Consider the following 54991-nt stretch of genomic DNA (forward strand, 5'->3'; position numbering starts at 1 on the left):
CCGGACGACCCTGGAGCGTTGCGATGACCGACGAGCAGGCCACGCGCGGCACACGGCGCGACACGGTGGTGCGGATCGCCATTCTGGGCTGGCTCGCCCTCGTCTGGATCGCGCTGTGGGGCGATCTCAGCGTGGCCAACCTGCTGGGCGGGCTGGTGGTCGGGGCACTGATCATGGTGGCGCTGCCGCTGCCGCGCGTGCCGGTGACCGGACGGCTGAGCCTGCTTCCGCTCATCGAATTGATCCTGGCCAGCGTGTATTACGCGGTGGAGTCGAGTCTCCAGGTCGCCTGGTTCGCGATCCGCCCGGCTCCGACGCCGGTGTCCGGGGTGCTGCGGGTGTACTCCGGCACGGGGTCGGATCTGGTGCTCGTCTTGTGGGCCGATCTGCTCAACCTGATTCCCGGCACCATGGTGCTGGAGATCGACCGCAGGCGCTGTGTGGTCTATGTCCACGTCCTCGACGTCGGCAGCGACGCCGCCGTGGACAAGTTCTATCGGACCACCCGGCGGCTGGAACGACTGCTGATCGAAGGGTTGGAGCGCCCGACCGGATGGCCGTTCGCCCGACCGACCTCGCCACCGGAGGTGACCCCATGACGATCGTCGCCATTCTCGCCGCCGTCTTGCTGACCGCCGCCGCCCTGTTGACCACCTATCGCGTCGTGGTCGGCCCGAGCACGCTGGACCGAGTCGTCGGCGTCGACTCGCTGATGGCCATCGCCGCCTCCGGGCTGGCCGTGTGGGCGGCCTACAGCGCCGATACCGCGCCGATCCCGGCGATCGTCGCGCTGGCGCTGGTGGGGTTCCTCGGCTCGGCGGCGGTGTCCCGTTTCCGGGTGCGGGACGACACATGAACCTCTGGCACGCGCTCGCGGGCTTCCTGATCCTGTTCGGCTCGACGCTCGCGCTCACCGCCGCGATCGGACTCGTGCGCTTCCCGGACACCCTGACCCGGATGCACGCCGCGACCAAACCCCAGGTGATCGGGCTGATCCTGGTGCTGGCGGGCGCCGCGATCCAACTGCGCGGACACGGCGACGTGTGGGCGCTGGCGCTGGTCGGGCTGTTCACGCTGCTCACCGCACCGGTGATCGCCCACCTCATCGGCCGCACCGCCTACCGCGAGCAGCGCCACCGCGACGGGCTGCTGCGCGTCAACGAGATGCGCGACGACGACGTCGACTAGCCGGGTAACCCGCGCTCAGCGCGCGGCGTGCTCCACCTCCCGCGGCTCCGGCCGCGGTGCCCGCACGCTCGCGAACCAGGTCGCGTGGAACCCGGAGGCCAGCCCGGCCAGCAGCCCGAGCAGGACCGTGCCGGCGAGCACCGGGTACTCGGCCATCGGCACGGCGAGATACCGGTAGGACAGCAGCAGCGCGGCCAGCACCGCCGCACCGGCGGCGACCAGCCGGATCCGGAACCATCCCCAGCCGCGTTCCGGCTCGCGCAGCGTGGACTCGACCGTGAGGCACAGCACCGCACCCGCCACCAGGTCCACGCCGTAGTGGTAGCCGAAGCCGAGGGTGGCCGCCAGGGTGGCCAGCAGCCAGAACGCGCCACCCCACCGCAGCCAGCGGGGCGCGAGCGTGCCGTCGATGTCGCGGCGGGTGTGCAGGAAGACCGACAGCGCCCAGGCCGTATGCATGGACGGCATGCAGTTGCGCGGGATCGCGGCGTCGAACGGCAGCGGCATCGGATTCCGGTCGATCGGCGGCACGACGCCCGGCCAATAGTTGCCCAACTGCAACCCGTCGCCGTCCGGTCCATACGCGAACATCGGCCCCACAACCGGGAACAGCACGTACACCAGCGGGCCGATCAACCCGAGCACGAGAAATGTGCGCACCAGGTAGTGCGACGGCCAGCGTCCCGACGACACCACCCCGCGCAACTGCCACACGGCCACCACGATCGCCGCCACGGGCAGCTCGATGTAGACCCAGTGCAGCACCCCGTAGACCACCGGCCCGAGCGCGTCGATCGCGCGGCCGAGTACCCAGGACGGATCGCCCAGCGCGTGGTCGGCCAGGATCACGTACTCGTCGAGCACTGTCGGCCTTGCGATGACGGTGATGTGCAGCCACACGTCGCCGACTTTGGTGGCCAGGATGAGCAGCGCGCCGAGCGCGGCCGCGTGCAGTGCGTCGCGCCGTTCGGCGCCCGTCCAGCGCAGCCAGGCCAGCAGCGCCAACGCGGTGAGCACGATCACCGGGCCGTTGCCGATCGCGAACGGTTCCCCGGCCAGCAAACGAACTCCGGCCCACACCACATCGATGGCAACCGCGGCACCGACCGCGACCAGTCTGCGCCGGACCGAAACACCCACCAGCGCAAGGATCAGCCCCGCCCACGGAACCGACATGGACTTGGGCGTGCCGACATAGTCCCGCCAGAGGCTGTCCAGCGGCCCTTCGAAACCCTGTCCGATGGCGACGATCTGCAACGCGATCAGCACGGCGGGCACCGCGGCCACGGCAGCCACGACCCAGGACCGAGTGCGCGGCTCGCGACTGCGCACTACCGCGCTTCCTACTCTGGCACCCGGGTTTTCGACAAGCACGACGACCATAGTAAACAGGGGGTGAACGGCATCCCCCTGGCCAGCTGAACAGCAACCGACGCACCCGCGCCGGTTCCCTACTGGTTCAGCTCCTTGACCAGCGCGTCCACCACCGCGACCAAATCGCCCTGCGACGCCGCGGCAACCCGGCGCTGCCGCTGATACGAGGCGCCCCGCTTCGGGATCTCGGCGACCAGCGCGAGTTCGTCGGCACAGCCGATCCGCGCCGCCGTCGGCTCCAGCCGGTTCAGCAGGTCGTCGAGGTCGTCGGTGACCAGCCGCTCGTTGCTGTCGGCGTCGGTGATGACGATCGCGTCCAGCCCGTAGCGGGCGGCCCGCCACTTGTTCTCCTGCACATGCCACGGTGGAAGGGTGGGCATGGTCTCGCCCTCCACGACGCGGCGATCCAGGTCGACGATCAGGCAGTGGATGAGCGCGGCCATCGCGGCCAGTTCGGCGCGCGTGGAGATCCCATCGCACACCCGCACCTCGATCGTGCCCCACTTCGGCGCCGGGCGAATATCCCAGTGCATGCCGCCGAGCTGCGTGAACACCCCGGTCTTGAGCTGGTCGTGCACGAAATGCTCGAATTGCGTCCAGTTTTCGAACTGGAACGGCAGGCCCGCGGTCGGCAATTGCTGGAACATCAGCGTCCGGTTGCTGGCGTAGCCGGTGTCCGCACCGGACCACATCGGCGAGGACGCCGACAGCGCGAGCAGATGCGGGTAGGACAGCAGCAGCGAGTTCAGGATCGGAAAGACCTTGTCGCGGTGGGACACTCCGACGTGCACGTGCACGCCCCAGATCATCATCTGGCGGCCCCACCACTGGGTGCGCTCGATCAGCTCGTCGTAGTGCTCCGAGCGGGTCAGCTGCTGCGCCGACCACTGGGCGAAGGGATGGGTACCCGCGCAGAACAGGTCGACGCCGAGCGGGTCGGCCGCGCGCCGCACGGTGTCCATGGTGCCGGTCAGGTCCTCCACCGCCGCGCCCACCGTGTCGTGCACGCCCGTGACGATCTCCACGGTGTTGCGCAGCAGTTCCTTGGTCACCTGCGGGGTGCCGTCGTGGGCGCGCAGATCACCGACCGCGTCGAAGACTGCCGCCGCGGTATTCGACAGGTCGCGGGTCACCTTGTCGACCAAGGCGATCTCCCATTCGACCCCGATGGTGGGCCGGGGCGAGCCACCGAAGGGAACGTGTTCGATTCCTGCCCCGGCCATATGACACCGTTCTACTGAATGACGCCACAGGCGACACGACCGCCAGCATCGCCGGTCGCCAGTGTCGTCTCATCCGGGCCCGCGACGCCGTCGGCGCGGACATAGCGATTGGGGATGTTGCCGAAGTTGTCGGCGTCAGCGTGGATGATCAGGGCCTTGCCCTTCAGCTCGTCCAACGTGACCGAGTCTGTGGTGGTGACCAGCTTCGCGGAGCCGTCGGAACGCACCTCGAGCGAGGTCAGGTCACCGCTGGCCGGGTGCGCGTTGGCGCTGCCGACCTGCAGATGGCCACCGGCCGAGAGGAAGTCACCCGCCGGGCCGCCGGTCGGGGCGACCGAGTTCGCCTCGCACTTGCCCACCTGGTGCACGTGCAGGCCGTGGAAGCCGGGACGCAGCCCGTGCGCCTCCACGGTGACCTGGAGATGACTGCCGTCCTTGGCGAAGTTCGCGGTACCGACCGAGGCCCCCGACGGGTCTTTCAGCTCCACGTTCACTCCGGGATCGGTGTGCGGCGTGCCGTGCTCGGTGGTCTGCTGGCCCGCCGGAGCGGGAGAACCGGTCCACACCGGCGGCGTGGTGCCCTTGACGTCACTCGACTCCTGGCTGTTCGTGCAGGCGGCGAGGCCGAAGACCGCGACCGCGAGCAGCGGGGTCGCAGTCCGCCAGGACGGGCGTCGAGTAGTGGACGGGGCCATCGGGGAACTCCTTTACGAGTACCGAGTTTACGAGTAAAGCTGGGTGGACACGTTCGTTACCGGACAGAATGATGCCACGCCCGCCGTTTCGCGCCCCCGACCGGGCCGCCCGTCTACTTTCCCGTCCGATGCACGCGAACGGCGGCTACACCCGTCAGTTACCCGTGACGATCACGGTTACACCCGGCGCCGAATCCCCGATCGCGCTCGATTTCGGCGCCACGGCCGCGTCGAGCTCGTCGGCGATCGCCTGGGCCGCCTCCTTGTCACCGGGCGAGTTCCCGTAATAAACGGTGGTTTTCGGGATATTCGACCCCGGATAGTTCCCGGTTTCCGCGATCGTCCACCCGTTCGACGAGAGCTGGTTGGCCGTCTTGGCCGCGAGCCCGGCCACCATGCTGTTGTTGAGCACTCGCACCGGCACCGAACGGGCCCCCGCGCTGCTGGTCGCCGCCGCGGACGTGCTGGTCGCCGCGACGGTGGAGGAAGCGGCCGCCTTGGGCGCCGTGGTGCCCGCCGGGACCTGAGGCGCCGCGCTCGCGGTGGAGGTCTCCGGCTGACTCGGTCCCGAAGCATCGGTGTCGGCGTCGGAATTCGACAGCGACATCGCGCCGAGACCTGCGAAGACGATGGCCAACGCGATCAGCACCATCGCCAGGGCGCGCAACGGTGGCCCACCGGAGGTGGGATTCGGGTAGCTCACCCCCGCGAGCCTAGTCGCACGAGGTGGGTCCAGGCCCGCATCGCCGGGTCAGACCTGGAAACCGAGTCGCCGCGCCGCCCGCGCCTTCTGCCTGCTCGCTCGCAGCCTGCGCAGCCGCTTGACCAGCATCGGATCCGCGGCCAGCGCCTCGTTCCGGTCGACGAGGGCATTGAGCACCTGGTAGTACCGGGTCGGCGACATGCCGAACAGCTCGCGGATCGCCTCTTCCTTCGCCCCCGCGTACTTCCACCACTGCCGCTCGAAGGCGAGGATGTCCAGTTCGCGCCGGCTCAGACCGTGGCCGTCGCCGTGGTCGGCATGCGCCGATTCCGCCGGGACCTCGCCGCTCGCGGAAGGGCCGTCCTGGATCTCGGAAAGATTCCGTGCCGCTGCGCCGTCCATCTCGCTCCCTCGCCGAGTTGCCACCAGACGAAAATGGTGCTTGTACGTCGCGGATCATTCAACCACGCGCGCCGGGAAACGCCCGGGCCACGGCGCGGCGTGTTCGCTACCTGCCGGTAGCAGGCGCGTCGCGGTTGCGGCACCCGAGGCGCCGCGCGGAGGAACCCGCGGCAATAATTGGCCCATGGCAATCCTCCCGATCGTGATCGTCGGCGACCCGGTTCTGCACAATCCGACCGAGCGGGTCACCCAATCGCCGGAGGAATTGGCTCCGCTCATCGCGGACATGTACGACACGCTGGACGCGGCGCACGGCGTCGGACTCGCGGCCAACCAGGTCGGCGTCGGGCTGCGCCTGTTCGTCTACGACTGCCCGGATCTCGGCGCGGACGGCACCACGACCCGCCGCCGCGGAGCGGTGATCAATCCGGTGCTGGAGACCTCGGAGATTCCCGAGACCATGCCCGACCCGGACGACGACGAAGAGGGCTGTCTGTCGGTGCCCGGCGAGCAGTTCCCCACCGGCCGCGCCGAATGGGCCAAGGTGACCGGCACCGACGAGCACGGCAACCCGGTTGAGGTGGAGGGCAAGGGATTCTTCGCCCGCATGCTCCAGCACGAGGTCGGCCATCTCGATGGTTTTCTCTATGTGGACGTGCTGATCGGCCGCAACGCGCGGGCGGCGAAGAAGGCGATCAAGCGCAACGGTTGGGGCACACCGGGTTTGAGCTGGCTGCCCGGCACCGACCCCGACCCGTTCGGGCATGACGACTGACCCCGGCGCCGGCCTGCCCGATATCCCGCTCGGCCGCCGCGTGGTGCTGCGCTATCAGCTGCCCGCGGGCTATCCGCAACCGCTCACCGATGTGATCGGCGAGCTCGTCTCGCTGGACCCGCCGACCGTGCGGGGCGCCGACGGCCAGGTCGTCTCCGTGGCGCCGGACCGGGTGGTCGCGCTGAAAGCCATCGGACCGAGGCCGATTCGCACCAAGGAGATCCGCGCACTGGAAGCCGCGGCCGCCTACGCCTGGCCTGGCACCGAGCACGCCTGGATCGACGGCTGGCTGGCGCGCGCCGGGCACGGCTACACCGGCCGCGCGAATTCCGCTGTGCCGCTGGGAAGTTCCGGCGGACCGGCCGTAGTGTCCGCGGATACGCTGCACCGGCTCGGCGAGTGGTACACCGCGCGCGGCTTGCCGCTGCAACTCGCGCTGCCCGATCGGCTCGCGCCGGTGCCGCCCGGCTGGCACAGCTGGCGAGAGACGCTCATGCTGGCCATCGATATCGGCAATTTCATTCTGCCGCAGGGGCCTCCGATGGTGCGCATCGCGCCGGAACCGAATGACGACTGGCTGTCGATGCACCGCTACAGCGGCGAAGACCTTACCGCGCAAGAGCTTTCGTCCCCCATACCGGTTCGCGAGGTGCTGACCGCGGTCCACGAGGGCGAACTCGGCTTCGCCTCACTCGGACTCCCGCGTCCGCTCGCGATCGGCCGCGGCGCGCTCACCACCGCGCCGGACGGACGGCGCTGGGTCGGCCTCACCTGTGTGGCGGTGGCCGCCGCCCACCGCAGGCACGGGCTGGGCTCGCTGGTCTGCGCCGAGCTGCTGCGCTGGGGCAGCGACCGCGGCGCGACCCACGCGTATCTGCAGGTGGAGGCCACCAACGCGGCCGCAAGGGCGATGTACCGCGAACTGGGCTTCGTCGAGCACCACGCCTACCGATACGCCGCGCCCGCGCCTCTCGCCGAACCCGGCGGCCTGCGGTAAAACGGACCTGTCACCACTCGCGAAGGAAGGCCTTTGTGCGTCTCGCCACCTGGAACGTCAACTCGATCCGCTCCCGGCTCGATCGCGTCGCGGACTGGCTGGATCGCCAGGACATCGACGTGCTGGCCATCCAGGAAACCAAGTGCCGGGACGACCAGTTCCCGTTCGAGCGCTTCGAGGAGCTCGGCTACGAGGCGGCCCATCTGGGCATCAACCAGTGGAACGGAGTGGCGATCGTCTCCCGGGTCGGCCTCACCGACGTCGAGCTCGCCTTCCCGAACCAGCCGGGTTTCGACCGGGACGCGGGCGACGCACTGATCAGCGCGCCGGTGGTCGAGTCGCGCGCGATCGGAGCCACCTGCGGCGGTGTGCGGGTCTGGAGTCTATACGTGCCCAACGGCCGCACGCCGCACGATCCGCACTACGCCTACAAGCTGGAATGGCTTGCCGCGCTGCGCGACAACGGCGCGCGCTGGCTGGCCGAGGACCCGCAGGCGAGGATCGCGCTGATGGGCGACTGGAACATCGCCCCGACCGACGACGATGTGTGGTCCGTGGAGTACTTCGCCGACAAGACGCACACCTCCCAGCCGGAACGCGACGCCTTCCACGCCGTCGTCGACGCCGGGTACGCGGACGTCATGCGTCCGTTCGCGCCCGGCCCCGGCGTCTACACCTACTGGGACTACACCCAGCTGCGTTTCCCGCGCAAAGAGGGGATGCGCATCGATTTCATCCTCGCGTCCCCGGCGCTGGCCGCCACCGTGACCGACGCGATGGTCGACCGGGAGGCGCGAAAGGGCAAGGGCGCCAGCGATCACGCTCCGGTGATCGCCGAATTCACCGACCACCCGCAGCGCGCGTGACCCGGCCGTCGCAACCGCCCTTCCCGCGCCGGACCACCGGGAATCGGGCGACCGGAACTCCCAGGTCGCGCGGCATGGGCGGCGACCCGGCCGCCAGGCAGCGGCAGCGGGCGGAGCATCTGGGCCCGCAACGGCGCCGCCCGCAGGTGCTCGACACCGCGCTCGCCATCGCCGTGGAGCACGGCATCGCCGCGGTCACCATGGCCGCCATCGCGGAGCGCATGAACGTGACCAGGCCGGTGGTGTACGCCTGCTTCGCCGATCGGGTCGAGCTGATCGAGGCGCTGATCCAGCGGGAGGAGGGCTACCTGGTCAACGGCGTGCTCGAGGTGGTGACGCCGTACGACGTGGACGCCGACGAGACCGTCTTCGTCGCGGGATTCCGCCGACTGTTGACGAAAGCCGCGGAGCGACCCGACGCCTGGCGGCTGGTGTACGGCAATCCCGATCCCGCCGTGGCCAAGTCGTTCGGGCGCGGCCGCGCGCTCGTCGTCGAGCGCTGCGCCGAGTTGTTGCGTCCCACTCTGCGCGCCTGGGGCACCGAGGACGCCGAGCGCAAGCTGCCGGTGCTGGTGGAGCAGTGGGTGTCCGCGGGTGAAGCGGCCGTGCGCGCACTGCTCGCGGACCAGGACGGCTGGACGCCGGAGGACCTCGGCGAGTTCGTCGGCGCCGCGGTCTACCGGGCACTGCGGAACGCCTGACCAGCTGGCCGACATTTCTTCGACGAAGGCGGGCACCGCTCGACAATTCAACATGTCGACGGGCGGATATCCGGCAAAATTGGTGCGGCCGGGTCGCGTTTCCGCTCCGCCTACCAGCCCCGATCACTACGATGGTGATCAACTATCCGACCACCGGCTGGCGGAGGGACGGTCATGGCGTTCTATCGGCATGTGGGTGCGGTACCGCCGAAGCGGCACACCCAGCATCGCGACGAGCAGGGCCGGCTCTACTACGAGGAGCTGATGGGCGAGGAGGGCTTCTCCGGCGACTCCTCGCTGCTGTATCACCGCGGCCTTCCGCCCGCGCTCGTCGATTCGACGGTGTGGCAGCTTCCGGACCAGACCACGAAGCCGAACCATCCACTGCGCCACCGGCATTTGCGACTGCACGCGCTGTTTCCCGGCGACACCCCGGCCGAGACCGATCCGGTCACCGGGCGGCGGCTGCTGCTGGCCAACGCGGACGTGCGCATCTCGTACGTGGCCGCCAAGGGCGGATCGCCGCTGTACCGCAACGCCATCGGCGACGAGCTGGTGTACGTGGAGTCGGGTGCCGCGATGGTCGAGACCGTGTTCGGTCCGCTGTCCGCGCGCCAGGGCGATCAGGTGCTCATCCCACGGGCCACGACCCATCGCTGGCGCCCCACCGGACCGGAACCGTTACGCGCATATGTCATCGAGGCGACCGGCCACATCACGCCACCCAAGCGCTATCTGTCCAAGTTCGGCCAGCTGCTCGAGCACGCCCCGTACTGCGAACGCGATCTGCACGGACCCACCGAGACGATAACCGCGACCGGCACGGACGTGGAGGTGCTGGTCAAGCACCGGCCCGGCGGGCAGGTCGTCGGCACGCGCATGGTCTACGCCACCCACCCGTTCGACGTCGTCGGCTGGGACGGCTGCCTGTACCCGTTCACCTTCAACATCGCCGACTTCGAACCGATCACCGGGCGCATCCATCAGCCGCCGCCGGTCCACCAGGCTTTCGAAGGCGGCAACTTCGTCGTCTGCAATTTCGTCCCGCGCAAGGTCGACTACCACCCGCTCTCGATTCCGGTGCCGTACTACCACTCCAACGTCGACTCCGACGAGATCATGTTCTACTGCGGCGGGAATTACGAAGCGCGCAAGGGGTCCGGGATCACGCAGGGCTCGGTATCGGTGCACCCCGGCGGCTACGCCCACGGACCGCAGCCCGGCGCCTACGAGAACAGCATAGGCATCGAGTTCTTCGACGAGCTGGCCGTCATGGTGGACACCTTCCGGCCGCTGGAACTCGGCGAAGGCGCGCTGGCCTGCGAGGATCCGACCTACGCGTGGACCTGGTCCGGGCGGGGGCCCGCGTGAGGGTCGAGGTACCCGCCGAATCCCTTTTCGGCCCCGACAATCTGCCCTATGGCGTGTTCGCTCCGTCCGGGCAGGACTTCCGGGTCGGTGTGCGATACGGGGACAATGTCATCGACCTGGCTGCCGCCCTCGAGGATTCGGTGTTCGCCGGTCCGGATCTGAATGGTTTCCTGGAGCAGGGGCCTGCACGCTGGCGCGAAGTACGCGAACAAATCCGAGAGCTCGTAGATCGCGAGATAGATGACGCGACAGTGCATCCCGTTGCCGACGTGGCGCTGCGACTGCCGGTTCGGATCGGCGACTACGTGGATTTCTACGCGAGCATCGATCACGCGACGAACCTCGGCCGCCTGTTCCGGCCGGACGCCGATCCGCTGCTGCCCAATTGGCGTCACCTGCCGGTCGGCTACCACGGCAGAGCGGGCACCGTGGTGGTCTCCGGCACCGAGGTGACTCGGCCGTGCGGTCAGCGCGGAACCGATTCGGGCGCACCGGATTTCGGCCCTTCCCGCCGCTTGGACATCGAAGCGGAGCTCGGGTTCGTGATCGGCCTCGGCTCGGACCTCGGCGCACCGGTGGAGATCGACCAGTTCCCCGACCGCGTCTTCGGCGTCACGCTGGTCAACGACTGGTCCGCCCGCGACATCCAGGCGTGGGAGTACCAGCCACTCGGCCCGTTCCTCGGCAAGTCCTTCGCGACCTCGATCTCCCCGTGGATCACCCCCCTGGCCGCCCTGGAGTCCGCACGGATACCGCTACCCGAGCAATCACCCGCACCACTGCCCTACCTGCGCGGAACGCAAGACTGGGGCCTGGACATCGATCTCACCGTGACATGGAACGGCCAACCGGTCACCTATCCGCCCTACTCCCGAATGTACTGGTCACCAGCGCAAATGCTGGCCCACCTCACCGCGAACGGCGCCTCCACCCGCCCCGGCGACCTCTACGCCTCCGGCACCATCTCCGGCCCCGCCCCCAACCAACGCGGCTCTTTCATCGAATTATCCTGGGGCGGAACCGAACCGATCCTGGTCAACGACCAGAAACGCACCTTCTTGGAAGACGGCGACGAGGTCACCATCACCGCATCAGCTCCCGGGCCGCACGCGGCACGGATCGGATTGGGCGAGGTCACTGGCCGAATCGTCCCTGCGCGTCCGCGCTGACGACACCGGAGCTGTTCGTCCAACTCGCTGAGATCCTAGCCACTGGCTCCGCCGCCCGCTGACGCGTTCTCGGTGACCTCCGCACAAATAGTGGCCAGTTGTCAGTGTCGATACATCTGCGGCAGTTCCAGCGTCGTCTCAGCGGCCGTCGCGAAGTACTCAACACTGTGCCGCCCCAGTATGCGCGGTGCGGAACGATGGCGACCCAGCACGTATCCGAGCACGAACGACACAACCACGCCCAGCGCGAAGACAATCACAACCATAGCGACTCGCAAGGCAGCGGTGGCATGCCCTCGCGGACTTCATCGTCTATCAGTACGGGAACACCGAGCCAAGCACCGATGTTCTTGGCGTACAGAATCGCTGCTTGCCTCGCTGCGCAGTAGTCGAACACAAGAGGCCCGAACACGATGCGCACGTGGCACTGATCTAGTTGCACGCCACGCCCTTTCGGCGAACGGATTGGCTCTGGGGCCGGGTGAACGACATCGACAGCTCACCCCGGCCCATTGCACAAGAACCTAAGAACCTGGCCGAGAAGACATGAACATGTTTGCTACAGTTTGCGATAGGAGGCGATTTTCGTTGACCGGTTGACCCCGGTCACCGACGATCGTTATGCGCAAGAAAATGCGCGCAACTCCTCACGAAGGACAGAACTCATGAAGTTACGGTTCCTCGGCAAGAACACGAACAAGAACGGTTGCCCGACCCTGTACCTCACCGATCGCGGTACTTACGTCGTGCAAGGTTGGCGGGTACCAGGTCGAGCCGACATGATCGAGATTCCACACCCGCTGCTCGCGTTCCTCGAGCCGGGGACGTGTCTGGGCGTGCTGCTTCAGGACACAGGCCACGGAACGTTCTTGCTGTCCGGCGAGGCAGTGACCGACCCGGAAGCGTTGACGCAGATGGATATACCGGACCACGAAACCTGCATCGAGGTTCCAGTAGGACAGGAGATCAGGCGGGATGCAGCTCTTACAAGGTGAAGCGTTCGACGAGTTCTTCCATACGTTCAGGCGGACGGCGTATCACCTCGAAGTACTCGATACTTACTCGACGCCCGAAGAAGACGAACCGTTCCGCAAGTTCTTGGCCGGAGAGCCCGACGATTACGAGTGGTTCAAGACCTGGGCGGATGACGTACACGCGATCACATCGAGCGGCAAGCAGATGCGCCGTGCCCGCGTCGTCACCGAGCCCCACACCGACTACACCCGGTGGTCACTCGTCGTCGCCCATCAGAACATCGCTGCGGGGGAGGAAATCCGCTACCTGGCTCGACACCTGATCGACCCATCCGAGCTGACCACGGACGACTTTTGGCTGTTCGATGACAACCTCGTAGCGTTCACCGTCTTCGAGCCATCAGGCCAGTTCATGGGCGGTGCGTTCACAGAAGACCCGGTAATCGTCGGGCATTGCCAGGCGGTGTGGAACCGGGTGTGGAACAAGGCCCTACCCCACGCCGAGTACATCAAGGCGTGACCACAACCGCGAAAGAGGCCCGCGAGGCGTTCGGTGAGCGCCTGCGCAACCTCCGCAAAGATGCAGGACTGACCGGCAGGCAACTCGCTGAGCTTGCCGGTTGGCACAGTTCCAAGGTCTCGAAGATCGAATACGGCAAGCAAACGCCAACCGACGAAGATCTCCGCACGTGGTGCCTCCACACCCGCTCCGCAGATCAGATACCCGACCTCATCGCCAACTTGCGCAACGTCGAGACCGCATACCTCGAGCAGAAGCGAATGCGCCTGCCGCACAGGCAAAAACAGTCGATCGCGACCGAGGCCAAAACCAACCTCATGCGCTGGTACGAGCCCGTCGTCGTACCCGGACTGTTGCAGACCCCGCCCTACGCCGAGGCGATTCTCCGGATGGTGCTCGACTTCTACGAGGACCCGCCCGGAGACCTCGAGCCCGGCCTTGCGGCACGTCTCGAACGTCAGCAAGTCCTCTATCGAGGCAATCACCGTTTCTACTTCATCATCGCCGAACAGGTGCTCCGCACACCCGTGGGCACCGTGGACGTGATGCTCGAACAACTGGACCGTTTGCTTACGGCCATGTCTCTGCCTCGCGTCGTGCTGGGCATCCTGCCGACGAAGGCCGACTATCAGACCCCAGTGATGAACAACTTCGTCATGTTCGACAGCCGCATGGTGCAGGTCGAAACCATCTCCGCCGAGCTGACGATCACCCAGCCCAGCGAGATAGCCGTGTACGAGAAAGCATTCCATCGACTTAAGGACCAAGCCATCCACGGACAGGATGCGCGGGCGATGATCGCCGCGGCTATGGACGAGTTGCGCGACTGATCTGATCGGCTCGGTGGCCGATGCCCGGCGTCGGTGACGCCGCCGCCCGCCGGGGTGCGGCGGGCGGCGGGCGACCGTTACGACACGACCGGCAGGTAGACCGCGTTGCCGCTGCTGGCGAACTCGGCGGACTTCTCCGCCATGCCCGCCTTCAGCGCCTCGGTTTCGGTCAGGCCCTGCTTGGCGGCGTATTCGCGGACGTCGGCGGAGATCCGCATGGAGCAGAACTTCGGGCCGCACATGGAGCAGAAGTGCGCGGTTTTGGCGGGTTCGGCGGGCAGGGTCTCGTCGTGGTATTCGCGGGCGGTGTCCGGGTCCAGCGAGAGCGCGAACTGGTCGCGCCAGCGGAACTCGAAGCGCGCCTTGGACAGTGCGTCGTCCCGCTCCTGCGCGCGCGGATGCCCCTTGGCCAGGTCGGCGGCGTGTGCGGCGATCTTGTAGGTGATCACGCCCACCTTCACGTCGTCGCGGTTGGGCAGGCCGAGGTGCTCCTTCGGGGTGACGTAGCAGAGCATGGCGGTGCCCGCCTGGGCGATGATCGCGGCGCCGATGGCCGAGGTGATGTGGTCGTAGGCGGGCGCGATGTCGGTGGCGAGCGGGCCGAGGGTGTAGAACGGCGCTTCCTCGCACAGCTCTTCTTCGAGCCGCACGTTCTCCACGATCTTGTGCATCGGCACGTGGCCGGGGCCTTCGATCATCACCTGGACGCCATGCGATTTCGCGATCTTGGTCAGTTCGCCGAGGGTGCGCAGCTCGGCGAACTGCGCCTCGTCGTTGGCGTCGGCGATGGAGCCGGGTCGCAGGCCGTCACCGAGGGAGAAGGTGACGTCGTAGCGCGCGAGGATCTCGCAGAGCTCCTCGAAGTGCGTGTACAGGAACGATTCCTGATGATGCGCGAGGCACCACGCGGCCATGATCGACCCGCCGCGCGAGACGATGCCGGTGACGCGCTTGGCGGTCAGCGGCACGTAACGCAGCAGCACGCCCGCGTGCACGGTCATGTAGTCCACGCCCTGCTCGCACTGCTCGAGCACGGTGTCGCGGTAGATCTCCCAGGTCAGCTTGGTCGGATCGCCGTTCACCTTCTCCAGCGCCTGGTAGATCGGCACGGTGCCGACCGGAACCGGGGAGTTGCGCAGAATCCATTCGCGCGTCTCGTGGATGTTCTTGCCGGTGGACAGGTCCATGATGGTGTCGGCGCCCCAGCGGGTGGCCCACACCATCTTCTCCACCTCCTCGGCGATCGAGGACGAGACGGCCGAGTTGCCGATATTCGCGTTGATCTTGACCAGGAACTTCTTGCCGATGATGGTCGGCTCGAGTTCCGGGTGCTTGTGGTTGGCCGGGATCACCGCGCGACCCGCCGCCACCTCTTCGCGTACCAGCTCCGGCGACACTCCTTCCCGCGCGGCGATGAAGCGCATCTCCGGCGTGACGATGCCCTGACGCGCCCAGGAGAGCTGGGTGCGCGGACCCTCCACCGTGGGCTTGGTCCAGGTATCGCGCAGTTTCGGTAGACCGGCTTCCAGATCGATGGTCGCCGTGTCGTCGGTGTACGGCCCCGACGTGTCGTAGACGTCGAAGTGTTCACCGTTGGTCAGGTTGATCCGGCGCACCGGAATGCGCAGGTCGTCTACCTCGAGATAGTGCTTGACGCTGCCCTCGATGGGGCCGGTGGTGACGGTGTCGACAGGCGCGGAGCCGCCGTCGGACGCAGCGGTGGGTGCCATTCTTCCTCCCTACGCCGGCATTACCCGGTCAGGTTCATACGGTCGACGGCCCTGACGCCTCTCGGCTAGCCGTCCTCTCAGCCCGCTGGTGCGAGCCCCCGTTGATGGTGAATTTTCCCGCCCGACCATACCCGGCCGGGCCGCGCGCGTGCCGGGGGATTCGACAGATGGACCTCTCCTCAGCGCTCCCGCGGCCCGATCGGGAAGCCGAGCGCGCCGAACGTCGCATTGAGGTTGATCTCGATCTGGGACAGCAGCGCGTCGGCGTCGGCGAGCATGGACACCACGTTCTCGGTGCGGCAGCCGACCTGGTCGGGTGCGCTCGGCGCCAGCCGCGCCTTCAACCAGTTGAAGGTGTCCGCCATGCCGAGCGACGGCAAGCTCAGGTGCTCGCTGAGGTGGTCGCGCTGGTAGGTCACGGACGCGCCGCCCGCGCAATATCGCTGGACCAGAAGGTCGTTGGTCCAGATCGGCACCGCCTCGTCCCAGACGCCGTGGTAGAGGAAGATCGGTGCGGTCGGGATGTTCCGGCCGAGCACCGTCGCGTCGAAGACCTCCGCGATCTCCGGGACGGCGAGGAAATCCGCGATCGGAATCGTCAGCATGCGCTGATAGTCGACGAACATCTGGGTCAGCGCGTTACGCGGAAGGCATTGCGCCGCAGTGCGATCCATCAGCGCGCGGCCTTCCGGCGTCAGGTAGCGGTCGGACGCTTCGCGGAATGCGGGGTACGCCTTGCGCAACGACGAGATGCCGATGCCGATGAGACTGGCGAACATCGAGCCGTTGACGTGCAGCAGGGAGACGACATCCGAGGTCGGCGCACCGAGCGCGATGCCCTTGACATTCAGTTCGGGGGCATAGGTCGGCTGCGTCTCCGCCGCCCAGCCCGAGGCCATCCCGCCGCCGGAGTATCCCCACAGCGCGACCGGTGTGTTCGCGCCGTCCAGGCCCAACGGCTCGAAACGTTCGGCGGCGCGAATGCCGTCGAGGGTCATGTAGCCGGGCTCCTCTGCCACCGCGAGGTGTCCCTCCGGACCCTCGTAGTCCGGGATTGAGACCGCCCAACCCTGGCTGAGCAGCGCGGCGACCGCGATCAATTCGCTCTGCGAGTGGATGCCTTCGACACCCGGCAGGCCCGCGCCCTGTCGCAGCACGAAGGACGGGGCGCAATCGGGACTCGCACTGTCGTAGTAGAACTGCAACGAGACCAGCGGGCGAGACCGATTCGGATCCGCGCCCACCGGCAACAGCACAGTGGTCACCGCCACGGCGGGTTGTCCGAACAGGTCGGTGGTCCGATACAGCAACTGCCAGGACCGAACGTTCAGCGGCAGCACGGTGAGCACCGCGAGCCGCACTTCCCGTGCGCGAAGAATATCGCCGGGCGCACGGGACGCGAACCCCTCCGGCGGCTGATAGAACGAATCCGTTTGCGGCAGCGGCACTGCCGTAGCTACCGCGCCTCCCGCGAGCAGAACGCAGCCCGCCGCCACCACCGTCACGATCACCGTCGCCAGTACGCGCATCCCGCGGCGGGTCAGATCTCCATTGATCACCGACACGTCCTTCCCTCATCGACGTGACAGCGATTACAACACGATGGCAAGTTACCAACAAGAGCTCTTGTTGAAATTGGCCGATGCGGCGCAGCCCGCGCCAGTTGTCCTGGTCAGTTGCCTTCGGTCGACTCCGGCGTGGCGGAGTGGTCCGGCAGGCCGTGGGTGCGGCGGGCTTCCTTCATCTCGGCCTCGTAGATGTGGCGGCGGCCGTCGAGGAGTTCATCCCGGACCTCTCGTTCGATGCTGCGGAACAGGTCGAAGTATCCGTCGTCGTATTCCTCGACGACCTGGAATGTCCAGCGTCCCGGGAGAACGTTGCGGCCGATCAACTCGGTGGAGATCCGGTCGGCGATCTCGAAGTGACCCGCCATGCGGAAAAGGTCCACCGCGAGGTCGAGCATCAGGTCGGCGCGGCCGGTCAGCTGATGGAAGGCGTACAGGTGGCCGCGGGCGCGCTCGGTGGTCTCCAGCGCTTCGGAGAGCTTCCCGGTGGCCGCGACGGTGGCGTCGTCGACGCCCTCGGGCCTGAGGTGACGAACGTCCGGTCGGTCGGTCATGACCTCGCTCCTTCGTCTGCTCCGGGTTGCGGTCGTGATCTCCGCGAGGCTGACCGGCCTGGTGTCGAAGATCGAGACGCTCGTGTAGCGGCGGTACCCGGGTACGCCGCTCTCTAAGCACCGGCGCGGCGGACACGCCGGCCGGTCCGGCGGCTATCGTCGAGACATGACCCGCAGCACCTCCGCCGCGCGGCCTGCCGCTCCCGGATCCCGGCGCCGGATCCGTGGCCTCGACGCCGAGCAGCGTAGCGCCCAGCGGCGTAGCCAACTGCTCGACGCCGCCACCGAACTCTTTGCCGAACAAGGGTTTTCGGGCACATCCATCGAGCAGATCTGCCAGCGCGCCTACGTCGGCACCAAGGGCTTCTACGATCATTTCGACAGCAAGGAAGCCTGCTACATCGCGTTGCTCGAGCAGGTGACCGCACAGATCCAGCAACGCGTCGCCGACGTCGCCGCCGAGGTCGCGGACGCGACATGGCCCCATCGCGTGGAGGCGATCGTCGGCGCCTTCGTGCACGCCATCACGGACGATCCGCGACTGGGCAAGGTGACCTTCGGCGAGGCGGGTGGCATCTCGCCCGCCGTCGAGCGGCAACGACGGAGCAATCGACGCTGGGCGGCGGCATTCCTGGACCGGCAGTGGTCGGAGGGACCCGCGAAAGACGCGGACGACCAGCGTGGACGCCTGGCGCTGGCGCTCGCGACCATCGGCGGCGTCTTCGAACTGGTCACCGATTGGCTACATCACCACGACACGGCCAACTCGGCGCCGACCCTCATCGCCGACCTGACCCGCTTCATCACCGTCGTCGACGCGGGACGCCGAGCCTGAAAACCAAGTACCACTGGCTGATGGAACCATTGCGGCGCGGTTCGATTCACGCCAGGCGGCGGCCGGATAGACCTTCGTCCGAGTGGACCGTCAGTTCCACGGCAGGCAACCGGCGATCCGGAGGCGAGTTGCCAATCCGGAGGAGACACGGGCGCTCGAACCGCTGCCCGCGGTAAGAGCCAGCAGGACGTCCGCACCGAGCCCGGCGCCGAAAGAACATCCCAGCACGTTGACGTCGATCCAGATGTTCTCGTCGGGCCCACTGGGAGCGGGCTCATCGGCGTACGCCGGGCTTGCTCCGGCCACGGTGACGGCGGCCAGTAGCACGGCGATGGTGCTGGCCTTGATGAATCGCACTTGTCCTCCTGGTGCGCGCTCGGCGCATTTCTCTTGCCCGATAGTCGATCTGAGGTGGTTCGGACGTCCGCCGCGCCGGGCCGACGTTCCGCCGCGTGAATGATTGACCAATCGGGAGCCGGGGGAAACGCGCCGGAGGGACACGTCACACCAGCACCACTTCTCGGCCAGGCCGACAACCTTCGGGCGCTGCCGCCCGCTAGCGGAGCATCTGGTCGATCAGAAGCCGGGCGGCACGATCGGTCCGCTCGACTTCGCCGGTGATCAATCGATCCTGGAGTATGCCGCGTAGCCCCGAGACCAGCAGCGTTGCTACCACTTCCGGATCGTCGGCGACATCGAGACGGCGCAGCCCGTCGGTGAGCGCCGAGATGAAAGTGGCAATGGCCGCGGTGGCGTAGTCGGCGTACGGACTGCGCGGAGCACAGGCCGCACCGAGGACTTGGAGCATCACCTTGACGCTCGTGACGCCCGCGCCCGAGGTGTTGGCGGTCCAGAAGTCCCACAGCCGGTCGCGGAGTTCGGCCACGTCGGTGATGTCGGCGAACAGGGCCGCGATATCGGGGCGCTGGGTCGCGAGTGCCTGGACCAGGAGTTCTTCCTTGGTCGTGAAGTAGTAGATCAGCATGCGCGAGCTGGTGCCGAGTTCGGCGGCCAGCGGGCGCAGCGACAGGTCCGCGAGGCCGTGATCGGCGATGTAGCGCACGACGGCGGCGAGGAGTTCGGCGCGTTTGGCGTGGTCGAGGGGACGGGCCATGAGTTGACTGTAGCGATCGGTACAGGTATTCATGACATCGTGACTGTAACAATCGCTTCAGAAACTGGAGATTCGGTCGTGGTCACCGGATACGCGGCGACCACCTCGCTCGCCGACGACATGGACACGACCTGGTCCGAACTGCTGGCGGGACGCAGCGGGATCGGCGTGCTCGAGGACGATTTCGTGGCCGAATACGACCTGCCGGTCCGCATCGGCGGAAAGCTGAAGTCACACCCCGGCGCCGAATTGACCCGGGTCGAACAGCGCCGCCACTCCTACGTCGAGCAGATGGCGCTGGTGCTCGGCCGCCGGGCCTGGCGCTCGGCGGGCGCGCCCGAGGTGGACGGAGAGCGCTTGGCCGTGGCCATCGGCACCGGACTCGGCGGCGGCGACGCGCTCATCTCGGCGGTCGACGCGATTCGCGACGGCGGATACCGCAAGGTGTCGCCGATGTCGGTGCCCATGGTGATGCCGAACGGGCCCGCGGCCACGGTCGGACTCGAAATCGGCGCCAGAGCAGGTGTTTTCGCACCCGTATCGGCCTGTTCGTCCGGTTCCGAAGCCATCGCGCACGCGTGGCGGCTGATCGCGACCGGCGAGGCGGACGTGGTGGTCGCGGGCGGGGTGGAAGGCCATATCGACGCCGTGCCGATCGCGAGCTTCGCCATGATGCGCGCCATGAGCACCCGCAACGACCAGCCGGAACGCGCCTCGCGCCCGTTCGACCGGGACCGCGACGGCTTCGTCTTCGGCGAGGCGGGCGCCCTGTTGGTGCTCGAGTCCGAGCGACACGCTCGAGCCCGCGGCGCCACCGCACACGGCCGGGTGCTCGGAGCGGGCATCACGTCGGACGCCTATCACATCGTCGCCTCTGAACCGGAGGGGATCGGCGCTGCTCGTGCCATGCGCAAGGCCATCCAGACCGCGGGATTGCGGGTCTCGGATATTCAGCATGTCAACGCGCACGCCACGTCGACGTCCATCGGCGATGCCTCGGAAGCCAACGCCATCGCGTCCGTCGTGCCCGACGCGTCGGTCTACGCCCCCAAATCCGCGCTCGGGCATTCGATCGGAGCGGTCGGAGCCCTGGAATCGTTGGTCACCATGCTCACCCTGCGTGACCAGGTCGTTCCACCCACCCTGAATCTCGACAACCGCGACCCGGCGATCGATCTCGACATCGTCGCGGGCGCGCCGCGACCCCAGCGCATCGACTTCGCGCTGAACAACTCGTTCGGATTCGGCGGTCACAACGTCGCCCTCGCCTTCGGCCGGGTCTGACCGCTACCCGGTCGCGATTCGGGCTACAGTCGATACACAACCGACCGATCGTCCCAAAGAAGGACAACGACGTGAGCGAACGTCAGCGGGTGAGCCGAGGAGTGCGTGATGCCTTCTACCTGCCTGATCCGGAGCACCCGGATCGATTCCTCTCCACCGAGCTCACTCGTGGTCCGTGGTCACCGGACGCCCAGCACGCGGGGCCGCCCTCCGCGCTGCTCGGTCACGTGATCGAGCGGTGCGAGCCGCGACCGGGATTCCAGGTCGGGCGCGTCGCGGTGGAAATCCTCGGCCCGGTGCCGCTGGCACCGCTGACGGCGACAGCCCGCGTCGCCCGGCCCGGCCGCAGCGTCGAGCTGATCGAGGCCACGCTGTCCACCGATCGCGGACCTGTGATGCGGGCGAATGCCTGGCGATTCAAGCTGGCCGACCCGGAATTGCCGGTGCCGGAACGCTTCGTGCCCACGGGTTCGCGCCCCGGCCCCGAGCAGGCGTCGGCGTCGGCCCAGTTCCCATCCGCCCAGCCGGTCGGCTTCCACACCGCGATCGAATACCGCTTCGTCAGCGGCTCTTTCACCGAACCGGGCCCCGCGATCTGCTGGATCAGGATCAAGCACCCGATCGTCGCCGGCACCGATCCGAGCCCACTCGAACGCACCCTCGCGGCCGCCGATTCCGGAAATGGCGTCAGCGCGGTGCTGGACTGGTCGAAGTACCTGTTCATCAACACCGATTTGACGGTCACCCTGCACCGCCAACCAGCAGGCGAATGGGTCTGCCTCGACGCCGTCACCTATCCCCAACCCCACGGCATAGGCATGGCCGAATCGTCGCTCTACGACGAGAAGGGCCCCTTGGGGCGCAGCACGCAAACCTTGTTCCTGGGCACCCGATAGTCGAGGACGAGCCACCCGGCGCTCGTTCCAACGTCATCCGCACACTACCGATGACCGCTTCAGAGCGCCGAGGAATTGCATACAGTGCCCGCTGTGCCCGGCGTGTTGGGACAGAATGATCCTCGCGACAGCGAGGGACATTTCACCGGGGTGTTCACTACAGATGCGGTGACGGATGCGGACGACGTCCGCGCTGATGGGTCCTGCGAAGGAGGACCCGAGAGGTGGTGTACCGGTGGGAACCGTACTGAAAGCCTTACTGCAACAACGCCACCTCCAGACCGTCTCTGCGTTCAACCGCGAGTACGACCGAATCGCACGTCGATCCGAACCCGAACTCGTCGGCGCCGGTCCCAAGAAGGCCCAGTTCTATCGCTGGCTCTCCGGAAACGTCACAAGCCTGCCGTACCCCCATCATCGCCGGATTCTGGAAGCAATGTTCCCCGGTTGGGCGGCCGATGAACTCTTCGACGACTGCGAGAATCCCAGCGATATCCAACTGACACGCCAAGCCCAGACGGCGGCAGCACCGTCCGATCGACTCATGTCCGACGTCGAGGCGGTCTTCGCGAACCGAACGGACTTCCTCCATGCCATGCCCCCACGGAAGCTGTTCGAGAACAGTCGGCGGATCGATATGGCTGGCCTGTCATTGAATCTGCTCTGCCAGCAGTATTCGGATACCGACCTCATGAAGTTACTCGAGTCGGGCGCCACGCTTCGCTGCCTATTTCTCAACCCGAAGGGGACTCATATCCGAGTACGGGAGGCCGAGGAGGGTCATGCACCCGGCGTGCTGTCGAGCCTTACCGAACTCAACATGCAGTGCTTGATACGAGTGCAGAAGAGGTACGCCACACAGCAGGCAGAGTCAATCCAGATCCGCACCTACGATGAGACCGTCCGCTTCAATATCACGATCGTCGACTCGGCGGTCTGCATCGTCCAGCCCTACCTACCGAGAGCCCGAGGGGTCGAATCTCCAACGCTAGTCGCTCGAAAATCCGATTCACCAGGGCTATTCGATACTTTCTCCGAAGTCTTCGAAACTATGTGGTCCAGCGCGCGGGAGGTCCCGACGGTATGACAGTCAATCGAGACGAACTACTCACGATCGCCCGTTCAGGTGTTGAACAAGGTGCCGAACTCCTCAGCACGGCTGATCGAGGGACCGTCGACACCAAGAGCGACCGCGATTACGTGACCGACCTGGACCGCCGGATTCAAGACCACATCAGGCGATATTTGGCCGAGGAGACACCCGGCTTCGGCTTCTTGGGTGAGGAATTCGATGACAGGCCGACCGTTAGCACTGAACCGTTCATGTGGGTTCTCGACCCGATCGACGGAACGTCCAACTTCATCCATGGAGTACCGCTCTGCGCGGTGTCGCTAGGTCTGGTTCACGACGGCGAACCGGTAATCGGAGTCATCGGCGCACCATTCCTCGGCCTCGAGTACTACGCTGCCGCCGGTCAGGGCGCCTATTGCAACGACAAGCCGATCAATGCGAGTCGTACCGAGATACTCGGCCGGGCAATCGTGTCCATTGGCGATTACGCGGTCGGAGCGGAGGCGGAACTGGAGAACAAGCGTCGCATAACCCTCACCGCCGCACTGGCGGCGACAGTCGAACGCGTACGAATGTTCGGATCGGCCGCCCTCGATCTCGCGTGGGTCGCCGAGGGGCGGACCGATGCGTGCGTCATGTTGTCCAATAAGCCCTGGGACACGGCCGCTGGGGTGGTCATCGCCCGCGAAGCCGGTGCCGTCGTCCTCGACTCCACACCCCGTCGGCACAGCCTCGACTCTCCTGACACGATCGCCGCATCCCCCGCCGTCGCCGACGAACTCGTGACTCTGCTCAACAAATCGATCCGCTGATCAACGGCACAACGAGGACTCGGTTTGCCGTCGGCCATTGACCGCGCCGGATTTGCTCAGGGGCGGGTGGAGATCTGCTGGACGGCCCAGCCGTTTCCGTCGGGATCGGTGAAGAAGAAGAAACCGACGTTGTCGAGCGGGTCGGGCATGGGGGTCGGGTTCTCGCCGAGGACCTGGATCTCGGTCACCTCGACGCCGCGGGAGACCAGTTCTTTGTGCGCCCGGAGCAGATCGTTGACCACCAGTTGCAGGCCCTGCTGCGATCCGGGTGTCATGTCCGGCACGGCACCCGCGCCGATGACGATCGAGCAGCCCGAACCGGGCGGGGTGAGCTGCACGATGCGGACGCCGTCGGCGATCTTGGTGTCGTGGTCGACGGCGAAACCCAGCTTTTCGGCGTAGAACTCCTTGGCTCGGTCGATGTCCGATACGGGCACGATCACGACCTCGAGTGTCCAGTTCACGGCGACATCCTTTCGGGCGGACAGCGGTCTTCGTACCAGTGCAGACCGCCGCACGCGGCGAAATTCATCGGCGCGTCCAGCGCCAGGCGAACTCGTCCGGCGCGGGAGGCGGGCCGGGCAGATCACCGTCCGCGCTGAGCCCGGCCACCAGCATGGCGAGCACTCGACGGCGTAGCTGGGCGGTGCGCTCCGGGCTCGGCACCGCGATTGCCGCGCAGGACTCCAGGATCAACGCGAGATCCTGCGGGGTGACGTCCGGGCGCAGCTTGCCGGTGGCGTGGGCGCGGCGCACGATCTCCTCGGTCGCCCGTCCGGAGTGCTGGACGGCAGGAAGGATGGAGTCGTCCGGGGTGAAGGTGCCCGCGAGATGCACGGTGAGCGAGTGCACGTCCGCGTCGACCACCCGCTCCAGGAACGCGACCAGGCCGCGCCAGCCGTCCGGATCCTCCAGCGCCGCATCGGCTTCCACGTTGTATCGGCGGAGGCCGTCGTAACAGAGCGTGCGCAGCAGCGCCTCCTTGCTCGGATAGCGGCGGTACAGCGCGCTGATCCCCACACCGGCGCGGTCCGCGACGGCGGAGATGGGGGCCGTGGCGTCGGCGAGGAACACCGCGCGGGCGGCCTCCAGGATCAGGCCGTCGTTGCGGGCCGCCTGCGCCTTGCGGCCGGGTAGACCCTTCTGAGCTGGGGCGTCGCATGTCTTGGGCATGAATCCAGAATAGCACTTGAAACGGAATGATCCGTTCTGATACCGTCCAAACAGAACAGAGCATTCCGTTTCACTGAGGAGCAGGACATGACCGCGATCACCCCCTTCCGCATCGACGTCGACCAGGCCGACCTGGACGACCTGCGCGACCGGCTGGCCCGCACCCGCTGGGCCGAGCAGATCCCCGGATCGGGCGACACCTACGGGGTGAGCGTGGAGCGCGTCCGCCACCTGGTCGACTACTGGCGCGATGGGTTCGACTGGCGCGCGGTCGAGGCGTCGCTGAACGCCTACCCGCAGTTCACCACCGAGATCGACGGACAGAACATCCACTTCCTGCATGTGAAAGCCGAGCAGGACAACGCCTTTCCGCTGATCCTCACGCACGGCTGGCCGGGTACCTTCGTCGAATTCCTGGACCTGATCGAGCCGCTCACCGCGGCCGGATTCGATCTGGTGATCCCGTCCGTGCCCGGGTATGGATTCTCCGGCCCCACCACCGAGGCGGGCTGGAACGACGCCCGGATCGCCCGCGCGTGGGCGGAATTGATGCGACGACTGGGCCACACCCGCTACGGCGCGGTGGGCAACGACGGCGGATCGTCGATCTCGCCGGAGCTCGGGCGGGTGGCACCCGACAACGTGGTGGGCGTGCACGTCGCGCAGGTCTACTCGTTCCCGTCCGGCGACCCGGCCGAGCTGGCCGACCTCACCGAGGACGAGCAGCAGTCGCTGGCCACCCTGGACTGGTTCGTCAAGAACAAGATGGGCTTCAACGTCCTGCAATCCCAGCAGCCGCAGACGCTGGCGCACGCGATCATGGACTCGCCCGCCGGACTGGTCGGCTGGAACGGCCAGCTGCTCGGCCCGGACCTGGACGACGACTTCGTGCTCACCAACATCGCGATCCACTGGCTGACCGGCACCGCGGGTTCGGCGATCCGGCACTACTTCGAGAAGGACAAGGCCGAGCGTCCTACCACACCCACCACGGTGCCGCTCGCCCTCTCCGGCTCCAACGGCGATTTCCACGGCATCCGGCGCTTCGCCGAGCGGGATCACAACATCGTGTCCTGGCGGACGCACGACGTGTTCACCCACTACCTGCACCACGTCGCGCCCGAGTTGATGGCGAGTGAGATCGCCGAGTTCTTCGCGCAGTTCCGCTGACCAGCCGCCGCCGGTATCCGATCGGCCCCGGCCGCGCTATGGCTCAACTGAGCTCTCCAGCACCTCTCTCGGCCCGCACATCACACCTGGGTGCGGGCCGAGCGCATGCGCAACGCACGAGACAGTCGCTTATGTCATCGAGACTCACGGCCATGGCTCGTCTCGCTTCCCGCTGATGTACTGGATTCACCAACAGGACAAGAGCCTTCGAGCAAGGAGACACACACCATGAAAATCGCGGTCTTCGGAGCCACCGGCACCGTCGGACGTCTCGTCGTCGAGCGGGCCCTGCAGGAGGGGCACGAGGTCACGGCGTTCACCCGCAACGCGGCGAGCGTCGGGCAGCGGCACGGGCGGCTGCGCGTGGTGGAAGGCGATGTACTGGATACGAACTCGGTGCAGCGTGCGGTGGAGGGACAGGACGCGGTGCTGATCTCGCTCGGCAACGGCCGCAAGGGCGTCGTGCGGGCGGGCGGCACCAAAGCGATCATCGAGGCGATGAACCGCACCGGCGTCAAACGGCTGATCTGCCAGACCACCCTCGGGGTCGGCGACAGCAAGGGCAACTTGAACTTCCTGTGGAAATACGTGATGTTCGGGCTCCTGCTGCGTCCGGCCTACGCCGACCATGTCGTGCAGGAGGAGTACGTCATGGCCAGCGACCTGGACTGGACCATCGTGCGGCCGAGCGCCTTCACCGATGGACCGCGCACCGGCAGCTACCGGCGCGGGTTCCCGGCGGGCGAGCGCGGTCTCACCCTGAAGATCGCCCGCGCCGACATCGCCGATTTCATGATCGAGCAACTGACCGACACGACCTACCTCCATCAGGCGCCCGGCATCTCCAACTGAGAACGGCGCAGAAGTCGTTGCGACGCAGCGGGTTCATGCGTGTTCGTGCAATTCGCCCCAAGCCGGGAACGGGTCGGGATACTCGGCCCACGCGCCCGGCCCCTCGGCGAACTCGGCGTCGGTGAGCAAGGCCGCGTCCAGCAGGGCGCGGACCCCGTCGCAATCCAGCTTGATTCCGATGAAGACGATCTCCTGCCCCGGCGGCACCTCCAACGACGACCACCAGGCGGCGGGTTCGAAGACCAGGTTCGGCCCGGCCTGCGACCAGACCGCGGCCAGCGTCGAGCGGCTCGCGATCCAGCAGAATCCCTTGCTGCGCAGCAGCCCGCGCAGCTGGTCCAACGCTTCGGACAGACGCAGCGGGTGGAACGGCCGGTCTGCGGTGTAAGTGAGGCTGCGAATGCCGTACTCCTCGGTCTCGGGCGTGTGCCCACCGGCGAGTTCCTCCGCCCATCCCTCGGTCTCGGCCGCGAGCAACGGGTTGTAGCGGCCGGTGTCCAGCACTTCCGCCAAGTCGACAACGCCGTTGCTGGTGCGCAGCACCCGGGCGCGCGGATTGAGCCTGCGCACCGTCGCTTCCACCGCTCCCGCCGCGGCGGCGCCGACCAGGTCGGTCTTGTTGACCAGCAGGACGTCGGCGAATTCCACCTGGTCCACCAGCAGATCGGCGATGGTGCGGGCGTCACCGTCGCCCGCCTGCAGGTTTCGCTCGGCCAGCGCCTGCCCGCGCGCCACTTCGGCGAGGAAGGTCGAGGCGTCGACCACGGTCACCATGGTGTCCAGCCGCGCGATATCGCCGAGCCGGAATCCGTCCTCGAATTCCCAGTCGAAGGTCGCGGCCACCGGCATCGGCTCGGAGATACCGGTCGACTCGATCACCAGCTGGTCGAACCGGCCTTCGCGGGCCAGCCTGGCGACGGCCTCGATCAAATCCTCGCGCAGCGTGCAGCAGATGCAGCCGTTGGTCAGCTCGACGAGTTTCTCCTCGGTGCGGTCGAGGTGGCCCTGTCCCGCGACCAGCGCCGCGTCGATGTTGACCTCGCTCATGTCGTTGACGATGACCGCCACCCGGCGGCCCTCCCGGTTGGCGAGGATGTGGTTGAGCAGCGTCGTCTTGCCCGCACCGAGGAAGCCGGACAGCACGGTGACGGGAAGCAGATCGGAGTCCATGCGGTAAATGATAACGATTTTCATTTGCTGTCGCTCTTCGGGCTGCGGTTGCCCGTGGCGACGCGGCCGGATCGCCGTAGGGTTTGTGACGTGAAATTGCTGCCACTGCCCGCCGAGGGGCAGACCCCCGTCCGGGCGCTCACCATTGCCGGTACCGATTCCGGCGGAGGCGCCGGAATCCAGGCCGATACCCGCACCATGGCGCTGTGCGGAGTGCACGCGCTGGTGGCGGTGGCGGCGGTGACCGTACAGAACTCGGTGGGCGTCAGCGGCTTCCACGAGATCCCGCCGCGGATCGTGGCCGATCAGGTGCGCGCGGTCGTCGGTGACATCGGCGTCGGCGCGGCCAAGACCGGCATGCTGGCCTCCACCGCGATCATCGAGGCGGTCGCGGCGGTGTGCCAGGAGGTCGGCATCGGTCGCGACGGCCACATTCCGCTGGTCGTCGATCCGGTGGCGGCCTCGATGCACGGCGACCCGCTGCTGCACATCGAGGCGCTGGACGCGCTGCGCGACACCCTGATTCCGCTCGCGACCGTGGTCACGCCGAACCTGGACGAGGTCAGGCTACTCACCGGCATCGAGGTCGAGGACGAGGATTCAGCGCGGCGCGCGGCGGAGGCGCTGCACAAGCTCGGGCCGCGATGGGCGATCGTCAAAGGCGGGCACCTGCGCTCCTCCGAATACAGCACCGACCTGCTGTTCGACGGCGAGCAGTTCCTCGAGTTCACCGCGCCGCGCATCGCGACGGGCAACGACCACGGCGGCGGCGACACGCTGGCCGCCGCGATCGCCTGCGCGCTGGCGCACGGCTATCCGGTTCCGGAGGCGGTGGAGTTCGCCAAGGAGTGGACCTACCGCTGCCTCGCCGCGTCCTACGATCTCGGCGCGGGCCACGGGCCGGTATCCCCGCTGTGGCGGCTGCACGAGAACTGATCGGGCACCGCTCAGCGAGACATCGACTTCCCGTACGCCGCACGGCGCGGCACCATTTTGTCGGTGGGCACTGCGATACTGAGGTCGTCGCAAACACAGGTGGCTTCAACGGCGAAGGCAATCGGAACAACGGCGTTCGGTGTGTATGCGACAACCGGCCTCGGCGTCCGCCCGGGCGGCGCCACGGTCACATACGGGAAACGGCGAGGTGCAGCGGACGGCCCGCATCGATGACGATGCCGTTGAGCCGCGCGTTCGCCGCCACCAGCGCGGAGATGATCTCGGCGAGGTAGGCGACGAACTGCTCGATCGGCATGGTCGGTGTCTGGAGCCGGTTCGCGCCGAGCCACCAGTCGGTGGCCGAGGCCACCGCACCGAAAATCGAATAGATGACCAGTTCCGTGCTCGCGATCGGTACCGACTCGTCGCCCGATGCCCCCGCGAACAGCTCGGCGGCGCGGGTGGCCGACTGCCTGGCCGATTGCAGGGCGCGGTCGGAGTCGTCGGATCGCTGCGTGTAGTGGCTGTGCAGGATGAACCGGAAGACGTTCGGGTGCTGTGACACCACCAGTACGTATTCCGAGGCCGCGCGGCGGACGAGTTCACCGGCCGAATCGTTGGTCAGGTCGAAGCTGGCCGTGATGCGTTCCCACAGCATGTCGCCGACGCGGTCGACTATCGCGTTGTAGAGGTCGGCCTTGTCCTCGAAATGGCGATACAGCTTCGGCTTGGCCGCTCCCGCCTCCTTGGCGATATCGCCCATGCTGACACCGGGGCCGTGCTGGTCGAGCGCACGAAACGCCGCGTCCACGAACTCGCCGCGAACCTTCCTGCGATGCTCACGCCAGCGCTCGGTGCGAGCATCGACACGCTTGCGCGGCACCTCATCTGGTCTCGGGCCGCTACGCATCACGAATCCGGATGCTACCTGCCGCCACCGGTACCGGTACCCGGCCGTCGGCCGGGGTGGTCGGCGGCGCTCAGCGCTTCTTGGGATCGGCGCCGCTATCGCCCGCGGCCTTCGCCTTCTTCTCCGCTCGCTTTTCCTTGAGGGTCTTCCCGGACTTCTTGGACATGGAACTGCGCGGAGATTTGTCGGACAATCGTGGTCCTTTGCTCGGAGAACCTGAGTGGTCCCGCTGTCATCGACCGTACGCTATGCCGGGCCGCCACGGGCGCGGCACAGCCGTGGCCCACCCCCAGCAACCTCACAGCTCGGGCCCAGCTCGGCACCAGCGTCGACGTCGAGTCTGGTCCGCATGACCGAGACTGTGACCGTCGCGGCGACGGAACGAACCGAGACCACGGGGCCGCCCGTGCTGGACGTGGTGATACCCGTCTACAACGAAGAAACCGATCTGGGCGTGTGCGTGCGCAGGTTGCACGCCTACCTGCGCGACGGGTTCCCGTTCCCGGCGCGCATCACGATCGCCGACAACGCGAGCACCGACGACACGCTCCAGGTGGCACAGTTGCTCGCCGAAGACCTGTCCGACGTGCGCGTAGTGCACTTGGCCGCCAAGGGCCGCGGTCGGGCGCTGCGTGCGGTGTGGGAACGCTCCGACGCGCAGGTTGTCGCGTATATGGACGTCGACCTGTCCACGGATCTCAACGCGCTGCTCCCCTTGGTCGCACCGCTGATCACCGGCCATTCCGACCTGGCCATCGGCACCCGGCTGGACTCCGCCTCCCGCGTGGTGCGCGGACCGAAGCGTGAGATCATCTCCCGCTGCTACAACCTGCTGTTGAAAGCCTCACTGCGAGCGCACTTCTCGGACGCGCAGTGCGGGTTCAAGGCGATGCGCGCCGACGTGGCCCGCCGCCTGCTGCCGCTGGTCCGCGACGGGGAGTGGTTCTTCGACACCGAACTGCTGGTGCTCGCCGAACGGGTCGGGCTGCGGATTCACGAAGTGCCGGTGGACTGGATCGACGACCCGGACAGCCGGGTCGACATCATCGACACCGCGCGCAAAGATCTGCGCGGCATCTGGCGGCTCGGACGGGCACTGGCCACCGGCGCGCTGCCGCTGGAGGAACTGCGCCGTGCGGTGGGCCGGGAACCGCTGGTGCCCGGCGTGCCGCTGGGCATGGTGGGACAGCTGGTGCGGTTCGCGATCGTCGGCGTGCTGAGCACGCTGGCCTATCTGTGGCTGTATGTCGTGCTGCAATCGTTCACCGGCGGGCAGGTGGCGAACTTCGCGGCGCTGCTGATCACGGCGGTGGCGAACACCGCGGCCAACCGGGCGTTCACCTTCGGGGTGCGCGGCTCGACCGGGGTCGTCTCGCACCAATTCCAAGGTCTGGTGATCTTCGGGGTCGGGTTGGCGCTCACCAGTGGGTCGCTGTTCGCGCTGCATCAGTGGGCGCCGGGGGCCGCGGTGCATCTGGAGCTGTCCGTGCTGGTACTGGCCAATCTGGTGGCGACGCTGTTGCGGTTCGTCGGTCTGCGGTGGGTTTTCCGCAATAGTTCGGGCGCGCCCGAACACCGCGACCCTGCCGAACATCGCAGGACGGTTCCGGCCCAAGCGAAGTCCGCTCCCATCGCATTCGGCCGTGAAGGAGACCACCGGTGACGGCGACACTCACTACGCAACCGGATGCGGCCGAACGACGCGCCGCCCGTCCTTCGGTCGCCCGACCGTCACGGACGGATCTCGCCCGGCTCGCGTTCAAGCCCGCTCGCATCGCGCTCGACCGTAAAGGAGACCACCGGTGACGGCGACACTCACGACGACGCCGATCGCGGCCGAACCGCGACCGAAATCCCAACTTCGCTGGGAATACCCGGCGCTCGCGGTGCTGCTGATCGGCACGACAGTGGCGTATCTGTGCAATCTGAGCGCGAACAAGTGGGGCAACGCGTTCTATTCCGCTGCGGTGCAGGCGGGTTCGGTGTCGTGGAAGGCGTTCTTCTTCGGATCCTCCGATGCCGCGAACTCGATCACCGTGGACAAACCGCCCGCCTCGTTGTGGTTGATGGAATTGTCCGTGCGTGCGTTCGGCCTGAACAGCTGGAGCATCCTGGTGCCGGAGGTACTGCTCGGCGTGGCCACCGTCGCGCTGGTGTGGGCCACGGTGCGCAGGCCGTTCGGACCCGCCGCCGGATTGATCGCGGGATCGGCGCTGGCGGTGACTCCCGTCGCGGCGCTCATGTTCCGGTTCAACAACCCGGAAGCGCTGCTGGTGTTCTTGATGGTCGCCGCGGCGTGGGCGATGACGCGTGCGGTGGAGGACGGCCGCTGGCGCTGGCTCGTGCTGACCGGCGTGCTGATCGGATTCGGCTTCCTCACAAAGCAATTGCAGGTGCTGCTGGTGGTGCCCGCATTGGCGCTCACCTACCTGATCGCGGGTCCGCCGAAGCTCGGCAAACGCATCGTGCAGCTGTTCGCGGCGGGCGCGGCGATGGTGCTGGCCGCCGGGTGGTGGCTGCTGGCGGTGGAGTTGTGGCCCGCCTCGTCGCGTCCGTGGATCGGCGGCTCGCACACCAACTCCATCCTGGAGCTGACCCTCGGCTACAACGGCCTCGGACGGCTCAACGGCAACGAACGCGGCAGCGTCGGCCCCGGCGGCGAACTCCCCTCCGGCGGCAACGGCATGTGGGGCAGCACCGGCATCACGCGCCTGTTCGAACCCGCCCAAGGCGGCCAGATCGCGTGGCTGATCCCAGCGGCTCTCGTCGCGCTTGTCGTAGGAATCATCTTGCGTGGCAAGAACAGTCGAACCGATCAGCAGCGTGCGGCGCTGATCCTCTGGGGCGGGTGGCTGCTGGTGACCGGGCTGGTGTTCAGCTTCATGGCGGGCATCTTCCACCAGTACTACACCGTCGCGCTGGCCCCGGCGGTCGCCGCGCTGGTCGGCGCGGGTGCGGTGCTGCTGTGGCGGGCGCGCCGCAGGCTGAGCGTGCGGCTGGCGTCGGCGCTGGCGGTTGGCCTGACCACGGCGACGGCGTGGATGCTGTTGTCCCGCAGTGCCGAGTGGCAGCCATGGCTGCGTTGGACCGTGCTGGTCGTCGGCGTCATCGCGACGCTCGCCGTCGCCTTCCCCGCGCCGCGGAAGCTGGCCGTGGTCTCGGCGCTGGCAGTCGCGTTCACCGCCTTGGCCGGGCCGGTCGCCTATGCGGTGGACACGATCGCCACCCCGCACGCCGGTTCGATTCCCTCGGCCGGGCCGAACGTCGCGATGCACGGCAATCGACCTCCGTGGGGCGACGTGATGATCGGCATCGGGCCTCCACCGCAGGACGGGCAAGCACCGAATGGGTGGTCCCCCGGGTCTGCGCCGGTGCCTGGAAGGGGTCGGCAGGGCGCGATGCCCGGCGGCGCGACCGGGGACGGTGGTCCAGGCCCCAACGGAGGCGGTGGAATCGGCGGGCTCCTCGGGGCCAATGAGCCGAGCGCGCAGGTCGTGTCCCTGCTCGAGCAGAACGGCGGCGACTACACGTGGGTGGCCGCGGCCATCGGCTCCAACAGCGCCGCGGGCTTGCAACTGGCCACCGAACTGCCCGTGATGCCGGTCGGCGGCTTCAACGGCAGCGACCCGTCGCCGACGCTGGAGCAGTTCGAACAGTATGTCGCCGAAGGAAAGATCCACTATTTCGTCGGCGGCGGCCGTGGCGGTCCCGGTTCTTCGAGCTCTTCGCCCAGCGCGCAGATCGCGCAGTGGGTGCAGGAGAACTTCACCGCCACACAGGTGGACGGCGTCACCCTGTACGACCTCACTGCCACCCGCTGAAACCACGCGACGCGGCCCCGCAGCCCTGCAGCTGCTGGGGCCGCATCGCCGCCCAACGCGGATTGGCGGTGTGATCCCCGACGCGTAGACGCTATCGGCGGACTGTTCGACATCGAGGCCGTTCCCGGAAGGGACACGGGATGGGCGAGTGTGACATGGCCGCGAGACCGCGGCGGGCTCTTGGCACCCGGCAAAACGCCAGCGATGATGTTCGGTACGTGACGGCTTCGGGTCGGGAGCCGGGGCCCCGGCCACCATCAGGTCACGCGTACACCGCGAACACTCAGGGAAACAGTTGAATGCTTTCACGAAGCTGGCCGTGACGGTGGTCAGCGCACTCGTCGCAACCGCGCTCGCCGTGGGATTCGCCTCCACCGCGTCGGCGGCGCCGGTGGACAACGCCGCACCGATCGCGGCGGCGACCAGCGAACCCCCGCAGGTGACCTACATCAAGGCGTGCCTGCCGCCCGGTGACACGATCGAGCTCCGCACCGGAATCGGCGCGGCGATCGGAGCCGCCATCGGTGCGCTCGTCGGGCTGCCGGTGTTCTTCGTCGGCGCGATCCCCGGCGCGATCATCGTCGGACTGATCGGGGCCGCGATCGGAGCCTCCTCCTACGCCATCGATTCCGGGCGGCTCGAGCAGCAGGGATTGTGCTGACCACCTGATGCGCGAATCGGCCCCGCTGGCAGCAGCGGGGCCGTCGCCATCTCCATGAGTAGCCGCTCCCCGCGTCCAGCGCGGCAGCCCCGCTGTCGAGGCGGTGAGGATTCGAGGAGGCGGCGAACGGCCTCGGTGAGTGCGACATTCTTGCCGTACATCTCCGCGATCATCCGTTGCTGCTCATGCCGCGCCTAGTGGCCCGGCAGCGGGCTCAGCGTGTCCCGTGCAGAGCGGCGTGCAGCGTCGCGGCCCACTGCTGCACGATTCGCTTTCGACGGGCCGAGTCGTCGGTGAGGACGTCGGCCAAACCGAGGCCGCGGGCCATGTCCAGGGTCGCCTGGACCAGATGATGGGCGACCGGGTCGGAGTCGTCCACGCCGAGGGCCTCGACGGCGCGGCGGTGTGACGCGCGACCGAAGCGGGCCTCCAGCGGGACGATGCGTTCGCGCAGCGCCGGATCGGCGGCGGCGTGCGTCCACACCTGCAGGGCCGCCTTGAACAGCGGACTGGTGTAGGACTCGACCAGTCCCGCCACCACCGCCTCGGTGCGGGCGGGTCCGTCGCCCAGCTCGGTCAACGTCGCCGCCTCCTGCACGGCCTGCCCGCTGCGCGTGTCGAACATGTACTCCAGCGCGGCGGTGATCAGATCCTCCCTGGTCGGGAAGTGATGCTGGGCCGCACCACGGGACACCCCGGCGCGCTCGGCGACCACGGCAACCGTCGCGGCCGCCCAGCCCATTTCGGCCAGACAGTCGATGGTCGCCTCGAGCAGGCGCTGCCGAGTGGCTCGGCTGCGGTCCTGCTTCGGTTCGTGGGGTGTCGCCATGGTGGTTATTCTGCCCAGCTAGGCGGGCGACGCTGCAAAAAGGCCAGCATGCCCTCGTGCACTTCGGGGGTGCCGAAGAAGCGCGCCGAACGCTGCGCGAGTTCCTCGGCGGAGGAGTCGAACCGAGCGAGGATGTCCGCGTTGACCAGCCGCTTGGCCTCCGCGAGACCCTGCGGCGATCCCTTGCGCACCTCCGCGCACAGCCGCGCCACCTCGGCCGCCGGGTCGTCGGCGGTGACGGTGACCAGGCCGATCTCCTGCGCCACGGCGGCGCCGAACTTCTCGCCGGTCAGGTAGTACCGGCTGGCCGCGCGCGGGCTGAGCCTCGGCAGCAGGGTCAGCGAGATCATGAACGGCGCCAGGCCGATCCGTACCTCGGTGAGCGCGAAACTGCTGCCCGGCCCGGCCACGACGATGTCGCAGGCGGCCACGATGCCCATGCCGCCGGCACGGACATTGCCGTCGATTCGCGCGATCACTGGCTTCGGCGTCTCCACCAGCCTGCGCAGCACACCGATCATCACCCGGGTGCGCTCGTCGGCGGCCACGGCCGGATCGGCGTCACTCGCCTCAGTGAGATCCGCGCCCGCGCAGAAGGTGTTGCCGGTGTGCGCGAGCACGATGACGCGCACCTTGTCGTCGGCCGCCGCGTCGTCCAGGCCGCGCAGCAGCTCGGCGACCAGCTTGGACGACAGCGCGTTGCGGTTGTGCGGCGAGTCGAACGTGAGCGTCGCCACACCACCGCTGGACTCGTAGCGGACGAACGGACCCGTCTCGGTCATGCGCTCCCTCTCAGTACGACTTCGGCAGGCCCAGCGAGTGCTGGGCGACGAAGTTCAGCACCATTTCCCGGCTGACCGGCGCAATCCGGCCGATCCGCGCGGCGGCCAGCATGGCGGCCAGCCCGACGTCCCTGGTAAGGCCGGAGCCGCCGTGCGTCTGAATGGCCTGGTCGAGCGCCTTGATGCTGGCCTCCGCCGCCGCGTATTTCGCCATGTTGGCGGCTTCAGCGGCGCCCATCTCGTCACCGGCGTCGTAGAGGGTCGCGGCCTTCTGCATCATCAGTTTGGCCAATTCCACTTCGACCTTCACCTGCGCGAGCGGATGCGAAATGCCCTGGTGCGCACCGATCGGCGTCTTCCACACCGCCCGCTCCCTGGCGTATTCCACGGCGCGGTCGATGGCGTAGCGGCCCAGGCCGATGGCCATCGCGGCGCCCATGATGCGTTCCGGGTTCAGACCGGCGAACAGCTGCATCAGCGCCGCGTCCTCCTTGCCGACCAGCGCCGTCGAGGGCAGCCGGACGTCGTCGAGGAACAGGCTGTACTGGTGGTCGGGCTCGATGATGTCCATCTCCTGCGCCGTCTTGGTGAAGCCTTCGGCGTCGGTCGGCACGATGAACAGGGCGGGCTTGAGCTTGCCGGTCTTGTGGTCCTCGGTGCGGGACACGATCAGCACCGCCTCGGCCTGGTCCACGCCGGAGATGAAGATCTTGCGGCCGTTGAGGATCCAGTCCTCGCCGTCGCGGCGGGCGGTGGTGGTGATCTGGTGGGAGTTGGAGCCCGCGTCCGGCTCGGTGATGCCGAAGACCATCTTGCCGGAGCCGTCGGCGAGCTTGGGCAGCCATTCCCGCTTCTGCTCGTCGGTGCCGTACCTGGTGATGACGGTGCCGCAGATGGCCGGGGAGACCACCATGAGCAGCAGGCCCGCGCCCTGCGCGGACAGTTCCTCCATCACCAGCGACAGCTCGTACATGCCCGCGCCGCCGCCACCGTATTCCTCCGGCAGGTTCACCCCGAGGAACCCGAGTTTGCCCGCTTCATTCCACAATTCGTCCAGCGGCTCGTTCTTCCGCGCCTTCGGCAGCACGTAGTCGCGGTAGTTGTATTTCGCGGCCAGCGCCGCGACGGCGGCCCGCAGCGCCTTCTGCTCGTCGGTTTCGATGAAGCCCATCAGATCTCCTGGTTTTCGTTGGTCTCGTCGTTCGAGGCGGGTTCGACGACCGCGAGCACGGCGCCGACGTCGACCTGCTGGCCGACGGTGACGTTGACGGCGCTGAGCACGCCCGCGGTGGGCGCGGCGATGGTGTGCTCCATCTTCATCGCCTCCAGCCACAGGATCGGCTGACCCTGTTGGACATGGCTGCCGATCTCGGCCCCGAGCCGGATCACGCTGCCCGGCATGGGGGCCAGCAGCGAGCCGGTGGCCACCTGGTCGGCCGGATCGCTGAACCGGGGCAGCCTGCGCACGGCCACCGGTCCCAGCGGCGAGTCGACGTAGACGTGGTCGCCGTAGCGCGCGACATCGAACTGCCTGCGCACCGGGCCCCGTTCGCCCGGAACGGACAGCACGACGCGATCCGGCGCCGACTCGACGAGGGTCAGCCCGTCGTGACCGTCCACCGTGAGACCGGTCCCGCCGAACCGGTAGCCCACCTCGTGCGTCCCGGTGGCGCGGCTCTCGTAGGACTTGCGCTGCGACTGCGACGGCAGGTTCCGCCATCCGCTGGGCAGCCCGCCGCCCACCCGCGCCCCGGCGCGGTTCGCCGCCGCGTCGGCGAGAGCGGCGGCCACGATGGACAACGCCTCGTCGGGTTCCGAGACCAGCGGCGCGGCGAGGGCAGCCAAGCCGTGCGTCTCGAAGAACGCGGTGTCGGTGTCCCCGGCCAGGAACGCCGGATGACGCAGCACCCGCACCAGCAAGTCCCGGTTGGTGACCAGACCGTGGATCTTCGCCCGGTGCAGCGCCGCGGCCAGCAATCGCGCTGCCGCACTTCTTGTTTCAGCGTACGAGATGACCTTGGCCAGCATCGGGTCGTAGTGCACGCCGACCACCGAACCGTCCACCACACCTGTGTCCAGGCGTACGCCCGGGCGATCGAGCAGATCGAATTCAGTACGCACCGAAGGAATCTCGATTCGGTGCACCGTTCCGCTCTGCGGCTGCCAGTCGTGCGCCGGGTCCTCGGCATAGAGCCGTACCTCGATCGAATGCCCGTGCATCGCGGGCGGTTCGGCGGGCAAGGCGTCACCCGCGGCGACATCCAATTGCAGCCGGACCAGATCCAGCCCGGTGGTGCATTCGGTGACCGGGTGCTCCACTTGCAGACGGGTGTTCATCTCCAGGAAGAAGAACTCGCCCTGCTCGTCGGCGAGGAACTCGACGGTGCCCGCGCCGGTGTAGCCGATCGCGCCGGCCGCCAGCCGGGCCGCCTCGAACAGCCGCGCCCGCATGCCCTCGGTGCGCTCCACCAGCGGCGAGGGCGCCTCCTCGATGACCTTCTGATGGCGGCGCTGGATGGAGCACTCGCGCTCGCCCACCGCCCAGATCGTGCCGTGGATGTCGGCCATGACCTGGACCTCGATGTGCCTGCCGGTCTCCAGGTACCGCTCGCAGAACACCGTCGGATCGCCGAACGCGGATTCCGCCTCCCGGCGGGCGGCCTCGATCTGCGGCGCCAGGTCGGCGAGGTCGCGCACCACCCGCATGCCGCGCCCTCCGCCGCCCGCGGACGCCTTGATCAGCACCGGCAGATGCTCCTCGGTCACCTCGGCCGGGTCCAGCTCGGCGAGCACGGGGACACCGGCGGCGTCCATCATCTTCTTCGCGGCGACCTTCGAACCCATCTGCTCGATCGCCTCGACCGGCGGCCCGATCCAGACCAGCCCGGCGTCGAGCACCGCCTCGGCGAATTCCGCGTTCTCGGAAAGGAATCCGTATCCGGGATGGATGGCGTCCGCGCCGGTGGCGAGCGCGGCCTCGATGATCAGCTCACCGCGCAGGTAGGTCTCCGCGGGCGTATTGCCGGGCAGGCGCACCGCGGCGTCCGCCTCGGTGACGTGCGGCGCGGCGGCATCCGCGTCGGAGTACACCGCGACGGTGCCCACGCCCATGCGGCGGCAGGTCGCGAAGACCCGGCGGGCGATTTCGCCGCGGTTGGCGACGAGGACGTTCGTGATTTCCATCCGCGGCCTCACATTCGGAAGACGCCGAAGCCTTCGGCGCCCTTGATCGGGGCATTGTGAATGGCCGACAAGGACATTCCCAACACCGTCCGGGTATCACGCGGGTCGATGACGCCGTCGTCGTAGAGCCGCCCCGACATGAACATCGCCAGCGACTCGGCCTCGATCTGCGCCTCCACCATGGCGCGCATCCCGGCGTCGGCCTCCTCGTCGAACGGCAAGCCCTTCGCCTCGGCGGCGGCCCGGCTGACGATCGAGATGACGCCCGCGAGCTGCGCCCCGCCCATGACGGCGGATTTCGCGCTGGGCCAAGCGAAGACGAAACGCGGGTCGTAGGCCCGGCCGCACATGCCGTAGTGTCCCGCGCCGTAGGACGCGCCCATCAGCACCGAGATGTGCGGCACCTTCGAGTTGGACACCGCGTTGATCATCATCGAGCCGTGCTTGATGATGCCCTTCTGCTCGTACTCCTTGCCGACCATGTAACCAGTGGTGTTGTGCAGGAAGAGCAGTGGCGTGTTCGTCTTGTTGGCCAGCTGGATGAACTGGGTGGCCTTCTGCGACTCCTCGGAGAACAGCACGCCGCGCGCGTTCGCCAGGATGCCGATCGGATACCCGTGCAGTTCGGCCCATCCGGTGACCAGGCTGCTGCCGTAGAGCGGTTTGAACTCGTCGAAGTCCGAGCCGTCCACGATGCGCGCGATCACCTCGCGCGGGTCGAACGGGATCTTCAGGTCCGACGGCACGATGCCGAGCAGGTCCTCGGGGTCGTAGAGCGGCTCGATCACCTCGGCGCGCGGCGCGGGGCCCTGCTTGCGCCAGTTCAGCCGCTTGACGATGGATCGGCCGATGCGGATCGCGTCCTGCTCGTCCACCGCGTAGTAGTCGGCGAGGCCGGAGATCCGGGCGTGCATGTCGGCGCCGCCGAGGGATTCGTCGTCGGACTCCTCACCGGTGGCCATCTTGACCAGCGGCGGTCCGCCGAGGAACACCTTGGAGCGCTCCTTGATCATCACCACGTGATCGGACATGCCGGGGATGTAGGCGCCGCCCGCGGTGGAGTTGCCGAACACCAGCGCGATGGTCGGGATGCCCTCCGCCGAGGCCCGGGTGAGATCGCGGAACATCCGTCCGCCCGGGACGAAGACTTCTTTTTGCGTGGGCAGATCCGCGCCGCCGGATTCCACCAGCGAGATCACCGGGAGCCGGTTCTCCCGCACGATGTCGTTGATGCGCAGGGTCTTGCGCAGGGTCCAGGGGTTCGAGGTGCCGCCGCGCACGGTCGGGTCCGGCGCGACGATCATGCACTCGACGCCCTCCACGACCCCGATGCCCGCGATGGTGCTCGCGCCGACGTGGAATTCGCTGCCCCAGCCCGCCAGCGGGCACAGCTCCAGGAACGGCGAATCCTCGTCGATGAGCAGTTCGATGCGCTCGCGGGCGGTCAGCTTGCCGCGCTTGCGGTGCCGGGCCAGCTTGTCCGGGCCGCCGCCCGCGATGGCCTTGGCGAACTCGGCTTCGACCTCGACGAGCTTGGCGCTCATGGCTTCCGCGGCCGCGGCGTAGTCGGGCGACCCGGTGTCCAGGGTGCTTCGTAAGATGGTCATGACTGGTACCCCAATCGCTTCGCCGCCAATCCGGTGAGAATTTCCGTCGTGCCGCCGCCGATCCCGAGGATGCGCATGTCCCGGTACTGGCGCTCGATCTCGGATTCGCGCATGTAGCCGAGGCCGCCGAAGAGCTGGACGGCCTGGTTGGCCACCCACTCGCCCGCCTCGACCGCGGTGTTCTTGGCGAAGCACACCTCGGCGATCAGGTCGGTCTCGCCTTCGGCGCTGCGCTGCACCACGTCTCGGGTGTAGACCCGCGCGACGTCGATGCGCCGCGCCATCTCGGTGACCGTGTTCTGCACCGCCTGCCTGCTGATCAGCGGACGGCCGAACGTCTCCCGGTTGCGCACCCACTCCAGGGTGAGGTCGAGGCAGCGCTGCGCGCTCGAATACGCCTGCACCGCGAGGCCGACGCGCTCGCTGACGAACGCCCCCGCGATCTGGTGGAAACCGGAGTTCTCCTGGCCCACCAGGTTCTCCACCGGCACCCGGACGTCCACGTAGGACAACTCGGCCGTGTCGGAGGCGAGCCAGCCCATCTTGTCCAGCTTGCGGCTGACCGTGAAACCCGGCGTGTCCTTGTCGATGATGAGCAGCGAGAGGCCCGCGGAGCCGGGCCCTCCGGTGCGCACCGCGGTGACCACGAAGTCGGCGCGTACGCCGGAGGTGATGTAGGTCTTGGCGCCGTTGACGATGTAGTGGTCGCCGTCGCGGCGGGCGGTGGTGGTGAGGTGCCCGACGTCGGAGCCGCCGCCGGGCTCGGTGATCGCGAGCGAGCCGATCAGCTCGCCCGCGAGGGTGGGCTTCACCCAGCGCTCGATCTGCTCGGCGTTGCCCGAGGCGATGATGTGCGGCACGGAGATACCGCAGGTGAACAGCGACGCGAACAGCCCGCCGGACGCTCCGGCCTGGTGCATCTCCTCGCACACGATCATCGCGTCCACGCCGTCGCCGCCGGAGCCGCCCGCGGATTCCGGGAACTGCACGCCGAGCAGGCCGAGTGCGCCCGCCTTCTGGTGCAATGCGCGGGGGATCTCTCCGGCGCGCTCCCACCCGTCCAGATACGGCAGGATCTCGCGCTCCACGAATCCACGGACCGTGGAACGCAATTCGCGGCGTTCCGGCGTGTCCCAGGGTTTGGTCATGCGGTGTCCTTTCTCGCATGATCGGGGGCCCTGCGTGGTGACGCGAGCTGCCGCCTCCGGGCCTGACCGATCATGCGAACAGCTCCACGGGAATGTCGAGGTGACGGGACCGCAGCCATTCGCCGAGTCCCTTGGCCTGCGGGTCGAAGCGGGCCTGGTAGGCCACCCCTCGGCCGAGCAGGCCTTCGATGATGAAGTTCAGCGCCCGCAAGTTGGGCAGGACATGCCGGGTGACGGTGAGCGAAGCCGCCTCCGGGAGCAGCTCTTTGACGCGTGCCACGGTGAGTGTGTGCACCAGCCAGCGCCACTGCTCGTCGGTACGCACCCACACGCCGACGTTCGCGTCCGCGCCTTTGTCCCCGCTGCGCGCCAGGGCGATCGTGCCCAGCGGAACGCGGCGGGTCTGGCCGGAGGACAGCGGCTCGGGTGCGGGCGGCTCGGCCACCTCGGCGAGTTCGGCTGTGTCGGTGGACGGCGCGATATCGACCCGGGTGCCGTCCGGGAGCACCGCCGTGTGTGGCACCTCGGCGGCGTCGACGAACCCGGGCGTGAACACGCCGTACGGAGACCCGTTGCCGGGCAGGGTCGTGAAGCTGCATCCCGGATAGCTGGCCAATGCCAGCTCCACCGCCACGTTGGAGAACGCGCGGCCGACCTTGTTCGGATCTGGGTCGCGGACAACGCAGCGCAGCAGCGCGCTCGCCTGCTCTTCGGTCTCGGCGTCCGGCCGGTCCAGGCGGGCCAGCGTCCAGGTCAACTCGGCGGGACGGGTCGGCAGCCAGGACTCCAGCTGGCGTCGCGCCAGTTCGGCCTTCGCTTCGATGTCCAGACCGGTGAGCACGAACTCCATCTCGTTGCGGAATCCGCCTAGGGTGTTCAGGGAGACCTTCAGCTGGGGCGGCGGGGCCTCGCCCGTCACGCCGCTGATCAGCACCCGATCCGGACCGTCCTGGGCGAGCTGGATGGTGTCCAGGCGGGAGGTCACGTCGGGTCCGGCGTAGCGGGCGCCCTGGATCTCGTACATCAGCTGGGCTTCGACCGTGTCGACGGTGACCACGCCGCCCGTGCCCTGATGCTTGGTGATCACGCTGCTTCCGTCGGCGCGGATCTCGGCGATGGGGAAGCCGGGCCTGCCCAGGTCGGAGAGCTCGGTGAAGAAGGCGTAGTTGCCGCCGGTGGCCTGGGTGCCGCACTCGATGACGTGCCCGGCCACCACCGCGCCCGCCAGCTGGTCGTAATCGGTTCGGCCCCAACCGAAGTGCGCGGCGGCCGGGCCGACGATCACCGACGCGTCGGTGACCCGTCCGGTGACGACGATGTCCGCGCCCGCGTTCAGGCATTCCACGATGCCCCACGCGCCGAGGTAGGCGTTGGCGGTCAGGGGAGCGCCGAAACCGAGGTCACCGGCGCGCGCGATGAGGTCGTCGCCCTCGACGTGCGCGATCTTCGCGTCCAGTCCGAGATCCGCGGCGACTTTGCGCAGTTTCTCCGCGAGACCGGCCGGGTTGAGGCCGCCCGCGTTCGCGACGATGCGCACCTTGCGTTCCAGCGCGAGCCCGAGGCAGTCCTCGATCTGCTTGACGAAGGTCTTCGCGTAGCCGAGGCTCGGGTCCTTCATCCGGTCGCGGCCGAGGATCAGCATGGTCAGCTCGGCCAGGTAATCGCCGGTGAGCACGTCGAGCTGCCCGCCTTCGAGCATCTCGCGCATGGCACTGAGCCGATCACCGTAGAAGCCGGAACAGTTGCCGATCCGGAGCACGTCCGGGTCGGCGGCCAGCATACTCATCAGCGGGAATGCCTCCTGTGCGGCGAACCGTCAGGATGGGCCGCATGCCGCATCCGTGGAGTCCGCGTTCCGCGACCAGCATCACACTCCAGGCAGAAAAAAGCAAGCATGCGTGCTTGTTAATTGCAGGCTGAACCACCGTTTGCCCGAGGTCCACACCACCCGCGCCGGGATGACCGGACTGCGTGGAGCAAGATGGCACGGTGTCCAGCGACGTGACCGTGATCGTTCTGCTCGCCCTGTCCGGGTTCCTGGTCGGCGGCGCCTACTCCACCTGGAAGACCGCCCGCCCGCTGGCCATCGCGCTGGCGGTCTGCGCCGTTCTCGCGGCGGGTGGCGCCCTGGCCTGGTGGTTCGCGTAAGGGCCTGGGCCGGGCCAAAGCTCGAGGCAGCCGCTCAGTTTCTCGACAGACGAAAGATCCGCAGGTCGTCCGGCACTCCGTTGAGTGGCGCCGCGAAGAAGCTGCGGCGATACGGCTTGACCGCGAGACCGAGCTCCTCCAGCGTCTCGGGCCGCAGCGCTTGCAGCGTCGCTTCGGACAGCATGGTGTGCCCGTTGCCGCCCGCCTCCATCACGCGGGCCGCGATCGTCACGTCCACGCCGAGCCAGTCGCCGCCGATCTCACGCGGAGAACCGGTGTGCAAACCGATGCGCATCCGCGGGCGGTAGCCCCGCACCTGCACGTCGGCGAGATTGCGCTTGGCGGTCACCGCGGCGCGCACGGCCCGGTCCGCCGAAGGGAAGACCGCCATCACGCCGTCGCCCATGCGCTTGACCACTTGACCGCCGCGCTCGCCGATCGGCGGCTCGATGGCCCTGGCGACCGCACGCAGCAGTTCGAGGGTGGCCTCGTCACCCGCCGACAGCGACCACCGGGAGAACGCCACCAGATCGGTGAACATTACAGTTATCTCTTGGCTACCTTTGCCGCGCCCGACTCGCTCCAGCATCGCCTGCCAAACCTGCAAGGCGCCGAAGCCGATTTCCCGAGCCGCGCTGGGGGCGTCGCCGACCAGCTTGTCGGCCGCCCGCGCGACCGCCCGCGCACCGCCGGGACCCGAAACCGACAGGGGATCACCGAAAGCCGGATCACCGGGCAGCTGCTCACGGGCCTTGCGCAGCACACCGATCAGGTCGGCACGCTGATTGGCGGCGTTCATCAGCGCGGACAGCTGGCCACGCCGCGATCCGCCGGAACGGCGGGAAGAGTCGAACTCGTCGGCCGGCTCCAACGGAATGACCATTTCGGGCGGTATGTCGCCATCGGCCTCCGGTCCTGGCGCCGACTCGGCGCCGCCGGAAGGTGTTTCGCTCACGTCCCGAGGGTATCTCAGCCGATCCGGCGTCGGCCGGTTAGCGATCATCGCCATCTCTCACCTCCGCGGTGAACGTCAGCGAGCACGTCGTCGGGCCCCGCGATGGGTAACGAGCTGGTTGCTGACTCGAGGCTACCCGGGTACGAAGGGGTCTCGGAAGCGGCAGGCCGCATAGTTTCCGGGATGTTCACACTCGGCTGCGAACAAGGTGGTCGGCCCGGCGCGAAGAGTCGCACCGGGCCGATCACCGCACCGCCTGCCGGGCAGTGGCAGGCGGTGGACGGAGCACCGGACCTCCCGACAAGGTCGGCGCTCCACAACCCGAGTGGCGAGGGAAGGCGACTCGGGTAGCTATGCGTCGCGCTGGTTCACCGAGACCAGGGCAGCGCCGAAGACGATCGCGACGAAAACGGTGAAGTAGAGCAAGCTCGCCCATGGACCCCAGTGCCAATTGGCGGTGGACGGGGCCGCGCTGAAGAAGTGATTCGCGTTCGCGAACGGCAGGAACGGGGTGACGTTGCGGCCGAAACTGCCGAACGCGCCGAGCAGGCCCTCGATGAGCAGCGGCCACAGCACGATCAGCGAGATCGCGGCGGCGGACTGCCGCACCAGCACACCGACGCCGACCGCGAGGACGACGCACAGGAAGGCGTAGATGGGGATGCCGTAGACCTCGCGCCAGTCCTCCGGGCTGGACAGGGTCAGGCTCGCGCCCGCGTCCGGGCCGCTGAGCGCCTTCGCCACCAGGTAGGCGAGGAACACGAGGACGGTGGTGAGCAACGCGCCGTACACGCCGACCAAGCCCGCCTTGGTCACGATGACCCGGTCCCGATGCGGGGTGGCCTGGAACGTCGTCCGGATGATGCCGAAGCGATATTCGCTGGTCACGGTCAAGGTCGCCATGATCATCAGGACCATGACACCGAAGCCGCTGATCCCCGCCACCGCGGTGGAGACGGTCAGGTTGATCGAGCCTTCCTCGCCGTAGGTCGTCCGCGCCACCCAGGCCAGCAGGGCGGCCATGCCGAGCGCGAGGGCCACCACGATCGCCGAGCACCACCAGGGCGACCTGGTCGAGGTGAGCTTGATTCGTTCCGCTGCCAGCACGCCCATCAGAGCGCACCTCCCATCACCTGATCGAAGCCTTCGCCGTGGTACTGCACGGCGCCGCCGGTCATCCGCATGAACGCCTCCTCCAGCGAGGCACGCTGCGGGGCCAGCTCGAACAGGGTGATGTCGTTCGCGGCGGCCAGCTTGCCGACCACGTCACTGGACACGCCTGCCACGACGAGCGCGGGGCCTTCGGCGCCGCCGCCGTCCTCGCGGACGGTCATGCCGTTCGAGGTCAGCACGCTGCGCAGCTGGTCGAGCTGCGGGCTGCGCACCCGCACCGACTGCTCCGAAGCGCGCTCGATGAACTCCTGCGTGGTCGAGTCCGAGATGAGCTTGCCGCGACCGATGACGACCAGGTGCTCGGCGGTCTGCGCCATCTCCGAGAGCAGATGGCTGGAGACCAGCACCGTGCGGCCTTCGGCGGCCAGTCGCTGCATGAACCGGCGGATCCACAGGATGCCCTCCGGGTCGAGGCCGTTGACCGGCTCGTCGAACAGCAGCACCTGCGGGTCGCCCAGCAGCGCGCCGGCCAGGCCGAGCCGCTGCGACATGCCGAGCGAGAACCCGCCCGCGGTCTTGCCCGCCACCTCGGACAAACCGACCAACCGCAGCACCTCCTCCACCCGGGACTTGGGGATGCCGTTGGACGCGGCCATCCACTCCAGGTGAGCGCGCGCGGACCGGTTCGGGTGCACCCACTTGGCGTCCAGCAGCGCGCCGACGGCGCGCAGCGGATGGTCCAGCTCGTGGTAGGGCTTGCCGTGGATCAGCGCGGTGCCCGCGGTGGGCTTGTCCAACCCGAGGATCATCCGCATGGTGGTCGACTTGCCCGCGCCGTTCGGCCCCAGGAAGCCCGTCACCTGTCCCGGTCGCACGGTGAAGGTCAGATCCTGCACCGCGACGGTCTGCCCGAAGTGCTTGGTCAGGCCTCTCAGCTCGATCATGCTGCCCAGCATTCCGCAAAACGCGGCGGCGCGCGTCGGTAAAAAGTGGCGAGTTCGGTCATCCTCGAGGATGAGAGCGGGATGGGGGGTTCCAGGGCACGGGCGGTTTCGACCGAACACGGTGTGGAAGTCATCGATGATCAGCCCGGAACCGACCTACCCCGCAAGGAGGATCGTCGGCATGCCCGCACCCGACTCCCAGCCGCGGCGCCCGTCGTGGGTGCCCGACCGGCTCTACCCGTTCACCGATCACTACCTCGACCTCACCGAAGCCAGGGTCCACTACATCGATGAGGGCGACGGGCCACCGCTGCTGATGTTGCACGGCAACCCCACCTGGTCGTTCCTCTACCGCGATATCGTCATCGGCTTGCGTGACCGCTACCGCTGCGTCGCGGTGGACTATCCCGGGTTCGGTCTGTCCTACGCGGCGCCGGGTTACCGCTTCACTCCCGCCGAGCACGCCGACATCGTCGGTCAACTGGTCGAGCGGCTGGATCTGCGCGAGATCACCCTGATGGTGCAGGACTGGGGCGGCCCGATCGGCTTCGCCACCGCCACGCGTCATGCGGACCGGTTCACCGCCTTCGTCATCGGGAACACCTGGGCCTGGCCCAAAGCCGACCTGGGAACGCAAGCCTTCTCGCGCTTTCTGGGCGGACCGATCGGTGGCTGGCTGATCCGGGAGCGCAATTTCTTCGTCGAACGCATCATCCCGGCCGGAGTTCGCCGGACGAAACTGGACGACACGGTGATGAACGCCTACCGCGGTCCCTTCCCCACGCCCGGCTCCCGGGAACCGGTGCACGTGTTCCCCCGCGAGATCCTCGGCAGCCGCGATCTGCTCGCCGACATCGAGCGCAAACTACCGACCCTGACCGACCGTCCTGCGCTGATCGTGTGGGGCACCAAGGACGTCGCCTTTCGCGCCGCCGAACTTCGCCGGTGGGAGCAACTGTTCCCGCAACACCGCACCGTGCCGCTTGTCGGCGCAGGTCATTACATTCAGGAAGACGCGTCCGACGAGATAGTCGCCGCGATCCGCTCTTGGGCGTCCGCCTGAACCCTGCGCTGCTGCAGGGTGACACATCCACGCGGCCGAGCCGGGAAGGGGCCGCACTGATCCCGCAATTCCGCGCCCAGCACGATCAATGAAGTGGCGAGCACGGAGGACGGCCCAGCAGGGGACCGAGCCAGGGCGAAGGTCGTTCAGAGGTTCGCACTGAGCGCGACAACGGCACCGAGTGCGGCGGCGGCGTCGAGAAGAGCGTGGGAGCGAGCCGTGATGCTCGCGTCCCTGGCTGCCAGCGCGGCTGCGACATCGTCGGATCGGTTGCCGCGCGGCAGGTCCGGCATCAAGGTCCGGAGGGTGTCAATGCGGTATCCGGCGCCGCGCAACTGGTGGACGATCCGCGCATCCCGGACCTGATCCGGCGAGTACCGCCTGATCCCTTGCGCCGCGACGCGATCAGGAACGACAAGACCCTCGGCATCCCAATGCCGCAAGGTCGACGGGCGCACGCCGAGTGCGGCGGCCAGTTCGGACACGCTCATCGAATCCGACGCGCGCACGTCCTCGATCGGCTCGGCGGAGATCGCCTCGGCCGCCCGCTTGGCAAGCGCGAGGTCCGCACGCTCCCGATCGAGCCGGGCGTGTGCCGCGTCCAGCAGAGCGAGCACCTCCGCGATCGGGCGATCATGCACCGCGCGAACGATCCGCTTGGCCTCGACCGGGCCGACGCCCGCCGCCAGCGCCCGATAGGCCAGCGCGGAACGCACGTGGATCTCGCCGTATCCGCGGTAACCCGTGGCTGTGCGCAGTGCGGTCGGCAGTACCCCGGCACGCTCGAGGTTGCGGATCTGCTGCACGGAGTAACCGGCACGCCGCGCGACATCGACCGTCCGCATGCCCAAGTTGAGAGTCGACACCCGCCCGTTCCTGGTCTTGCGCCTCTAAGTCTCCACAAGCACCTTAATGTGACGCTGGAGCACATGACCATCGACGAGATCATCGACTCGGTATCGCGCCTCGACGGAGTCCTGACCCTCCGACCGGGACCCGGGGACGGCTCCCCCGAGATCAGTTGGGGCGACACGTTCTTCTACTACTCCCCGAGCGGGGAAGTGCCGACGGCCACTCAGCCCTTCGCGACGATCGTGACGAAGAACTATCCCGGCGACGAAAGCTCCCGCCTGGACCGCCCGGATACGTTCCGCGTCAACATCGCCGCCGGAAAGGAAGCCTTCATCCACTGGACGGGCCACACACCACGCGAGCGAGCTACCGATGTCGACCCCAGCGTCACCGACACCGTGATCGCCCACCCTGTTTACGGCTCCGCAGGCTGGCTCGCGGTGGTCAACCCGGGACAACGGACAGATGAGGCAATCCGCGAACTGCTGCGCACAGCGTATGAACGCGCGCGCTCACGCTACGAGAAACGTGCCGCGTCAGCGCACAACTGATCAGCAGTGGGTGAAGTCGGCTACGACGTGAAGACCGGACGAAAGCCGGTACCGGGTCTCACCGGCCGGGTGAACGGACCGCCTGACCGGATACAGCGGGTGCGACACCGACGAGTTTGATCAGGAAACGCTCGACCTGCTCTTCCAGCGGCGGCCACGGGTGATCGGGTTGATTCAGCCGCATGGAGACCGCGCCGTGCACGGCGGCGCGCAGGTCCAGCGCGACGGCGGCGGCATCGTCGTCCGGGATCGACCCGGCGTCCATGCAGCGCTGGACCGCCGCGACGGTGCCGTCGGCCAGTTCCTGCTTGAACGCCATGTCGGTGCGCTGGTTGAGCGTGCTCTCGTGCAGCACCTTGTACAACCCCGCATGCTGGTATGCCCACTCACCGAGAACCATTGCGCGAGCACGCAACTGATCAACCGGGTCGGCGTGCCTCGCCTCGGCCTCGCGCATCGCCCGCATCAACTCGTCATGACAGCGGTTGAGCACCGCGAGGACCAAGGCGTCGCGGTCACCGAAGTGCAGATAGACCGATGTGGCCGCCGTGCCGATCGCCCGCGCCACCGCCCGCATCGACAGCGCCTGATCATCGCCGAGTTCGTCGAGCATCCGCATCGCGGCCACCACGATCTCTTCCCGCAACCGCTCGCCTTGCCCCCGGGGATTGCGTCCCCGTCGCCGATCGCCCGCCACATCTGCCGCCACGGCCGCCATTGTATTCGCACATCTGTAGCGCTACAGTCGTAGCGCTACAGATGTTCAGTTAGAAAGGTCGGCCCCATGACCAGCACAACCACCCTCGAATCGAACAAGCAGGTCGTCGCCGCCTTCTACGAGGCCGCGTTCAACACCAAGGACTTCACCGCGGCGGCGGGATACCTCGCCGACAACTACGTCCAGCACAATCCCCTGATCGCCGACGGCGCCGAAGGGCTACGGGCACGACTCGACCATCTGAAAGAGAACTTCCCGGCCCTATCGGTCGAGGTGAAACGCATGATCGCGGAGGGCGACTACGTCTGCGCCCATGTGCACGCGGTGCGGGTCCCCGGCCAGCGCGGGGTGGCGATCATGGACATCTTCCGGCTCGCCGACGGCAAACTCACCGAGCACTGGGACGTTCTGCAGGACATCCCCGCGGAAGCCCTGAACCAGAACGGAATGTTCTAGCCGGTTCCCTCACAGCGCCGGGGACGACGCCTGGGCCCAGAATCGCTTGGGGATACGCCCGGCCAACCGTGCCGCATATCCGGCGCGGACCGCGTCCGCCATGGCCGCCGCCATCAATTCGGGGCGACGCGCCCTGGTTACGGCGGTTGCCAAAAGCACTGCCGAGCAGCCGAGTTCCATAGCCAGGGCGGCGTCGCTGGCGGTGCCGATGCCCGCGTCCAGGATGACCGGGACGTTCGCGGCGGCGACGATCATTTCGATGTTGTGCGGGTTGCCGATGCCCAGGCCGGTGCCGATGGGGGCGCCGAGCGGCATGACCGCCGCGCAGCCCGCGTCTTCCAGGCGGCGGGCCAGGATCGGGTCGTCGTTGGTGTAGGGCAGCACGACGAAACCGTCGTCGACGAGTTCTTCGGCGGCGGTGAGCAATTCGATCGGATCGGGCAGCAGGGTGCGCTCGTCGGCGACCACCTCGAGCTTCACCCAATCGGTGTCCAGCGCCTCACGCGCCAGCTGGGCGGTGAGCACCGCCTCGGCGGCGGTGCGACAACCGGCCGTGTTCGGCAGCGGCGCGATGTTCAATCGCTTCAGCAGGTCTAGCACGCCGGTGCCGCCCGCGGCGTCGATTCGCCGCATGGCCACGGTGGTCAGCTCGGTGCCGGAGGCGATCAGCGCCTCCTCCAGCACGGCGAGGTTCTCCGCGCCGCCGGTTCCCATGATCAGGCGGGAACCGAACGCGCGGTCGGCGATCCGCAGCGGGGCGTCGATCGCCGAGCGCACCGACGCGGCCGATTCCTCAGCCACCTTGAACCGCCGTGAGCACCTCGATCTGCCAGCCACGCCCCACCGGTTCGTCCCAGCGCGACTTCGGGAACACCGCCCCGTCCACCGCGAGCGCGACGCCCTTGCACGGCAGACCGAGGCGTTCCAGCAGCTCCCGCACGGTGAGCGGTTCGGCGAACTCGTGCTCGTCGCCGTTCACCGTGACACCGATGGGGACGGATGACAACGTCATCGTATTCCTCCTACAGTCGTCGAAAAGCGTTGCGGGTCGGCGACTTCCGCTTCGGGCAGCGTCGCCCCGCCGAGCAGGCTCGTCACCGCGTCCGCGGTGAGCGGCACGGTCAGCATGCCGTTGCGGCCGTGCCCGGTGGCCGCGACGATCCGGTCGGTGAGTCGCCCGATCAGCGGCAGGTTGTCGGGGGTGCCCGGCCGGGAGCCGGCGCCCGCCTCGGCGAGTTCGTATTCGCCGATGCCGGGGAACACCGCCTCCGCGTCGGCGATCAGGTCGCGAACGCCCGCGACGGTGACCGCGGTGTCGAAACCCGCCTCGTACTGGGTGGCTCCGACGACGATCCCGTCGGCCCGCGGCACCAGGTACACCTGCCTGCCGTGCACTCGGGCTCGGATCACCCGCTTCGGCGCGGGAGCGACGCCTGGCCGCTGCCGCAGGCGCAGGATCTCGCCCTTGACCGGACGAACCGGCAACCCGGGCCACAGCCCGGCCGACGCGGCGCCCGCCGCGAGCACGATCTGATCGTGCGGAAGTTCCGTCAGTGAGCTGACCGATTCGGCGCGCACCACAACGCCCGCCGCCTCGGCCGCCTGACGCAACGCGGCGATCAGCTTGCGGTTGTCGATCGCGGGTTCGGTGGGCGCGAGCAGCGCGGCGCGCACCGAGCGGGCCAGCGTGGGTTCCAGTTCGCGGACTCCGGCGCGGTCCAGGATGCGCAGCCGGTGGCCGCGGCCGCCGACCCAGTCGGCGACGGTGCGCAGGTCGGCGGCGTCGGCCGCGTCCAGCGCGACGGTCATGGTCTCGTCGGCGACGAAGACCGAGATCCCGGTCGCGGCTTGCAGCCGGGACGCGAATTCGGGCCAGCGGGCCAGCGAGGCGGCGCCGAACTCGAGCACCCGCTCCTCTCCCGGCCAGCCCTCCGACAGCGGGGCGAGCATGCCTCCGGCCACCCAGGAGGCGCCGCTGGCCACCGCCGGATCCAGCAGGGTGACCGACCAACCGGCCTCGGCGGCCCGCCAGGCCACGGCGAGCCCGATGGCGCCGCCACCGACGACCGCCAGAGTCCGCATCCGCTCCACCTGCCTCCTATTTCGCATCCCCACGGTAGCGCGGCTACCGTCGAAGGCGTGCAACCCTCCCACCCGAACCGACTCGCTTCGCCGCGGGAGCGTCTGGCACGCGCGCGGCTGTATCTCTGCACCGACGCACGCCGGGAAAAGGGCGATCTGGCCAGGTTCGCCGAGGCGGCGTTCGCGGGCGGAGTCGACATCATCCAGCTCAGAGACAAGGGTTCGCCGGGCGAAGCGAAGTTCGGTCCCCTGGAAGCCAGGGCCGAACTCGGCGCGCTCGCCGAATTGAAGGCGGCCGCGCGCAGGCACGGCGCACTCGTCGCGGTGAACGATCGCGCGGACATCGCGCTGGCGGCGGGCGCTGACGTGCTGCATCTCGGGCAGGGCGACCTGCCGCCCTGGTACGCGCGCCGAATTCTCGGCCCGGACGTGGTGATCGGACGATCCACGCACAACCGCGCGCAGGCCGGGCTCGCCGCGATCGACGAGCACATCGACTATTTCTGCACCGGACCGATCTGGGCGACTCCGACCAAGCCGGGCAGGCAAGCGGCCGGACCCGAGCTGATCCGCTCGACCGCGGACGCCCACCCGACCCGGCCGTGGTTCGCGATCGGCGGGATCAACGCGGAGAATCTGCCGCAGGTGCTGGAAGCCGGGGCGACGCGGGTCGTCGTGGTGCGCGCGATCACCGAGGCCCGCGATCCGGAAGCGGCGGCGCGGGAGCTGAAAACGGCGCTGCTGGCGAACGCGTAGGCGGCTTCCTCGCCTCCGCTCGGCCCGGCGCACAAGCGGCTGCCTCGAGCCCCCGCTCGGCCCGGCGCACAAGCGGCTGCCTCGAGCCCCCGCTCGGCCCGGCGCGGGCTGACGACGGACTCCGTCGGGCTGCGTCCTTTCTGCGTCAGGAAAGCAGCTGTCCCCGCGTGAACGAGAGGGCGGTATTCACCGCGGTGCTCCCGCTCGAGATCGGCTCGGCGGTCTGCACGCCGGGCTCATCGACGATCCTGGCGTAGTCGCCCGGTCCGTCCGGATCCGAATGCAGCCAGACGAAACCGAGATCGGCGAGGTCGATCGTGCGGGGCAGCGCGGCGGCCACCGCGTGGTCGATCTCGGCGAGCAGCACACGCGCGGGCGCCGCGCGCAAGGTGGGCCACGAGGCGGCGAAACCGGGATGCAGCGGACGGGCGTCGACTTCGTGTTCGGGGACCCAGGCCAACTCGGTGCTCTCCCGGTTGCCGATGGTCGGGAGGGTCATGACCGCGTCGGCGACCACCGTGGTGTAGGTCCAGCCGCTCAGCGCGGAGGCGGTCACACGCGCGCCGCGCACCCGGACGTCGGCGGGATCGATCCCCGCTTCCTCCCATGCCTCGCGCACCGCCGCGTGCTCGGGCGTCTCGTGGCTGTCGCGCGCGCCGCCGGGCAACGCCCAGGTCCCGCCCTGGTGGCTCCACGGTGCGCGGTGTTGCAGCAGCACCGCCGAACCGCCGTCGGCGAGTGGAGCGCGCAGGAGCAGTCCGGCGGCGCCGAAGCGGCCCCAGTGCCGCAATCCGTCCGGTCCGCGCGACCAACCGTCGCCGTCACCACGCATCTCGTACCATCCTCACCCAGCTACGACTGTGCTCCCCCCACCCGCACCCTTTGCTCCCAACCGGGGGTGTTTCACACGCCGCGGCGTTCGTACGACCACAATAAACTCCGCACCGACACGCGCGACGTGATCGAATATGCGGTCCGGCCGTGAGAAATCCGCGCACGCGGCCCAGACTGGGGAGGTGGACATGGCTAGCTCCGAGCCGACGACGGCCGAACTCCGGCCGTCGTCCGCGCCCGCCGGCCGGGAGAATCCCGGCGGGCTGAGCGTCGCCGTGGTGCGCGAACGTCTCGACCTGGCCAATCTGCGTTCGTTCGCCAATTCATCCCCGGGACGACTGATCGCGCTCGGGTTGCTGCTCATCGGCCTCTGCCTGGCCGCGGGATCGATGACCGCCGCGACGGTCAGCGAACGGCAGCAGAGCCTGGACGTGCTGCTCTACGACACCGAACCGGACGCGCACTCCGCGCACCGGCTGTATACCTCGCTGTCGATCGCCGACGCCGCCGCGAGCACCGCCTTCATCTCGGGTGGACTGGAGCCGCAAGCGGTGCGCGATCGCTACACCCAGGCCATGGGCGAGGCGGCCGCGGAGTTGGTGACCCAATCCGACCGCGCCGTCGGGG

At 68.1% G+C, this 54991-nt stretch carries 62 protein-coding genes and 1 riboswitch (1 of these 63 cut by a window edge); of the genes, 30 read left to right on the forward strand and 32 right to left on the reverse strand.

Features of this window, described 5'->3' with window-relative positions; translation table 11 throughout:
• Window positions 1-23 precede the first annotated feature (23 nt).
• From ON34_RS26220 to mnhG, 3 genes are read left to right on the forward strand one after another with little or no spacing between them, the layout of a single operon-like run.
• A complete protein-coding gene (locus tag ON34_RS26220) occupies window positions 24-599 on the forward strand; it encodes a Na+/H+ antiporter subunit E (RefSeq protein ID WP_051023139.1) in 576 nt (191 codons plus the stop codon).
• Complete coding sequence (locus ON34_RS26225; protein ID WP_040784522.1) at window positions 596-856, forward strand: monovalent cation/H+ antiporter complex subunit F; 261 nt, start codon at window positions 596-598, stop codon at window positions 854-856. The genes ON34_RS26220 and ON34_RS26225 overlap by 4 nt, the downstream gene beginning before the upstream one ends.
• Complete coding sequence (gene mnhG, locus ON34_RS26230) at window positions 853-1188, forward strand: monovalent cation/H(+) antiporter subunit G (protein WP_040784346.1); 336 nt, start codon at window positions 853-855, stop codon at window positions 1186-1188. Before ON34_RS26225 ends, mnhG begins: the two co-directional genes overlap by 4 nt.
• A 15-nt stretch (window positions 1189-1203) precedes the next feature.
• Here the strand turns inward: mnhG and ON34_RS26235 are convergent, their stop codons facing one another.
• The 5 genes from ON34_RS26235 to napA all read right to left on the reverse strand — a co-directional run bounded on the left by ON34_RS26235 (window position 1204) and on the right by napA (window position 5585).
• Complete coding sequence (locus ON34_RS26235) at window positions 1204-2571, reverse strand: phosphatase PAP2 family protein (protein ID WP_040784349.1); 1368 nt, start codon at window positions 2569-2571, stop codon at window positions 1204-1206.
• Window positions 2572-2639: 68 nt separating this feature from the next.
• Window positions 2640-3785 carry a glutamate--cysteine ligase gene (locus ON34_RS26240; protein WP_040784352.1) on the reverse strand — a complete coding sequence of 382 codons (1146 nt, stop codon included), beginning with the start codon at window positions 3783-3785 and terminating at the stop codon, window positions 2640-2642.
• 11 nt (window positions 3786-3796) lie between these two features.
• Complete coding sequence (gene sodC / locus ON34_RS26245; RefSeq protein WP_083889803.1) at window positions 3797-4480, reverse strand: superoxide dismutase[Cu-Zn]; 684 nt, start codon at window positions 4478-4480, stop codon at window positions 3797-3799.
• Window positions 4481-4634: 154 nt separating this feature from the next.
• Window positions 4635-5183: a LytR C-terminal domain-containing protein gene (locus ON34_RS26250; RefSeq protein WP_040784355.1), complete on the reverse strand. Its 549-nt coding sequence runs from the start codon at window positions 5181-5183 to the stop codon at window positions 4635-4637.
• Window positions 5184-5231: 48 nt separating this feature from the next.
• The gene (napA, locus tag ON34_RS26255; RefSeq protein WP_040784356.1) at window positions 5232-5585 is read right to left on the reverse strand and encodes a nucleoid-associated protein NapA; all 354 of its coding nucleotides are present in this window, start codon (window positions 5583-5585) and stop codon (window positions 5232-5234) included.
• A gap of 184 nt (window positions 5586-5769) precedes the next feature.
• Here napA and ON34_RS26260 point away from each other — a divergent pair, with 184 nt between their 5' ends.
• The 6 genes from ON34_RS26260 (at window position 5770) to fahA (ending at window position 11464) form a co-directional block, all read left to right on the forward strand.
• Window positions 5770-6360: a peptide deformylase gene (locus ON34_RS26260; RefSeq protein ID WP_040784358.1), complete on the forward strand. Its 591-nt coding sequence runs from the start codon at window positions 5770-5772 to the stop codon at window positions 6358-6360.
• Window positions 6350-7357 carry an N-acetylglutamate synthase, CG3035 family gene (locus ON34_RS26265; protein WP_040784360.1) on the forward strand — a complete coding sequence of 336 codons (1008 nt, stop codon included), beginning with the start codon at window positions 6350-6352 and terminating at the stop codon, window positions 7355-7357. The genes ON34_RS26260 and ON34_RS26265 overlap by 11 nt, the downstream gene beginning before the upstream one ends.
• 35 nt (window positions 7358-7392) lie before the next feature.
• The gene (locus ON34_RS26270; RefSeq protein ID WP_040784362.1) at window positions 7393-8223 is read left to right on the forward strand and encodes an exodeoxyribonuclease III; all 831 of its coding nucleotides are present in this window, start codon (window positions 7393-7395) and stop codon (window positions 8221-8223) included.
• Window positions 8224-8297: 74 nt separating this feature from the next.
• A complete protein-coding gene (locus ON34_RS26275; RefSeq protein WP_040784364.1) occupies window positions 8298-8924 on the forward strand; it encodes a TetR/AcrR family transcriptional regulator in 627 nt (208 codons plus the stop codon).
• 174 nt (window positions 8925-9098) lie between these two features.
• The gene (locus tag ON34_RS26280) at window positions 9099-10295 is read left to right on the forward strand and encodes a homogentisate 1,2-dioxygenase (protein ID WP_040784365.1); all 1197 of its coding nucleotides are present in this window, start codon (window positions 9099-9101) and stop codon (window positions 10293-10295) included.
• Entirely contained in the window at window positions 10292-11464 is a 1173-nt protein-coding gene (gene fahA / locus ON34_RS26285; protein ID WP_040784526.1) for a fumarylacetoacetase, read from the forward strand. Before ON34_RS26280 ends, fahA begins: the two co-directional genes overlap by 4 nt.
• 101 nt (window positions 11465-11565) lie before the next feature.
• On the opposite strand, the gene ON34_RS36345 is transcribed toward fahA, so the two are convergent.
• Entirely contained in the window at window positions 11566-11730 is a 165-nt protein-coding gene (locus ON34_RS36345; protein WP_157172434.1) for a hypothetical protein, read from the reverse strand.
• A 330-nt stretch (window positions 11731-12060) separates the two neighbouring features.
• Here ON34_RS36345 and ON34_RS26290 point away from each other — a divergent pair, with 330 nt between their 5' ends.
• Genes ON34_RS26290 through ON34_RS26300 form a run of 3 tightly spaced genes read left to right on the forward strand, consistent with a single transcriptional unit; the run spans window position 12061 to window position 13788 of the window.
• Window positions 12061-12459 carry a hypothetical protein gene (locus ON34_RS26290; RefSeq protein WP_245548201.1) on the forward strand — a complete coding sequence of 133 codons (399 nt, stop codon included), beginning with the start codon at window positions 12061-12063 and terminating at the stop codon, window positions 12457-12459.
• On the forward strand, window positions 12440-12958 hold the full coding sequence (locus ON34_RS26295) for a DUF6879 family protein (RefSeq protein ID WP_040784367.1): 519 nt from the start codon (window positions 12440-12442) through the stop codon (window positions 12956-12958). The genes ON34_RS26290 and ON34_RS26295 overlap by 20 nt, the downstream gene beginning before the upstream one ends.
• Window positions 12955-13788 carry a helix-turn-helix domain-containing protein gene (locus ON34_RS26300; RefSeq protein ID WP_040784368.1) on the forward strand — a complete coding sequence of 278 codons (834 nt, stop codon included), beginning with the start codon at window positions 12955-12957 and terminating at the stop codon, window positions 13786-13788. The genes ON34_RS26295 and ON34_RS26300 overlap by 4 nt, the downstream gene beginning before the upstream one ends.
• 77 nt (window positions 13789-13865) lie before the next feature.
• Here ON34_RS26300 and thiC read toward each other — a convergent pair whose 3' ends face one another.
• The 3 genes from thiC to ON34_RS26315 form a co-directional block, all read right to left on the reverse strand.
• Window positions 13866-15518: a phosphomethylpyrimidine synthase ThiC gene (gene thiC / locus ON34_RS26305; protein WP_040784371.1), complete on the reverse strand. Its 1653-nt coding sequence runs from the start codon at window positions 15516-15518 to the stop codon at window positions 13866-13868.
• A riboswitch (TPP riboswitch) is annotated at window positions 15508-15630 on the reverse strand. Its footprint overlaps the gene before it by 11 nt.
• Window positions 15631-15697: 67 nt before the next feature.
• Entirely contained in the window at window positions 15698-17077 is a 1380-nt protein-coding gene (locus ON34_RS26310; protein WP_157172435.1) for a lipase family protein, read from the reverse strand.
• 113 nt (window positions 17078-17190) lie between these two features.
• On the reverse strand, window positions 17191-17637 hold the full coding sequence (locus ON34_RS26315) for a hypothetical protein (RefSeq protein WP_040784374.1): 447 nt from the start codon (window positions 17635-17637) through the stop codon (window positions 17191-17193).
• A gap of 166 nt (window positions 17638-17803) precedes the next feature.
• Here ON34_RS26315 and ON34_RS26320 point away from each other — a divergent pair, with 166 nt between their 5' ends.
• Window positions 17804-18472, forward strand: a complete 669-nt coding sequence (locus tag ON34_RS26320) for a TetR/AcrR family transcriptional regulator (protein WP_040784376.1) — start codon at window positions 17804-17806, stop codon at window positions 18470-18472.
• 90 nt (window positions 18473-18562) lie between these two features.
• Here ON34_RS26320 and ON34_RS26325 read toward each other — a convergent pair whose 3' ends face one another.
• Together ON34_RS26325 and ON34_RS26330 are read right to left on the reverse strand one after the other, a co-directional pair.
• The gene (locus tag ON34_RS26325) at window positions 18563-18829 is read right to left on the reverse strand and encodes a hypothetical protein (RefSeq protein ID WP_040784379.1); all 267 of its coding nucleotides are present in this window, start codon (window positions 18827-18829) and stop codon (window positions 18563-18565) included.
• 199 nt (window positions 18830-19028) lie between these two features.
• The gene (locus ON34_RS26330) at window positions 19029-19586 is read right to left on the reverse strand and encodes a TetR/AcrR family transcriptional regulator (protein WP_040784380.1); all 558 of its coding nucleotides are present in this window, start codon (window positions 19584-19586) and stop codon (window positions 19029-19031) included.
• 39 nt (window positions 19587-19625) lie between these two features.
• On the opposite strand from ON34_RS26330, the gene ON34_RS26335 reads away from it, so the two are divergent.
• From ON34_RS26335 to ON34_RS26350, 4 genes are all read left to right on the forward strand, one after another.
• On the forward strand, window positions 19626-20870 hold the full coding sequence (locus tag ON34_RS26335; protein ID WP_040784531.1) for a KasA/KasB family beta-ketoacyl-ACP synthase: 1245 nt from the start codon (window positions 19626-19628) through the stop codon (window positions 20868-20870).
• Between the two features lie 71 nt (window positions 20871-20941).
• A complete protein-coding gene (locus tag ON34_RS26340; RefSeq protein ID WP_245548202.1) occupies window positions 20942-21766 on the forward strand; it encodes a thioesterase family protein in 825 nt (274 codons plus the stop codon).
• Between the two features lie 235 nt (window positions 21767-22001).
• A complete protein-coding gene (locus ON34_RS26345) occupies window positions 22002-22853 on the forward strand; it encodes a DUF5919 domain-containing protein (protein ID WP_218003932.1) in 852 nt (283 codons plus the stop codon).
• On the forward strand, window positions 22850-23650 hold the full coding sequence (locus ON34_RS26350) for an inositol monophosphatase family protein (protein ID WP_040784535.1): 801 nt from the start codon (window positions 22850-22852) through the stop codon (window positions 23648-23650). The genes ON34_RS26345 and ON34_RS26350 overlap by 4 nt, the downstream gene beginning before the upstream one ends.
• 56 nt (window positions 23651-23706) lie before the next feature.
• On the opposite strand, the gene ON34_RS26355 is transcribed toward ON34_RS26350, so the two are convergent.
• The gene (locus tag ON34_RS26355; RefSeq protein ID WP_040784385.1) at window positions 23707-24114 is read right to left on the reverse strand and encodes a VOC family protein; all 408 of its coding nucleotides are present in this window, start codon (window positions 24112-24114) and stop codon (window positions 23707-23709) included.
• Between the two features lie 64 nt (window positions 24115-24178).
• A complete protein-coding gene (locus tag ON34_RS26360; RefSeq protein ID WP_040784388.1) occupies window positions 24179-24823 on the reverse strand; it encodes a TetR/AcrR family transcriptional regulator in 645 nt (214 codons plus the stop codon).
• 87 nt (window positions 24824-24910) lie between these two features.
• Between ON34_RS26360 and ON34_RS26365 the strand changes: the two genes are divergently transcribed.
• Both ON34_RS26365 and ON34_RS26370 read left to right on the forward strand, forming a co-directional pair.
• Entirely contained in the window at window positions 24911-25993 is a 1083-nt protein-coding gene (locus tag ON34_RS26365; protein ID WP_040784390.1) for an epoxide hydrolase family protein, read from the forward strand.
• A gap of 228 nt (window positions 25994-26221) precedes the next feature.
• Window positions 26222-26845, forward strand: coding sequence for an NAD(P)-dependent oxidoreductase (locus tag ON34_RS26370; protein WP_040784393.1), 624 nt, complete (start codon window positions 26222-26224; stop codon window positions 26843-26845).
• A gap of 33 nt (window positions 26846-26878) precedes the next feature.
• On the opposite strand, the gene ON34_RS26375 is transcribed toward ON34_RS26370, so the two are convergent.
• A complete protein-coding gene (locus ON34_RS26375) occupies window positions 26879-28015 on the reverse strand; it encodes a GTP-binding protein (protein ID WP_040784395.1) in 1137 nt (378 codons plus the stop codon).
• Window positions 28016-28105: 90 nt separating this feature from the next.
• Here ON34_RS26375 and thiD point away from each other — a divergent pair, with 90 nt between their 5' ends.
• Window positions 28106-28951 carry a bifunctional hydroxymethylpyrimidine kinase/phosphomethylpyrimidine kinase gene (gene thiD, locus ON34_RS26380; RefSeq protein ID WP_040784397.1) on the forward strand — a complete coding sequence of 282 codons (846 nt, stop codon included), beginning with the start codon at window positions 28106-28108 and terminating at the stop codon, window positions 28949-28951.
• A gap of 187 nt (window positions 28952-29138) precedes the next feature.
• Here the strand turns inward: thiD and ON34_RS26385 are convergent, their stop codons facing one another.
• A complete protein-coding gene (locus tag ON34_RS26385; protein WP_040784399.1) occupies window positions 29139-29861 on the reverse strand; it encodes a TetR/AcrR family transcriptional regulator in 723 nt (240 codons plus the stop codon).
• Window positions 29862-29931: 70 nt separating this feature from the next.
• The gene (locus tag ON34_RS38175) at window positions 29932-30054 is read right to left on the reverse strand and encodes a hypothetical protein (RefSeq protein WP_281032467.1); all 123 of its coding nucleotides are present in this window, start codon (window positions 30052-30054) and stop codon (window positions 29932-29934) included.
• A gap of 156 nt (window positions 30055-30210) precedes the next feature.
• On the opposite strand from ON34_RS38175, the gene ON34_RS26390 reads away from it, so the two are divergent.
• The 4 genes from ON34_RS26390 to ON34_RS26400 all read left to right on the forward strand — a co-directional run bounded on the left by ON34_RS26390 (window position 30211) and on the right by ON34_RS26400 (window position 34343).
• Window positions 30211-31524, forward strand: coding sequence for a bifunctional glycosyltransferase family 2/GtrA family protein (locus ON34_RS26390; protein ID WP_245548204.1), 1314 nt, complete (start codon window positions 30211-30213; stop codon window positions 31522-31524).
• On the forward strand, window positions 31521-31667 hold the full coding sequence (locus tag ON34_RS36350; RefSeq protein WP_157172436.1) for a hypothetical protein: 147 nt from the start codon (window positions 31521-31523) through the stop codon (window positions 31665-31667). Before ON34_RS26390 ends, ON34_RS36350 begins: the two co-directional genes overlap by 4 nt.
• Window positions 31664-33682, forward strand: a complete 2019-nt coding sequence (locus ON34_RS26395; protein ID WP_040784401.1) for a glycosyltransferase family 39 protein — start codon at window positions 31664-31666, stop codon at window positions 33680-33682. Before ON34_RS36350 ends, ON34_RS26395 begins: the two co-directional genes overlap by 4 nt.
• Window positions 33683-33977: 295 nt before the next feature.
• A complete protein-coding gene (locus ON34_RS26400; RefSeq protein ID WP_040784404.1) occupies window positions 33978-34343 on the forward strand; it encodes a hypothetical protein in 366 nt (121 codons plus the stop codon).
• A 214-nt stretch (window positions 34344-34557) separates the two neighbouring features.
• On the opposite strand, the gene ON34_RS26405 is transcribed toward ON34_RS26400, so the two are convergent.
• From ON34_RS26405 to ON34_RS26435, 7 genes are all read right to left on the reverse strand, one after another.
• Window positions 34558-35172 (reverse strand): TetR/AcrR family transcriptional regulator, encoded by a 615-nt coding sequence (locus tag ON34_RS26405; protein ID WP_040784406.1) that lies wholly within the window; start codon window positions 35170-35172, stop codon window positions 34558-34560.
• 5 nt (window positions 35173-35177) lie between these two features.
• Window positions 35178-35954: an enoyl-CoA hydratase family protein gene (locus ON34_RS26410; RefSeq protein WP_040784408.1), complete on the reverse strand. Its 777-nt coding sequence runs from the start codon at window positions 35952-35954 to the stop codon at window positions 35178-35180.
• 10 nt (window positions 35955-35964) lie between these two features.
• Window positions 35965-37125 carry an acyl-CoA dehydrogenase family protein gene (locus ON34_RS26415; RefSeq protein ID WP_040784410.1) on the reverse strand — a complete coding sequence of 387 codons (1161 nt, stop codon included), beginning with the start codon at window positions 37123-37125 and terminating at the stop codon, window positions 35965-35967.
• Window positions 37125-39137, reverse strand: a complete 2013-nt coding sequence (locus ON34_RS26420; RefSeq protein ID WP_040784411.1) for an acetyl/propionyl/methylcrotonyl-CoA carboxylase subunit alpha — start codon at window positions 39135-39137, stop codon at window positions 37125-37127. The genes ON34_RS26415 and ON34_RS26420 overlap by 1 nt, the downstream gene beginning before the upstream one ends.
• Before the next feature lie 8 nt (window positions 39138-39145).
• Window positions 39146-40744, reverse strand: a complete 1599-nt coding sequence (locus ON34_RS26425) for an acyl-CoA carboxylase subunit beta (protein ID WP_040784413.1) — start codon at window positions 40742-40744, stop codon at window positions 39146-39148.
• On the reverse strand, window positions 40741-41892 hold the full coding sequence (locus ON34_RS26430) for an acyl-CoA dehydrogenase family protein (RefSeq protein WP_040784416.1): 1152 nt from the start codon (window positions 41890-41892) through the stop codon (window positions 40741-40743). Before ON34_RS26430 ends, ON34_RS26425 begins: the two co-directional genes overlap by 4 nt.
• 70 nt (window positions 41893-41962) lie before the next feature.
• The gene (locus ON34_RS26435) at window positions 41963-43678 is read right to left on the reverse strand and encodes an acyclic terpene utilization AtuA family protein (protein WP_040784418.1); all 1716 of its coding nucleotides are present in this window, start codon (window positions 43676-43678) and stop codon (window positions 41963-41965) included.
• Window positions 43679-43881: 203 nt separating this feature from the next.
• On the opposite strand from ON34_RS26435, the gene ON34_RS36880 reads away from it, so the two are divergent.
• Complete coding sequence (locus ON34_RS36880; protein WP_169333902.1) at window positions 43882-44040, forward strand: CG2302 family histidine operon protein; 159 nt, start codon at window positions 43882-43884, stop codon at window positions 44038-44040.
• 34 nt (window positions 44041-44074) lie between these two features.
• On the opposite strand, the gene ON34_RS26440 is transcribed toward ON34_RS36880, so the two are convergent.
• The 3 genes from ON34_RS26440 to ON34_RS26450 all read right to left on the reverse strand — a co-directional run bounded on the left by ON34_RS26440 (window position 44075) and on the right by ON34_RS26450 (window position 47052).
• Window positions 44075-44923 carry an adenylate/guanylate cyclase domain-containing protein gene (locus tag ON34_RS26440; protein ID WP_040784420.1) on the reverse strand — a complete coding sequence of 283 codons (849 nt, stop codon included), beginning with the start codon at window positions 44921-44923 and terminating at the stop codon, window positions 44075-44077.
• 423 nt (window positions 44924-45346) lie between these two features.
• Entirely contained in the window at window positions 45347-46108 is a 762-nt protein-coding gene (locus ON34_RS26445; protein ID WP_040784424.1) for an ABC transporter permease, read from the reverse strand.
• Window positions 46108-47052, reverse strand: coding sequence for an ABC transporter ATP-binding protein (locus ON34_RS26450; protein ID WP_040784540.1), 945 nt, complete (start codon window positions 47050-47052; stop codon window positions 46108-46110). The genes ON34_RS26445 and ON34_RS26450 overlap by 1 nt, the downstream gene beginning before the upstream one ends.
• A gap of 181 nt (window positions 47053-47233) precedes the next feature.
• On the opposite strand from ON34_RS26450, the gene ON34_RS26455 reads away from it, so the two are divergent.
• Entirely contained in the window at window positions 47234-48115 is an 882-nt protein-coding gene (locus tag ON34_RS26455) for an alpha/beta fold hydrolase (protein WP_040784543.1), read from the forward strand.
• 146 nt (window positions 48116-48261) lie between these two features.
• Here the strand turns inward: ON34_RS26455 and ON34_RS26460 are convergent, their stop codons facing one another.
• Window positions 48262-48960, reverse strand: a complete 699-nt coding sequence (locus tag ON34_RS26460; protein ID WP_040784426.1) for a MerR family transcriptional regulator — start codon at window positions 48958-48960, stop codon at window positions 48262-48264.
• Between the two features lie 84 nt (window positions 48961-49044).
• Here ON34_RS26460 and ON34_RS26465 point away from each other — a divergent pair, with 84 nt between their 5' ends.
• Complete coding sequence (locus tag ON34_RS26465) at window positions 49045-49518, forward strand: DUF6194 family protein (protein WP_040784428.1); 474 nt, start codon at window positions 49045-49047, stop codon at window positions 49516-49518.
• A 58-nt stretch (window positions 49519-49576) separates the two neighbouring features.
• Here the strand turns inward: ON34_RS26465 and ON34_RS26470 are convergent, their stop codons facing one another.
• A complete protein-coding gene (locus tag ON34_RS26470; RefSeq protein ID WP_245548205.1) occupies window positions 49577-50227 on the reverse strand; it encodes a TetR/AcrR family transcriptional regulator in 651 nt (216 codons plus the stop codon).
• A gap of 75 nt (window positions 50228-50302) precedes the next feature.
• On the opposite strand from ON34_RS26470, the gene ON34_RS26475 reads away from it, so the two are divergent.
• Complete coding sequence (locus ON34_RS26475; RefSeq protein WP_051023143.1) at window positions 50303-50692, forward strand: nuclear transport factor 2 family protein; 390 nt, start codon at window positions 50303-50305, stop codon at window positions 50690-50692.
• A gap of 9 nt (window positions 50693-50701) precedes the next feature.
• Here ON34_RS26475 and ON34_RS26480 read toward each other — a convergent pair whose 3' ends face one another.
• The 3 genes from ON34_RS26480 to thiO are packed head-to-tail and all read right to left on the reverse strand — an operon-like array spanning window position 50702 to window position 52774.
• The gene (locus ON34_RS26480) at window positions 50702-51493 is read right to left on the reverse strand and encodes a thiazole synthase (RefSeq protein WP_051023144.1); all 792 of its coding nucleotides are present in this window, start codon (window positions 51491-51493) and stop codon (window positions 50702-50704) included.
• Window positions 51486-51704, reverse strand: coding sequence for a sulfur carrier protein ThiS (gene thiS, locus ON34_RS26485; protein WP_040784432.1), 219 nt, complete (start codon window positions 51702-51704; stop codon window positions 51486-51488). The genes ON34_RS26480 and thiS overlap by 8 nt, the downstream gene beginning before the upstream one ends.
• Window positions 51701-52774 carry a glycine oxidase ThiO gene (gene thiO / locus ON34_RS26490; RefSeq protein WP_040784434.1) on the reverse strand — a complete coding sequence of 358 codons (1074 nt, stop codon included), beginning with the start codon at window positions 52772-52774 and terminating at the stop codon, window positions 51701-51703. The genes thiS and thiO overlap by 4 nt, the downstream gene beginning before the upstream one ends.
• Window positions 52775-52831: 57 nt before the next feature.
• Between thiO and thiE the strand changes: the two genes are divergently transcribed.
• Complete coding sequence (gene thiE / locus ON34_RS26495) at window positions 52832-53530, forward strand: thiamine phosphate synthase (RefSeq protein WP_040784436.1); 699 nt, start codon at window positions 52832-52834, stop codon at window positions 53528-53530.
• A gap of 145 nt (window positions 53531-53675) precedes the next feature.
• On the opposite strand, the gene ON34_RS26500 is transcribed toward thiE, so the two are convergent.
• On the reverse strand, window positions 53676-54362 hold the full coding sequence (locus ON34_RS26500) for an NUDIX hydrolase (RefSeq protein WP_040784438.1): 687 nt from the start codon (window positions 54360-54362) through the stop codon (window positions 53676-53678).
• Between the two features lie 190 nt (window positions 54363-54552).
• Between ON34_RS26500 and ON34_RS26505 the strand changes: the two genes are divergently transcribed.
• Window positions 54553-54991, forward strand: the beginning of a protein-coding gene (locus tag ON34_RS26505) for a GlnX family signal transduction membrane protein (protein ID WP_040784551.1). 938 nt of this gene lie beyond the right edge of the window; 439 of the gene's 1377 nt are visible here — the first part of the coding sequence; its start codon is at window positions 54553-54555; the stop codon falls past the right edge of the window.

It is taken from the genome of Nocardia pneumoniae NBRC 100136 (assembly GCF_000308755.1).
GTDB classification, from domain to species: Bacteria; Actinomycetota; Actinomycetes; order Mycobacteriales; family Mycobacteriaceae; genus Nocardia; species Nocardia pneumoniae.

Excerpts from the sequence above, each read along its gene's own strand:
- ON34_RS26225 (WP_040784522.1), top strand. The coding sequence starts at position 596 with ATGACGATCGTCGCCATTCTCGCCGCCGTCTTGCTGACCGCCGCCGCC.
- ON34_RS26390 (WP_245548204.1), top strand. The coding sequence starts at position 30,211 with ATGACCGAGACTGTGACCGTCGCGGCGACGGAACGAACCGAGACCACG.
- ON34_RS26450 (WP_040784540.1), bottom strand. The coding sequence starts at position 47,052 with ATGATCGAGCTGAGAGGCCTGACCAAGCACTTCGGGCAGACCGTCGCG.
- ON34_RS26460 (WP_040784426.1), bottom strand. The coding sequence starts at position 48,960 with ATGCGGACGGTCGATGTCGCGCGGCGTGCCGGTTACTCCGTGCAGCAG.
- ON34_RS26425 (WP_040784413.1), bottom strand. The coding sequence starts at position 40,744 with ATGACCATCTTACGAAGCACCCTGGACACCGGGTCGCCCGACTACGCC.
- ON34_RS26420 (WP_040784411.1), bottom strand. The coding sequence starts at position 39,137 with ATGGAAATCACGAACGTCCTCGTCGCCAACCGCGGCGAAATCGCCCGC.
- thiO (WP_040784434.1), bottom strand. The coding sequence starts at position 52,774 with ATGCGGACTCTGGCGGTCGTCGGTGGCGGCGCCATCGGGCTCGCCGTG.
- ON34_RS26295 (WP_040784367.1), top strand. The coding sequence starts at position 12,440 with ATGCAGCTCTTACAAGGTGAAGCGTTCGACGAGTTCTTCCATACGTTC.
- ON34_RS26235 (WP_040784349.1), bottom strand. The coding sequence starts at position 2,571 with ATGGTCGTCGTGCTTGTCGAAAACCCGGGTGCCAGAGTAGGAAGCGCG.
- ON34_RS26455 (WP_040784543.1), top strand. The coding sequence starts at position 47,234 with ATGCCCGCACCCGACTCCCAGCCGCGGCGCCCGTCGTGGGTGCCCGAC.
- ON34_RS26465 (WP_040784428.1), top strand. The coding sequence starts at position 49,045 with ATGACCATCGACGAGATCATCGACTCGGTATCGCGCCTCGACGGAGTC.
- ON34_RS26440 (WP_040784420.1), bottom strand. The coding sequence starts at position 44,923 with ATGGTCATTCCGTTGGAGCCGGCCGACGAGTTCGACTCTTCCCGCCGT.
- ON34_RS26365 (WP_040784390.1), top strand. The coding sequence starts at position 24,911 with ATGACCGCGATCACCCCCTTCCGCATCGACGTCGACCAGGCCGACCTG.
- ON34_RS26410 (WP_040784408.1), bottom strand. The coding sequence starts at position 35,954 with ATGACCGAGACGGGTCCGTTCGTCCGCTACGAGTCCAGCGGTGGTGTG.
- sodC (WP_083889803.1), bottom strand. The coding sequence starts at position 4,480 with ATGGCCCCGTCCACTACTCGACGCCCGTCCTGGCGGACTGCGACCCCG.
- ON34_RS26435 (WP_040784418.1), bottom strand. The coding sequence starts at position 43,678 with ATGAGTATGCTGGCCGCCGACCCGGACGTGCTCCGGATCGGCAACTGT.
- ON34_RS26265 (WP_040784360.1), top strand. The coding sequence starts at position 6,350 with ATGACGACTGACCCCGGCGCCGGCCTGCCCGATATCCCGCTCGGCCGC.
- ON34_RS26405 (WP_040784406.1), bottom strand. The coding sequence starts at position 35,172 with ATGGCGACACCCCACGAACCGAAGCAGGACCGCAGCCGAGCCACTCGG.
- napA (WP_040784356.1), bottom strand. The coding sequence starts at position 5,585 with ATGGACGGCGCAGCGGCACGGAATCTTTCCGAGATCCAGGACGGCCCT.
- thiS (WP_040784432.1), bottom strand. The coding sequence starts at position 51,704 with ATGACGTTGTCATCCGTCCCCATCGGTGTCACGGTGAACGGCGACGAG.
- ON34_RS36345 (WP_157172434.1), bottom strand. The coding sequence starts at position 11,730 with ATGGTTGTGATTGTCTTCGCGCTGGGCGTGGTTGTGTCGTTCGTGCTC.
- mnhG (WP_040784346.1), top strand. The coding sequence starts at position 853 with ATGAACCTCTGGCACGCGCTCGCGGGCTTCCTGATCCTGTTCGGCTCG.
- ON34_RS26240 (WP_040784352.1), bottom strand. The coding sequence starts at position 3,785 with ATGGCCGGGGCAGGAATCGAACACGTTCCCTTCGGTGGCTCGCCCCGG.
- ON34_RS26260 (WP_040784358.1), top strand. The coding sequence starts at position 5,770 with ATGGCAATCCTCCCGATCGTGATCGTCGGCGACCCGGTTCTGCACAAT.
- ON34_RS26220 (WP_051023139.1), top strand. The coding sequence starts at position 24 with ATGACCGACGAGCAGGCCACGCGCGGCACACGGCGCGACACGGTGGTG.
- thiC (WP_040784371.1), bottom strand. The coding sequence starts at position 15,518 with ATGGCACCCACCGCTGCGTCCGACGGCGGCTCCGCGCCTGTCGACACC.
- ON34_RS26475 (WP_051023143.1), top strand. The coding sequence starts at position 50,303 with ATGACCAGCACAACCACCCTCGAATCGAACAAGCAGGTCGTCGCCGCC.
- ON34_RS26360 (WP_040784388.1), bottom strand. The coding sequence starts at position 24,823 with ATGCCCAAGACATGCGACGCCCCAGCTCAGAAGGGTCTACCCGGCCGC.
- ON34_RS26430 (WP_040784416.1), bottom strand. The coding sequence starts at position 41,892 with ATGACCAAACCCTGGGACACGCCGGAACGCCGCGAATTGCGTTCCACG.
- ON34_RS26445 (WP_040784424.1), bottom strand. The coding sequence starts at position 46,108 with ATGGGCGTGCTGGCAGCGGAACGAATCAAGCTCACCTCGACCAGGTCG.
- ON34_RS26415 (WP_040784410.1), bottom strand. The coding sequence starts at position 37,125 with ATGGGCTTCATCGAAACCGACGAGCAGAAGGCGCTGCGGGCCGCCGTC.
- ON34_RS26315 (WP_040784374.1), bottom strand. The coding sequence starts at position 17,637 with ATGACCGACCGACCGGACGTTCGTCACCTCAGGCCCGAGGGCGTCGAC.
- ON34_RS26350 (WP_040784535.1), top strand. The coding sequence starts at position 22,850 with ATGACAGTCAATCGAGACGAACTACTCACGATCGCCCGTTCAGGTGTT.
- ON34_RS26375 (WP_040784395.1), bottom strand. The coding sequence starts at position 28,015 with ATGGACTCCGATCTGCTTCCCGTCACCGTGCTGTCCGGCTTCCTCGGT.
- ON34_RS26275 (WP_040784364.1), top strand. The coding sequence starts at position 8,298 with ATGGGCGGCGACCCGGCCGCCAGGCAGCGGCAGCGGGCGGAGCATCTG.
- ON34_RS26370 (WP_040784393.1), top strand. The coding sequence starts at position 26,222 with ATGAAAATCGCGGTCTTCGGAGCCACCGGCACCGTCGGACGTCTCGTC.
- ON34_RS26500 (WP_040784438.1), bottom strand. The coding sequence starts at position 54,362 with ATGCGTGGTGACGGCGACGGTTGGTCGCGCGGACCGGACGGATTGCGG.
- ON34_RS26330 (WP_040784380.1), bottom strand. The coding sequence starts at position 19,586 with ATGGCCCGTCCCCTCGACCACGCCAAACGCGCCGAACTCCTCGCCGCC.
- ON34_RS26320 (WP_040784376.1), top strand. The coding sequence starts at position 17,804 with ATGACCCGCAGCACCTCCGCCGCGCGGCCTGCCGCTCCCGGATCCCGG.
- ON34_RS26280 (WP_040784365.1), top strand. The coding sequence starts at position 9,099 with ATGGCGTTCTATCGGCATGTGGGTGCGGTACCGCCGAAGCGGCACACC.
- ON34_RS26385 (WP_040784399.1), bottom strand. The coding sequence starts at position 29,861 with ATGCGTAGCGGCCCGAGACCAGATGAGGTGCCGCGCAAGCGTGTCGAT.